The sequence below is a fragment of the Rhizobium mulingense genome (assembly GCF_029194105.1).
Taxonomy (GTDB): Bacteria; Pseudomonadota; Alphaproteobacteria; order Rhizobiales; family Rhizobiaceae; genus Rhizobium; species Rhizobium mulingense.
In genome coordinates this window covers 1-57,671 of the sequence record NZ_JARFVE010000018.1, presented here as the reverse complement: position 1 = coordinate 57,671, position 57,671 = coordinate 1, and the positions used below count along the sequence as shown (strand labels likewise).

Below are 57,671 nucleotides of genomic sequence, written 5' to 3'. Positions count from 1 at the left end.
TCTCTAGCAAGCATCGCGCTGTCTCCTTTTCGATCGGACAATTACGGAGCCAACTTGTTGAGCGCATTGACGTGGATCAAGGCAGACACGAAGCCGCGGGAGGCATCCTTCACGCGTCGTCGTCTCTGAAGCCTTCCGACGAAGTGCGGCGTCAGGCTCGCCCGCATTGCAACTTATTGAGGATCGAGGCGTTACGGTTCGGTCTCGTCCTCGCGCGGCGTACCAAATTCTTCCCGCGCCGTCGCAAGGAGTCTTATGCAGCAACCCGTCAAGCTGGTATCCGTCGGCACCGCCGTTCCGCCACATGTCATCGACCAGCGTGACGCGGCGCGAGCCTCGCACACCGCGTTCTCATCGCGATTTGGCGATTTCGAAAAGCTGGCAAGGGTGTTCGAAACCTCGGGAATTCGGCGCCGCTATGCCGTCCGGCCGATCGAGTGGTATCTCGAGACGTCGGGATGGCCCGAACGAAACCTCGCTCATATCGAGGGCGCTGGTGCAATGTTCGTCGCCGCCGCCAGCAAGGCTCTCGTGTCGGCGGGCATTGCAGCAGGCGATGTCGACACGATCGTAACCGTCTCCTCGACTGGTATTGCGACACCTAGTCTGGAAGCGAGGGTAAGCCGAGAACTGGGCTTCCGGGACGATGTCGAACGGGTTCCCGTGTTTGGCCTCGGCTGTGCCGGCGGAGTCTCTGGGCTTTCAATCGGGTCACGGCTGGCGGCATCCCGGCCAGGCTCAGTCGTGCTGGTGGTCGCCGTCGAGACCTGCACGTTGGCATTTCGCATGGACAAGCTTACGAAGGCGAACATCGTGGCGACCGCCCTCTTCGGCGACGGGGCCGCCGCCTGCGTGGTGCGTGCTAGTGAGACCGGTCTGGCCGAGGTCGAACTTGCAGGCCAGCATACGTGGCCCGACACGCTAGACATCATGGGATGGAGCGTCGATCCGGAGGGTCTGGGCGTGATCTTCGATCGTGCGATACCACCGTTCGCCGAAACTCATGTGCTGAAGGGCGTAACGTCCATACTCGCCCGATCAGATCTTGCTCCTGCCGACGTTGACCGGTTTGCGTGCCACCCCGGTGGATCAAAGGTTATCACCGCCTTGGAATCGGCGCTTAAACTAAGCCAGGGAACCCTCGACCAGGAACGTGAGGTTCTCTCGGACTATGGGAACATGTCCTCGCCAACCGCGCTGTTCGTACTCGAGAAGCTTCTTGCGCAAGGACTACCCAGGAGAACTGTCCTGACGGCGATGGGACCGGGCTTCACCCTTAGCTGCCTCTCGTTGACGGCTGCAGCATGACCCGGCGATCATTCTCCAGGACGTTTTAAGATCGCATCGTTTGCAGAACGAACAGGACTCGAAACACGTAGCTGACGCTGCAAAGGCTGCGATTGCCGTGGGACACCCCAAGTCGAAGGCGAGGTTGCCACCTCGCACTCGAATCCTTTCTCTTGCGTGCCGGCGTAGCTGCGGCAGTATGGCTGGTGGTAGTCGCTACCCAATCCGGTCCTCTGTCGCACTAGGAGGAGCGTGCCCAGCGCCAATTCTGGATTTCCGGCAAGTCTTCTCCACGCTCCCGCACGAACGCCCGGTGCTCGTCGAGCTTTGCATGCAAGGCTGCCGTCACATCTGGCACCTTTTCGGCGAGGCCGGGCACGCGCGCGATCGGTCGCGATGTCTATCTGCGTGTATCTGAACCATGCGATCCAGCCATGGCACTGAATGTGCATCGGCAAACAAAAGCGGATTTACAACCAACGTTGTCAGATACGTCTCCCCCAAGCGGGATTGATGTCTCGGGGGCCAGTGTCTCTCGATTACGCCTGTCATCGATCGCCGACCTCGGCAGGCCACAAGGAGTGGGAAACTTTGATCTCCTACGCACTTTGCTCATCGCTTCCCATTCCTAGCTGCATTGAAGCGTATCTGGGGCAGAGTGACTTCAAATAGGCGCTTCAGCGGAGTCCACCGACCGAGGCACTGGATGTTCGCAACCAACTGCCGCTTTTCCGGAAGATGATGAGTTAAGGTGGCAGGAAACGGAATAAGACTGGTTGACGAGAAGCCCGGGAAAAACAACAGAAACTGGTTCGAAAGTTCTTGTTCGTTCATCAGCGCTTTTTGTTGGATTGTGAGAGCACGGATCCTGCCAACTGCTTGGTAGCAGTGCTGTATTTCGTGCTCGATAGAACCTGCGAAGCCTTGTCCTCCATCGCAGCTCCTGTCTGCTTTGAGGTGCCCGCCTGCAAGGGCTCTGTTGCAAGATCGACTCCGACTATGTCCTGATGTACCCGGCGATCCGCCCCGGCAGCTACGTCCTCATTTCCGTGACCGACACCGGCACCGGAATGACGTCCGATGTGATGGAGAGGGCTTTCGACCGTTCTTCACCGCGAAACCGACGGGCTCGGGAACGGGGCTTGGGCTGAGCATGGTCTACGGTTTCGCAAAGCAATCCGCAGGGCACCTGCAGCTCTACAGCGAACTTGGCGAAGGGACGACGGTGCGCCTCTTTCTTCCACGCGCCGACGCCGGAAAGGATTCTCATCCGAACGAGCAGCGGGCTGAGGAAGCCCCGCCTCGGGGCACGGAAACTATCCTGGTGGTCGAGGACGACGCGAGAGTTCGCCGAGTGACGGTCAGCCGCCTGCAGACGCTTGCCTACTTCGTGATCGAAGCTACGAACGGGATCGACGCGGTGAAGGAGCTGGAGGCGGGGCATGACGTAGCGCTCCTGTTCAGTGATGTGGCCATGCCGGGAATGAACGACGACGAACTGGCCCGGAATGTCCGGGAGCGCTGGCCGAGGGTGAAAATTCTCCTGACGTCGGGCTTTTCTGAACCCCATGCCGCGGACAAGGAGATCGAAGCGGGCGCCGGCTGGCTGAAGAAGCCGTACACTGCATCGGAGATGTCGACACGTCTCAGGCTGCTGCTCGCCACGAGGCCTAATAGCGATTCTGCTCGACAGCAGGATTTCAATTTAGAAAAATCAAACCCAAACCTCAATCGCGCTGCCGTTGCGGGGACTCATATCTTTCTTCGCGGAAGATCCCAGCCTACGTCGCCACCCAAGGTCGCTCTCCAAGAACATCAATGGTCGCCTTGTGCTCGCGACGGAGGCTCTGCAACGGGTGGTGCGGAATTTCGTTCCGAAGACGAGATCTGCGCGCAAGTCGATCAAGGAAATTGGGCTCTATGCGAAGGGCGCTCAGCGGCGCCCTTGCTGCTGAGTGTGGGCAGAGCAGTAATGTCTAGCCAATCCCGATATTCGATCACCCGACCGTCAGTCGGTCGTCGAGAGTGCTGATCCCTGGAGCGGACCATGCAGCGCGCTCCGCCGCCTGCCGTTCCGACCAGGTCTTCACCTTGCCGGAGAGGATTACCTTTCTGCCTTGGACGTCGATTCTGATTGCATCGGCCTCAAGAGCGGCGTCGCGCTGGAAAGCATCCTCGATGCGTTTCTTGACATCCACCGCCGTAATATGCGGCTTCAGCTCCACTAGGTTGGACACCCCTACTACGCCGGCGAGATCCCGCACGGCGTCGTAGGCCGCGTTCTTTTGATATTGCCACTCGACCTCTCCCCGCAAGGTGATCCACCCTTTGAGGACCCGCACCTGCACCGAATCCTTTGGCACGGAAACGTTCCAGTCGAGCATTTTGACAGCTCGCCGGGCGATGTCGTCGTCGTCTGTTTCCTTCGGCCCGAAAATCCGGACCTCGATATCGGCAGCTATTCCGCGCACGCCCTTGACGCGACTAACCACGCGCTCTGCGGCTTCTTTCTCCGCGTAGGTGCGCACGTGACCAGTCAGTGTGACGATCCCGCTATCGACCGCGACGCCGATATCAGCCGCGTCGATGCTGGGCTCGAATTCCATTTCGTCGAGAATGTTCTGTCTGAGTTGAATGTCGTTCATGACAACCTCCTTCAGGTTTGCGACGTGCCGATCGTGACAGCGCCGCAGATTTTCGTCGTTGATCTTCATCAAGCACGAGAGCGACCTTGGAATTTCAGCGGACAGAACACGGTCTGCGGGCTGCTACTGGGTCTGCACGTCAGCGGCCACGAAGAGGCGGTGGCCGTTCCTCACGACGGTGATGAGAGCACGGGCATGCTCCTTCACGAGTATTGAGAGGAGTTGCCCGACGTCCGTCACCGGCTGCTGGTCGAGAGCGACGATAACGTCGTCCGGCTGCAGGCCGGCCTGTGCCGCGACCGAACCCTCGGCGACGACGACGACGCGGGCGCCGGGACCATCGGGAGAGTTCGCCATCTCGGCGTCGGCGAGAGGGCCGCGGGCGATATGAATGGTACGCGAAGCAGCCGGTTCGGCAACCGGTGCGTCGGACACCACGGGAAATGCTTCTATCCTTCGGCTCGCGCGGTCGATCTGGAAGGACGGCTTGGACTGCAACGGTAGCGATCCCACAAGCCTTCGAACGTCGGACGCGCCGCGCACCGTCCTTCCGTCGACCATCCGAATGACGTCGCCCGGCTGAATTCCTGCATTTGCCGCCGGTGAACCCGGAAGGACTTCGCTGACCAGCGCGCCCGCCCCTTCATCGACGCCGAACGCCTTTGCGAGACCGGGCGTCAGGTCCTGCGTTAAAATTCCCACCTCGCCGCGTACCAACTTGCCGGTCAGGATGAGCTGCCGCATCACGATGCCGACAGTCTCGGCTGGGACCGCAAAACCGATGCCGATGCTTCCTCCGGCGGGGCCGATGATCGCGCTATTGATCCCGACCACGACGCCGTCCTCGCTTACAAGCGCGCCGCCCGAATTGCCGGGATTGGTCGACGCGTCCGTCTGAATGAATCCTTCGTACCCCTCCGATCCCACGGCACGGCGCCCAAGCGCGCTTACGATGCCCATCGTCGCGGTCTGGCCCAGGCCGAAGGGATTCCCGATCGCCACGACGACGTCGCCGACGTGAAGCGAGGACGCGCTTCCAAACTCGGCTTGAACAAGATGATCAGGTGGAATTTGAACGACAGCGACATCCGTCTCGGGATCGGCGCCGACAAGTTTCGCTTGGAAGCGTCGGCCGTCGGAGAGCGCCACCTCGATTTTTGAGGCGCTTGCTATGACATGCTGGTTGGTGACGATGTAGCCGTGGACCTCGTCGATGACGACACCCGATCCGGCCGATTGGAAGCTGTGCTCTGCCGGCGCAGCGTCGTCAGGTAGTCCGAAGAACTTTCTGTAGAAGGGATCAGCAAGCGTTGCATCCGCGTCGTCGAGTTCCCTGCCCTGCACCGAGATGCTGACGACGCTCGGCACGACACGCTGGAGCATCGGCGCGAGCGACAGGCTGTCTGCAACGGCTGGAGCCGACAATAGGCTCTCACCTGCGATGAAGAGCGCCGCCAAGGCGAGCAACGAACGCGACATCTCTGATCTCCTTGCGGAAGCGCCGCCGGTTGTCGGCGGACGTCTTGACGAAGAAGCTTTTGTGTAGCGCAAGCAAAGCGCATTGATCCTTGTCAAGGGGAACATCGGCTACGGAACGATCACGGCGGCTCCAGAGACACGGCCTGCGCGCAGATCGTCGAGAGCCTCGTTCGCATGCTCGAGGGGGTAGACGCTGGTGAAGCATCTGACCCCTGCCGCCTTCCCGATCGAGAAGAATTCCGCCCCGTCGCTCCGCGTCAGGTTCGCCACCGAGACGACCCGCCGCTCGCCCCAGAGCAGACGATAGGGCATGCTCGGAATGTCTGACATGTCGATGCCGCCGCAGACCAACGAGGCCGGACGGAAGTTCACGCTTGATCTTGGCGCCGTCTGGACCGGGTTTTCCGGTGAAAGGCCGCCGGTGCCGCTCGACGCCGCCATCATCTTCGCGCCGGCCGGCGAGCTCGTGCCAATGGCGCTCGACGTGGTGCGGAAGGGCGGAACGGTTGCCGACCGGCAAAGATCTCGTCTTGAATCAGAGCGCCCGCGCGAAACGCGGGTGCGAGGTGAAATTAGATGTGGCGCTTGGATATAGGCCGCGTAGATATGGCATGTGGTGCTCCGATTGTGGGATGCGGGTTCGGCTCGAGCATCGACGGTCATTCCGTTCTGACTGCACTGCGTCCCGACACGGCCGTGACGGCAATGCCGTAGAAGACATGAGGAGAGCCATCGGGCATGGGGAACTCCTGGGGCTTTATAGAGCCGATTTCCCACCAGTCCGAATACTTTTGGAGAAGACCACGCGTGGAGCCGTTCGCTTTGTCGCGCCTCGCTGTCAGGAAATTCCTCGAACCTGCCTTCGACGACGATGCTCGTCCACCCGCCGGCGCTCGAACGCTGCTCGATGTGTAGGCAGACCTTGTCGTTCCCCGCATCCAGTCGAGCTTCTTGCCGGGCATGGTGAAGCTATAGGCGACGCCGTTGGAAAAGGCGAAATAGATCGCCGCCACGTAGAGCTGCCCATCCTTGCAGCATGCCAGATGACCGAAACGCTCGTTCTCCAGGATGCGGTAGCACTCACCGGGGTTGATCTCCGTCAGATTGATCGTCATGGCCGTGTCCTCCAGCTTCGATGAAGGCGCGATTATAGGAGCTTCATTGCGCCGCGGCCTTGACCAAGCGCAATGCGAACTCTCTCAGCGGCATGCATCATGACGGAAGTTAAACCTCAGGAGGCAAGCATGAAGCCGCAGTTCCATCTCCCGTTGTCGACCTATCCCGACGCGAGTTCCTTCGCCATAATCGACAATGCTATCGGCCTCGCTAGGCAGAATGACGCCCATCTCGTCGCCAGTATCCCACAAGTCCGGATCCCCCAGGTCCATCCGCCCTTTCCCACCGTTATCGATGTCGAGACATGGCGGGGACAAGCAGAACGGTATAGCCGGGACAGCGGGACTTCGCTGCGGGGACACATCGCCGACGCTATTTCGGAAACTGGCTTCGAGGTGCGAATCCACGGATTCGAGGTCAGGGAACCGTTCGTCTATGAACGCTTTTCTGAAATTGCCAAGTGCTACGACCTTTCCATCGTCGAAGCCTCGGAGCTCTCCCGGCAACTCTCCGAAACGCTGCTATTCGGAAGCGGCCGTCCGCTCGTGCTATTTCCAGCCACCAGCGTCTACTCTCGTGTGGACACGATCGCCGTCGCCTGGGACGGCAGCGCCACCGCAGCGCGCGCCCTTTCCAGCGCACGGGTCTTCATCGAACGCGCGATCAAGGTGCAGGTCATCTCGATCACCGACGACAAGGAGATCGACGAGGCGAACCGCGCCCTCCTGATCTCTTCGTTGAAGCATTCGGGACTCGACGTGGATGACGTATCGATCCAGGCAGGCGGCGAGACCGCGACAGGCGCCATCCAATCGGCCGCGCTGGAACGAAAGGCGGACCTTCTGGTCGCGGGCGGATTTGGCCATTCGCGGCTTCGTGAGTTCATCCTCGGCGGCGTCACTCGAGAACTTCTCGTCAAGGCCGAGCTACTAGTGCTTCTCGCCCATTAGAGGGCGCGAAGGGCGTTTAGAATGACCGCGACGTCGATGGCCTCCTAAAGCAATGCCCCGCCGACTGGCGGAAGGTATTGAAGCCGGTCTTCGAGCGTGATCGTGCCAGCCGGCGTGCCGTCAAACACTACCTTGACACGCATTGCGCTGCCTGACCCGTTAGGCGTCTCCTCCGACGCCGACGCGCACGCCATCGACGATTCCGGATCCCGCGGTCTCGGTCACCTCCGATGGGCGGCTCACTCCCAACCCACGTCTATGCGCCTCGTCCACCAGCGCGCGTCCGACCACATGGCCCGACGCCTGGTCCAGCGAGGCGGCCAGCCGCAGGATCCTGTTAGGATGCTCCGATCCCTCGATGTGGCCGACTTCGGGCTGTCCCGCGGTGAGCGTCCCCGTCTTGTCGAACACCGCCACGGTGGCCTGGACGAGTGCCTCGAGAGGTCCCGCACCCTTCACCAGAACGCCCTCCTTCGCAAGTGCGACGGGTACGGCCAGGATCAACGGACAGGGCGTGGCGACGACCAGCACGGCCACGATCCTTGACAGGTCTCCGGACATGAACGCCGAGACGCCTGCAATCGCTACCGTGGCGAACAAGAACCACACCGAGAACCGGTCGGCCAGTCGCATCAGCTTCGCCTTGGAGCGCCTCGATGCTTCCACGAGCCTCACTATTCCGGTATTCCGGCATAGGTGCTGTCTCGGCGCGACTTAGAACGCGGATTTCGATCACGTCCCCCTCGTTCGTAGCGCCACTTGAAATGTTGCCATCCCTCGCGATGCGCACCCTTAAAGGCTCTCCGGTCAGGACCGCCTGGTCGATCGTCGCGACTTCGCTGACGAGAGCCCCGTCGGCCGGTACGACGTCGCCCTTGCGTATCAGGAGCACGTCGCCGACCGCGATCTTCTCGATTGACCCCCTTGCTATGTAGATCAGCGCTTCGCCTGCCCGGCGCTGGCCGGGGCCAGATCTGAGACCGTGCGATGCAGATATTCGGCACAGGACCCCGCAGGACCATATTCATCTTCATTGTCTTCACGACTTCGAATCAAATCAACTGCTTAGCCTTGAAAGACGGCCTATTCTCCAAACGGAAGTTCAATTTCTTCGCCGTTTCTTTTTCCGCCCTCGGTCAGGACCGTGTTGAGCCGCTCGGCATCTTGTGCTGGCAGCATTCCCGCCCCGGTTCGAATACCTTCTCGCCATGTAGGCCCGCGCCTCCATGCTTCGTTGTAGACGAGCGCCAAGTCGGTAGATCGCCTTGTCTGCTGCAGCGCTTCGAAGAGCAGCGCAGCTTGTCGGATGTCCTTCTCACGCTTCGCCGGCCCCTGCCCGTCCGTGTTTCGGCGGCTGGCGACTATTAGCTTGTGGACGGCATACCGGGACGGATCAGGGACGACGACCGGAACACCGCTTCGGTGGAGCAGCATTGTCCTGACGGGTTCCCTTATGAGGAAGTCGAGAAAGCGCAGTGGATCCGCGCTGGCGCCACCAAGAGCGGGCATCTTCGCCGGCTGATCGATGTAGTCATCCGAACCACGGTTCGACGTCAGGAACTCAACCCTGTAGCCGTCGGCATTCTGAAACGCTGACGATACCGCGGCTCCCGATCGATGTGGAACTGGACGAAAGCTGGCGTCGACGCCCTGCAGCAACTCAAGGATCGGAGGCAGACTATCTTCGACCTCCCGACTGATGGCATAGTCCTGGGCGATGTCAGCATCGCCGGTCAGGATCGCAGCCATGGGAAGACGGACACCGAGCAGTCCTGAATAGCACTGAAAGGCCACCGTGCCTATGAGAATACCCCGGAGCCGAAAGAGACCGCCATCGGCAAGAGCCTCGACGATATCGCCCGACATGGCGTCAGGGGCGATCATCCCGCCTTCGCGGGTCAGGGTATTTACCAAGCGCCTGCGAGCGCGTAGATCGTCCTTGTCCCGCTTATGATCAGCTACGCGCTGTGCGATAACCGGATCATCAGCGGAACCGACGTAACGACGTTTCGTACCACCATGTCCATCCGGGATGTCGAAATACCAGTACTTGCGCCCCTTGATGTTTGCCGGGGTGAACCGACCCTCCGGAGGGAAATCGGCCGTCCAAGCGGCGTCGAGCGAGCGCTGACCGAGCTCAGCGAGCATCGTCTGATACATGAGGTCGATGGACTTCATAGCTCGACTCCAGGGTTATACTGTTTTTCAAAAACAGTATAACGGTCGTGAGGATAGGTCGCAAGATAGGATGCCGCCTCTATCGCCTTGAAAGGACACCTGCAACAAGCTTAAAAGGCAGGCAGCGCGTCACGCTCATCGTTCAAACCGCTCCAGCATTTTTCTCAACTGCGCGTTTTGCAACGTTAGCTTTCTGGCCAGCTGATCCCTGAGCATCCTGATCTCGTCATCGAGGCTCATCCCGTTTGCAGTTTGGATAAATTGGGGATCGTCTGCAATCGCCACCGCTTCCTTGCTGCGGCTCCTTTGCTCGCGCGGTGCGACTCGGCAATTCGCTTGAGCCTAGCGGCATCATTCGCAGCGGTGACGTCGAAACCAGTACCACCTGATATAGCGGGATCAGCGACCTCCACGATTTCGGCAACTTCGCCGTCGACCTTGTCGTGGACATCGCTTTCGGCTTCTTCGGAATGCACAGGCTTGAGGGAAATTGCACCGGGTTGACCGTGACGAGGTAGCTCCGCGCCTGCCGGCCGACCATCGCTATTCAGGCTGTCCTCGGCAGGCGTTTCAGTCGGACCAGAACTAGGCAACGCCTCCGGCGAAACCTTCTCGGTCGAGCCGCTTTCTCGCTTTTGTTCGCGTCCCGGTGAGACCAGTCGGGCAAGAAATTTCCAGGGAGACGCCATCTATCCGACCTCGCGTTTTATCCCGCAAGCAGGCAGTAAGTCTTCATTCCGGCAACAGCTCACCGTCGCCAAATTTTATCTCTTGATAAGCATGGAAATGCGGCCGGCGATTGACCAGCTGCTTTTATCAATCGAGCTTGAGCCGTTTGCGCAGATCGGCATTTTCAGCGCGAAGTTTTTCAGCCAGAAGCTTGCGCAGCCGCTGATTTTCCTCTTCTAACTGCAGGAGGTCCGCCATTTCATCGATCGCTGTCATCGGCGCGGCAGGCGCCGGCTGCACAGCCTTTGGAGCGCGGCGCACCGGTGCGCGTTTGGCACTCGCCGCAGCTTCGACCACCTTTGTCTTGCGCCCTCTCCTCTTCACACCACCGGCGCCGGCCAGAGCAGCTGCTGGCTCTGCCGTAGTGTCAGCTGACGCGGTTTCGAGTGCCGCGGCTTTCTTGGCCCTGGGTTTGCGCTGTTTCTTCGGCGTAATTGGCGTTTCGACAACGGCCGGCACATCGGCACTGGTTGCAGTATCAGTCTCGTCGGCCATGCTCGTCTCCTGTGTATCTGATGCAGTTGTCGACGGCTCAAGAGGCGGTGTCAACAACGACTCAGCCTGATCTGGTTTTGGTAGAGAAATTTCGCTGTTGGATTTGCCACTCTGAGAGCTATCCGACAGAAACGGCATTGCCTCTTTGTCTAGGTCGCGAGCGACGGATTTTAGGTCCACGTTGCCCCAGATCGAGTTCGACCTAGTATCGAGTTTTCGTCTGCCGCTTTTGTACTCGACGGCAAAACTGCGTTGCACTTTTTTCAATATAAAAGCCCTTGAAAAATTCACGGGATGATTTGGTGATAGGGTGGTGTATCCGAAATAACGATTACCGGACTGCCCGTCTATAGCCACGCTCGAATGTCCACCTCACCTTTCCAGGAGCAGAATTCGTGGCCAGTCGAATGGGGGATGAGACGGGTGAGGCTACATTGGCCCTGAACGAAGTCAAACCGTACTGATTCAAAAGTTGCACGTGGGCAACTTATCGGCGAGCTTCCTTGTTGTGCATCGCCGGAGTCTTAAAAGATTTTAACTGCCGAACCCTCAATCGAAGAAGCAATGCGCCTGTCAACCTTGTCTTTCTTTGCTCGCCTGCCGGGCCAGTTCCCTTCGATCCATTATGCGATCTTCCTGGCCCAAAACGTGAACTCCATAGCAACAAGCCGGCCGCTGGCCTCGAAAGCTCTCCCAGTACCAGCGACGTAGGAATGTCCTGGGCCGAGCGGATTGCGACTGACCGCTAGAGCCAATATCGGTGCGCCGGCGGAAGCTTCATGCGTGCGAGCCCTCATTCTTTTGGATGACTTTCCGCGCATCGTAAAAGCGTCATACTATCTTGGCGGGAAATTCGGAGAGGGGCATGCATTATCGCCAAAGGTCGGTGCTGTCTGCGGCACCTTGGCTGATCATCGGAGCTGCCGTAGTAGGCGCTTCGAGCGGTGTAACTGTTGCAGACTTCGAAAAGCCGGAACTGCTAATCGCCGCCCTGCTTGTCGGCCTTATCATCGGCATGTCCGTTGAGCAGTTCCTAACCAGGACGAGCAGACAGGCGTGGCGCGAGAGAAACAGGTCACGATCGGAGGAAAGGCGCTGGAACGAGCGCATCATACAGGAACCCAGGCTTCAGACGCCAGCTGCTGAGCCATTGCGTCCAGTCGACGCCACGGATCAACTGCGTATTGTGATGCGCTCCAATTTCACCATTCAGCCATTGTTGAACAAGAGCGAAGCCCGGGTGTTTCGGGAACTCGACAGCGTCGTGATCGGCTGCAATTCCACCTGGCAGGTGATGGCTCAGGTTTCGTTGGGCGAGATCCTTCGAAGTGCCGACCCAGACGCCTACAGTTGCATCAACTCCAAACGTGTCGACTTGCTCCTCGTCGACGGCAATTGCCAACCGAGGCACGTCATCGAATACCAGGGCGGAGCACACCACCAAGGCACCGCGGCCGCGCGTGATGCGGTAAAGAAGGAGGCGCTGCGACGCGCCGGGATCGGCTATTATGAGGTGGTGGCTGGCCAAACGACGCCGTCGGAACTCAGGCGATTGGTCGAGAAGCTGGTGGACAACCCGCGTGTCACTTAAAGCGATATCATCACAAACCTATGCACGGCCGAGCCTCTTCGACAGGAAGAAACGATTGTCTTGCCGCGATGTAATTGAGGCACACCCGGAATGATCTCCGATCTCCAGGCGGTTCGCGAAAATCTGTTTCCGGCCAGTCGCGCAGCGATCGAGGACTTGCAGGCGTTCCCTTGGCATCGTGATCGAACCAATCGAATCCAAGCCTACAAGGCGCATTCGTCGCAAGCCATCGTAATCGATGTACTGCCAGAACTTTGTCGCCATCCCGCAACGTTCCGGGCGATGAGCCTGATGGCCCTTGAAGGCACCCGGAATTGCCAGCGAGGCGCACAGGCCGGCTCCAGTCGCTCCGCCCAGATGTAGACGGCGACAATTGCCATGAGTGGCAGATGATGCGACGGCGCAAGCAAGGGCAACAGCATCAAGCCCCAACAGCTTGCAATGCACCAGAGACCGTGTGTCATCCCCCATGCCAGCACATTTTCATAGGCCGCCGGCGGAAAGGCGGCCAGGCTGGGGCGGCGATGACACCGGTTCAGGGCGACCTGCTTCCAGGGTGAAATCTGCCAGATAAACGCGATGATCAGGCACGCGACCAGAGGCAGGGCGGAACTGGTTGAAGCTAGGCGCAGCGTGATCGCGACGCCGAGGAGAGCAATACCCGCCACCATCCATGTACCGAGATAACTGACGACAAACAACAGCTCGGCCCACGGCCGCACGCGCCAGAAGCTGCGCTCGCGCACATGCCTCAGTGGAACAGAGAGCGTCGGCAGCATCATTGCCATCACCATCATCGCCCAGCTGACGATCAGCTGCAAAGGTGAGACGTAACTGAAGAAAAAGGCATAAGTCTTCGGTGAGGGAGTGGACCAGACGAAAGCAGCGGAACAGATCGTCGGCATGGAGGTGCTGTCGCCGCCGACAGCCAGGGGAATCCATGCCGAGCCGGCAGCCAGTGCGAGTGGCGCAAAACCGCGGCGCCACTCGCGCACCGCAGGAGAGGTGCTGCGCAAGACGCTCACTCGAATTGCCGATAGATGCTGATCCGGCCGATTTTGATATTCGCCGCATCCGGGATGTTTTCGAGCGGGACGAAACTTACCGGCAGGCGGGCGACATCAAATTCGCCGTCGAGGTGCATTTTATCGACAATGTCTGTGATTTCCAGCTTGTATGTGATGCCGTTTCCGGAATGTTTGCCTGCCGGATCGCTCGCCTGCGTCACGCCAAAGAGCGCGACACTGCCCGCCAGATATTTCTTGTTCCCGGCGGGATCGGCCCCCTCGGGCAGCCCGACATAGACCTGGAATATCACGGCGTCATGCACGCCGGTGACATTCTCGAGATTGAGAAACACGCGGTCGGGCGCCGTCGGGGCGATCCTGTTGGCGCTCAGGCTTTGGCTCACCCTGGCCCTCGCATCCGGCTCGACCTTGACAGAGCTGCGCATAGTGCCGCTGCCGGCGAGCGACATGCCGCTGTCGCTGGCCGCGACCAGTTCCACCTTGTTCTGTGTCGGCATGTCTAAACCTCTTGTGGCAGCAACGGAACTCCGCGCAATGCCCAGTCTCTCCATGCGTGCGGCGACGGTGACGATCGGTCCGGCCTCCGCGCCGGGTGTCAGGTCGTCGTATTCATAGCCCAGACTGGCCAAGTCCTGCATTTTCGTCGGAGTATAAACCCATTTGGTCTTATCTGGGTTCGGCATTGTAAATTCGCGCTCACCGATGCTCGCCGGCCCATCCAACCATTTGGAGTCTGTCGGATTTTGCCAATCCGTCGGCGAAGTAAAGGGTTTGCCTGTGGGAAATTTGTTCCAGCTCTCCCACAACCGATCGATATTGCAGTGATGTAGGTAAAAGATAGGGTCGAGCGCTGCCGCGGTCGGAGTCGACATCAGGCCCGGCAATGGGCGCCCGGCCTGAGGCGAACCTGGCGGAAACACCAGGGTTGGGTGACCACCACCAACCAGCACATGGATGATGTTGTGCGGATCCGATTCGATTCCGCCGCTTTCTTCGCCGCTCCAGCTGAAGCCCGTTTCAACGCCACCGAATCCGGCACTGCCCCCGCCGCCGGGTCCGGCAAATTCTGGATCCTGCATCGCATTCAGGTTGGTTTGCGAGCTGACGTCGAATGGTGTGCTGCTGCTGAGCACCCCCCACCGCTGTTCGACAAACAGCGGATTGTCTCCGGTGCCATCCGGCCAATTGGCCGTGCGGAATGCCGGCGGCAGGACGTCCTGATCGGTTCCGAAATAGTTCCAATAGGGCAAGGCCCAGCTGGCGCTTGGTCCGTTGAGCAGTTCGATCTCGTGCCGGAGCATATTTTCCAGAGCCAGGAGATACCCGCGATGCCAGGGCAGGAAATACCAGCTCTGGTGCTGACATTGGTCGAGATAGGTCGACGTGTCGGATGCATTGGGGTCCGCATCGGCACTGTCGGTGATCTGATAGAAATCCCAGAGCCCGCGCCACATCCCATGAATCGCCGCATAGAAGTTCCAGCTTGTCGGATCTTCCAGCTTGCGGGCCTTCATCGCCTTGACGCCCCTTGCATACCAGAGGATCGGGTCGGCCCAGTCACTTCCCAACTCAAAGATATTCTCCCGTTTGCGCATCGCACTGTCCTCTCAGGAAACGATCGAGAATTGCTGGCCGCAGACTGCACGCGACCACTCAGGCCGGCCGCATCAAACGCGCACCGCATAGAACGTGGCCGTATAACCCGCGGGTGACTGACCATTGGAGTGGGTCACTGTCCGAATAACCGTACCGACGATGGTGTCGATCTGGTCCACGCCGTTCGGCCAGCGGGGAACGGGATAGCCGAGATAGTCGTAGACCCATTCCTCGTTGTCGATCATGCCGCGCCCCTGCCATTTCAGCGTCGCCGGCGCGCCGTCCGTGGCAGCCCCGTCGAGGGAAAGAGACCAGCCGGTTCCGCCAAGAGAACCGCCGATCTTGCCGGGCGCAGGCTCGGACAAAATCAGCGTTCCCGCGCCAAAGCGCAAACTGTCGAAAGATGCGGAAAGGTCGGGGTTGTTCACCAGGCTTCGATAACTCCAGATGCCGGAAAAGCTTATCGCCATGATAGTCCTCCTTCGGTGAAGCATGCTCAAATCATGTGGCGAGCGGCAGAGGGTCCCCCCGCGTCAGGCGATGCCGACACCGTCGAATGACGCGTCGATCGCCGAAATCCGTCGCGCAAGCTGAGCGGATGGAGCGGTCCTGAACAAGGTGCGTGCCGCACTGACGACAGCCCGACGACTGTCACGGAATTGCGAGGTGCGCGAGAGCAGCTGCGTCACCGCGACATAGAAGACCGCGGCGACTTCGTCTGGCGTGAAGACCAGACTGCCGCCTTCCTCCGCCACCAGCATGAGATAAGCCGCCTTGTTATGGATACCGCTGTTGACATGCACCCCTCCCCAGTCGCCATTCTGAGTGACCGGCATGATCCGATACTGGTTCATATGTGCAGGCTGGCCCCGCGACGCGGGATCGGACATGTCGCGGATGGGACCGCCGCCTCGCGCGAACCCCTGCCCGAGCCTCCAGTCCCATTGGCGGGGATCGGGATTGCCTCTATTGGCGATCAGCATGCCGAAAATATCGGAATAGGATTCGTTGAGCGCTCCGGATTGCGCTGCATATTCGAGGCGTGAGGTATTGTCGGTCACGCCATGGAACATCTCGTGCCCGACGATATCGAGCGCGGCGGCCAGGGTGAGAAGCTGGTTGCCGTTGAGCACCTGGCCATAGACCATTTGGACGCCATTCCAATAGGCGTTGAACCACTGGTTTCCACCGGGGCTTTCGCGCATGACGACGCAATTGATGCTGGCGTTCATCGGGCCGCCGCGATTGTCGATATTATTCCTCAACACGACTTCACGGAGGAAATGCGCGACGGCCGCCGCATTTGCATGCGCGCTGACTGCGGCAGGCGGCCAGGCAGGTCCTATTTCGTCCCCCGGCAGCAGGGCATCGTTGACGTTCGGATCCCGAAAACGAAAGTCGAAGGTCTGGATATTGTTCACCGTGTCCTTCAGAACGGCGCGGGCACCAATTTTTTCGACATTTATGGTCCGTTGAACATTGCGGGCGTCGAAGGCGAGCTGCTCCTCGGCGGCCATTGTCGGGGTACGCGGTAATTCCGCAATCACCCTCCCGGTATTCGCATCCACCACGTAGTCGAAATAACGCGGCCTCAACGGACCGGATCCGGCACTCTCCGGCATCGTCACCTCGACGTCCTCGAAAATATATGCCAGATGCCATTTGTCCTTCTTGGCCTCGTAATAGAAACTGAGACGGGGCGCGACACCGGCGATCTTCTTCTTGAACTGGCCTTTCTTGTCGACCGCCGACGCCGCTCTGGTGGCCGAAATCTTCGCCACAGGCGGAACATTGGTCGGCTCCCCCAGCGCCGAATTCAGGCTCACGAGTTTGTTGTCGTCGTCCAGCTCCACGGTCACCAGCGACCCGTAGACAGGGATGTCGTGGAACGCCTGGCGAAATTTGACGGTACGGGTATGGGTCAGTGGAACCGTTTCTGTGCCGATAACCTTGAATTGAGAGTCAGCGTTTTCTGCAGACGGCGCAGTAAAGTCGGGGACGCTATTGCTTGTGAGCGCATGGCCGAGATATCGACGGGCCGCAGTCTCAGGGTCCACCACCTGTGTGGCAGCAGGCTCAAACGCGAAGGTCGGGAGGTCAGACTGTTCTTTAGCGAGAGCGGCGAACATAGGAGCCGATCCGGCGTCCGATACGTGCATCGAAAAAGATTTCATCCCGTTTCCGGGCCTGTGTGACTCTGCCATGGCAAATCCCCATCCCCATAGAGGCAGCCGCGTCGCAGGCGGCACGCCGGCTATGCAGTGTTGCTTCGGTCAAATCCGATATCGCTCACACCCTTCTAAATCGTTCGCGGAGGTATCCATGCTCGTCGGCTCGCCATCTGTAGCGCACGTCCTGTTCGTTCTGCCCGCGTCTACGGTTCAACGCCAAAGTCACAAAAGCACAGCATGCTCCGCGAGTAGGGTCACGACATAGTCGCGTCCCCCTCCGAGAGAGGATCCGGAAGAACTGAAATGGTGTGGATGCCCTTATAACGATAGGTTTTATTAAAACACGAACGCAAGCAACCATCAAGAGCTTTATCGTTCATAGTACAATTATTTCATGCACTCATTATTACTTGTAGGGACGATGGATCCATAGGTGTGCAGGTGGCCGCATTAGGCCTTGCAGGGAGAAAACGCGCACCAGCCGCCTGGATGAGAATCTGCATTGGTCGGCAAGGCGGATTTAGGCTCAGAGGCGGGTCTGGGAGAGCAGGCAACTTGCGAGCACGAGCAGCTTGAGCATGATGGCGACGAGGAGATCTTGGCTATTTTTCCTGCGGCTTTGAATGTGTTTGCTAAGCGAGCAAGAGCGGGGGGACTGAACCGCGCCGGGTTTGCCGGAGACCGTTTGGTTTAAGTTATGCGGCCATAGCTGGTGCGTCCAGCATGGCGTAGTATCGTTCTTCTGCCTCTGCTGGCGGAATATTCCCAATGGGTTCCAGAAGACGGCGGTGGTTGAACCAGTCGATCCATTCGAGCGTGGCGAACTCCACGGCTTCGAAGTTGCGCCATGGGTCCTCGCCGATGGATGACCTCGGCCTTGTAAAGACCGTTGATCGTTTCGGCGAGAGCATTGTCGTAACTGTCGCCAACGCTTCCGACAGACGGCTCGTGCCCGCCTCCGCCAGCCGTTCGGAATAGCGAATGGACACATATTGCGAGCCGCGGTCGGAATGATGAACCAGCGCGCCACGTTTAACGGGCCGCCGATCATGAAGCGCCTGGTCGAGGGCATCGAGCACAAAGCCCGCATGGGCCGTTCGGCTTGCCCGCCAACCGACGATACGGCGGGCGAAGGCATCAATGACGAAGGCCACGTAAACGAAGCCCTGCCAGGTCGCGACATAGGTGAAATCGGATAACCACAGCATGTTCGGCGCTGGAGCGAAGAACTGTCGGTTCACCCGGTCGAGCGGACATGGAGCGGACTTGTCCGACACGGTGGTTTTGACTGGCTTGCCGCGAATGACGCCTTGAAGCCCCATCATTCTCATAAGCCGAGCGACGGTGCAGCGGGCGATGTCGTAACCTTCTCGCTGCAACTGCCGCCAGACTTTGCGCACGCCATAGACCTGGAAGTTCTCGTTGAACACCCGACGTATCTCGACTTTCATGGCAATATCATTCCGTTCGCGGGCCGATAGGCGGTCCACGTCCATGCGCTTGGCGATAACCTCATAATAGGTGGACGGGGCAATCGGCAGCAGTCTGCAGATCGGCTCGACCCCGAGCACCGAGCGGTGTTCGTCGATGAAGGAGATCATCGCTTCAGTGGGCGGTCGAGCTCCGCCTGGGCAAAATACGCCGAGGCTTTGCGTAGAATCTCATTCGCCTGACGAAGCTCGCGTTTCTCTCGCTCCAGAGCCTTCATCTTCTCCGCCACGTCACTCGGCAAACCTGCACGCTTGCCGCTGTCGACCTCGGCCTTCTTCACCCATTCATGGAGGGTATGCGCCGAGCAACCGATCTTGGCCGCTATCGATGATACCGCCGCCCAGCGGGGGGGGATGTTCGGCTTCATGCTCCGTCACCATCCGAACGGCGCGGGCACGAACTTCAGGAGAGAATTTGTTCGTCGTCTTGCTTGTCATAGACCCTACTTCTCACGAGTTGGGGGCTCCGGCAAACTCGGCGCGGTTCATTCTGACAAGACCTCCATACCTACGACCCGGCCCGTGAAGGGCTTGAGCCGCTAATCGAAAAGGTGTGGAGTTATTGCGAGGCCAACGGGATCGCCGCGAAGACTGTGACGCTCAAGTTGAAATATTCTGATTTCGCCCAGATCACCCGCAGCAAAACGGTTCCCACACCGCTGCCGGTAATCGCCGACCTGAAGGAGATCGTCAACCTTCTGCTGGTGCCGATCTTTCCGCCCCGAAAGGGCATTCGCTGTGTTCCGGCGTGCAAATTTGGCCTAAAGCTCGTCAATGCCAATGATTGTCGTGGTCGTGGTGCGCGCCGGTCAATGCGTTTTTGAAATAACGGTTATAGTATTCGAGGTCGACGTGATGCACCTGTATCCACACGCCGGGAACATGAATTGCATCGACATGCGCGGGGAAGCGACCATGGGTATCATATATGTACTCGCAAATGTCCGTCACGCACTCAATCACGTCGCTACTGTACTCGGCGGCCTCGGTTAGGTAACGATCGCCAAAGTCATCCTTGTAAATTCCCTTGAAAAGGGCCGCATCCTTGTAAATCCCCTGTGAACCAAACTTGGCCGAAACCACTTCGTCCACGGCTTCTCTCATGTTTTGATAGTTCGGGGGGGACTTCGCCTTGATAAGGTCGCGGTCTCCCAGTCGCAGACCAACCGGATGTGCCCTGAGGCTGCTGTATTTCGGCAGCGGCACCTGCCAGCGTAAAATGTCGAGCAGTCGCCATTTCGGCACAGCGAAATCGAAACCTAGCATCGGACCGTAGCTGTCCCGGAATTTTGGATCGCCGAGCAGTACCGGCGGGCTGATGGAGGCGTGAATATAGGCTCCTAGGCCCATGGCATCAGCGACCAACATGAGATTCTGGAGCAATAAATCTGCTTCGATCTGGGTCCGTAGGCTACCGATGACGCCGAGCGGCACCTTGATCTCTTCGTTGAGAAATCGATTCTTGACCCATTTTCCTACGCCGGCCCTAAGATAGAAATTACGATCGTCAACGATTGTTGGTCGGTGTCCTTCGGGCTGTGTCAAGAGATACATCAGGCCGTTAATATATTGATGTGACAGGTCTACGACGGGAAAAAGCACCGTCGTGCCGGGCAGGTTCGACAGCAAGCGATTGGAATCGAGATAGGCGGGGAATTCGCGGTTTGCCGTATCCAGTCTGCCATTGCTAATTTTCACTTTCGCTCGTTTGGCATGTGCGATTAGTGCCTCCGGTTCGAACGATAATGGTGGGGTGAACGGAACCCTGTCGATGAAGTATGTGCCGGTATCGTTGATGAGGAAGAAATATGTCCCTTGGGCATTGTCGGGGCTGCCGGCCGTTCGCCCTTCCATATGGACATTCGGCTTTGCCATTACGAACTCGCCGGTGACAGGATCCTCAAACGGCCTGTCCGGCATTGTAAGGCCGGTAAGGCCAGTCATGGCGATTAAAATTGCCTCTTCGAGGTCGGTAAGTGGCACCGGTTTTTGGGTGGATTGATAGGTCATGGTGCCTGCTTTGATCAGGGGAACACCTCGGCCGATCCGGTGCGTACGCCGTTGAAGAATCGTCTGGATTAATGGGCGCTCGAGCAATCGCTCAAAACCGGTTTTGTTTGTCTCCTCGCTGCTCATGTTTCCTCCCCAGCCTCCGAATGTGGCGTCGACGACCCAGCTTGGCCGTCTCAGTATTGGACGGCGCGCTCACGTACCCACAGCCGAATGGCCAGGGATAGCGAGATCACGGCCGCAAAAATGATCCCAAGAATATGAACCGGACCACTTCGCAAAAACAGGAAGGTGGTCGCGAATATTAGAAAAGTAAGCGTGCGTACAGCGATCTGGAAGCGCGCCGCGGGCGGGGTCCGGCTCGGCGCAAACCATAGAAGCAAAACATCCAAGCCCCACAGGATAACGAGCAGGAAATTTATGCTGGCAATGGGAATGCCCATCTGCACGAAGGTGTCCTTAAGCCCGTTGAATATTACGAATATGGCCCAATAAGCGTGAACAAGAAAAAGCAGATAAGCGAAGGTCCAGAACAAGTGTACGACGTTGGCCATGCGTTGGGAGAGCGTGCGGTAGGGATAGAGCGCCAAGCTCGGGAGAAGCATGAGACTTGTCACCCAGATAGTGGCTTTCGTGCGACCGAGATCGACGTCGTCCAGCGTCGTCTCCGGCCAGAGGAGCGCAAGAACCAGCAGTACGCCAAACGTCACGAACGCCAGCGAGAACTGCGGCAGAGTTATACTGTTCGGAGGCATGGCCTTCATGGGCTCGTTCCTGACGTTAGAGCATTTTCAAATAGTCAAGCAGCGCGGCAAGATCGTCCGGATTTCGTTTCGGGTCGTCATAGGCCCATGGATAGTCATGTCCCCTGTTCGAGTTGCCGATCTGAGTCGTATCGAACGTGAAGTAATTTCGATCGTCAGCGCTTTCCGGAGAGCGAAAGCCGACGTCGGCCGGATCGTAGGTGTTATCGCCCCGATAAAAGACATCTCTACGCTTCCTGAGATTAATCAGTTCAGCCAACGTCATGACACTGCCGTTATGGAGGTAGGGGGCACGCAGGAACATCCCGTCCAGCGGCGCGTTTACGTAGCCCCTAATGGATGTCTCCTCCTCTTGTCCACGCTGGGGCCAAATATCCTCTCGCTTAAAATGGAACGGGTGCTTGTCGGGGAAGAGCGCAAACATTTTTTCGGCGAGAGGTCCATAATGACGAAACCGCACGCGTTCCGGATCGGTGTTGAGCTCACCGGCCGGCACGACTTGGCCGGTCTTCTCGCCGTTGACCCAAGCCCCGGTCGAATCCCGATCGCCGTGGCAGGCGGCGCAATATTGCCCGTAGACTTTGCGCCCCTGCAGGATACGTGCAGGATCGATCGAGGCCGCATCTTCCGGGAACATGTCGGAATAGCGCAACGGACGCAACGTCTTCGTGAAATCGCTCGCTTTGCGGATATTGTCGGCAATTTCCGGCTTAGCCATATTAGTGACCGTGGCCCCGGCTGCGAGCGCCGCCAGCGAACTGCGGGCATATATGTCGCCGATCGACCCATCGAACTGGGCGCGCGCGCGATGATCCTCCGAAAAAACCGTGGCAATCTTCGTGTAGACGGGCATATCGTTGCCAGGCCGGTCGAGCACAGTGCGAACGAGAGTGCGAAACGGTTGGGTACGTGTTGGACCCGTCGGTGTTACGTCTGCATCGCGGGATCGGTAATTTCCGATCGGTTCGTCGAAGCGCGGCAATCCTGCCTCGATCCGAGCGCGAACCTGGCGAAGCCATAGCCCAATCAACAGGCGTTGTATCGAGCCCAGCGTTTCACCCGTCTTGGCTCTATACGAATCGCAAATGCTGTCGACGGTCAGACGATAGGGCCGTTCCATGTCCGTTTCGCCATCTCTTTGCGGCTTCACCCTGGTCAAGACCGCCGCCTGAAATGCATCGATCCAGGCGAAGAGATTGATCGATACGCTGCCTGGTCCGTAGACGACGACGCCCTTGCTCTCCTCACTTTTGCGAATTCGCGTGGTGTGGCAAAGAGCACAACTGAAGCCGACGAACGGGACAGGCGACGGCGCCGCGGAACCGGGGCGGTAGTTGCTGGTCGCAAAGCCGAGTGGCAAACCGTTATTGGCCTCCGGGTTGTCATACGGCAAGAACCCGAATTGCTTCACCCAATCGCCGGCATCCGCACCGGCCGGCTGAAAATGCTCGGGAAACAGGTCGGGCAGTACCAAAGCGACCGGTAGCGGCATGAGTTCCGTGCCGATGGTGCCATTTTCGAACGCATCCTTTGGATCCCGGATAGTTGGATGCACCCAGTCGCCTTCGAGCCTGATGAATATCCCCGTTGCAACAAGAGTGATGAGTACAAGCAGGTTGACGCTCACCAAGAGGAAGCGAAAGAGCCGGTATAATCTGTCGCGGGAAATTGGCATGGTGTGCCCCTCAAGACAGGATAGGCCGGAAAGGGGCGAATGCACTGGCAGTGCGCGGCAATACCGGGGCGAGTTGCGGACAGTGACGCAGGATGATGCTGGTCATACCGTTGTTCTCGATCCAATCGAGCCCCAGGGGCGAGTAGATTTCCGGCCGAAAGTCGACGGTGAGAAAACGGTCGCTCTGCAACCGTCGGGAGGCCATCAGAATAAACACGCGAAAAGCCGTATCGCTGAAGCCGAAACCGTCCGGCGGAGGCTCAGAATGCAGGCCGACCATGGTGTCCACCATGTCGATATTGCCATAGAGAACCTGCATTGCCCGCACCGTTTCTGGATCCGACGACAATTCCTCCCAGTTGCTTAAACGCGGCTTGTGCAACGCCTCGCGAAAGTCATTGAAGCGAGGAATTCCGCGGTGCCTATCCCTGACGATGTCGACGACGGAAAGATCGATAATCTCCTCCACGTCGCCTGACATCCGTTTAAACTGGCGTAACGCATTGGGGTAATTATGCAACGTGATTGCACCGGGATGTGCGATTCCGAGTGAATAGATGACATTGTGGAGCCGAAGGTGCCGCATTTTGGCATCGGTTCCCGCACCTTGAATGTCGGCGAAGCCCAATGTTTCTGTTCGCGCACCGGTCTCATAGTTGAAAAACTGATAATCGTCGGGAATGAGCGGATGGAGACGGTAGACCGAAACGAATTCCTCCGTCAGCGAGTACGGGATGCCGTGATGGTCGGGCACAGTCTGCGGAATGCCTTTGAGTTCGTGCGTGTCGAGCATCCAGATGCCGAGCTGCGTGAGCCAGTCCTTAGGCGCGCCGTACCAGTTCGCCGGCAGGCCGACTTTGATCGCCCGCGTCGCCAGAATAGCTGGCGTCCACTCAATGGTGTGAATCTTTGCGATCAGAGCCGATACAATCAATCGAGCGGTGTTGTAGATCCGGTCCGGCTCCCAGTCCGGATATTCGCGCATCAATGCTTCGGCGAGCACGTTGTGTTCACGAGCAAACAGCGTGTGCATCATACTGAGGCCCAGCCACCAGCTTTCGTTGAAGCCAGTGACGTTCATGCCGTTCAATTCGGTCGGCAGATAGAGATCCTCGGTGAGCTTAAGACGACCTCCGTCTCGCAGATCCAGCGCTTTTTCCGCTGTATTGCCGTAAACCTCTGAACCGTCCCACCACGGTGTCGTCATATTTTTGAAAATGGGGTAGCCGCCGGCAGCCATGCGGAAAACCTCATTGCCAGCAATGCGCATAAAAGCCTCCGGCTGACCGCCTGTGGTGCTCTTCCAGAGCTCTCCGTTCGGCATTCGCAATGCAATGTCGGTCTCCGCATTCCCGAGACTATGGCGCTTGTGGTTGACCCAGTCATGCACCTGGAACTGAATCCAGGCCGCGGCAAGCACATTTAGCGAGCGTGCCGGAATGAAAGCCTTTCGCGTCATCAGTTGGCGACTGACTTCGATTGGGTTCGGCTGCCCGAATAGCTCTGGCTTGTAGACCGCTCGCATCGTACGGCCGAACGTCGCTCCCTCCGCACCCATCCGCGGGTTTGAGAGATCGTTGTAGGTACCGTCGAATGTCCGCTGAGTGCGGACCGCCTCGGGAATTACTGGCGGCTGCGGGGTCGCCTGCGGTGGTGCATCCGGCAATTCGGTGTCAAACAAGTTCTTTGTGCGTAGCTCTTCCCGGAGAATGGAGATGTTAAGCAGGCTCATGCGCCAACCGAACCTATACCAGGGCACGTGTGCATTAATCGCCTTAAACAGGGCCGCGACAGCCCGGGCAATCACGATGTTGCGTAGCGGCTTCCGTTCCCGGAACCGTTGGTTCAAGCGATGCGCGGAGCTGGCCGTATAGGCTGCCTTGCGGACACGGTTGAGATTGCCCAGCGGGCGAAATGTCTCGGTCGTATTCCAAGGATTGAAGCCAAGCTGGTCGACAAGCCGCTCCATCGCCCTGCCAGGCGCCGCATCGATGTCCTGCGACGGAATGGTCAGCGTTGCGACCCCGATCGGCCTCGATGCGTCTTCCGTCCACTCGACCGCACCATCCTCGATTGGAGTAAGTTTCTCATCGACATAGCGCTGCAGCAGGAAATCGAACTCGACAGGGCCTTCGCGAAGCCGCTCGGCAATCTCACGATGTAGAAAGTCAGGGTCAGTTGCCGAGGCGGGCTTTGCCGCGGTCGTCTTGGCGCTTGGACGCAGCAGGAACCGAACTGGACCTGCTTCATTGCCCCAGAGAAGAGCGCCTCGGCTCCAATAGCCCTCTGTGGCTAGGCTGTCGACGACGCGCGCTCCCCTCAGGACGTTTCTGAGCATCCTGAGGGTTTCGGAAAAGCCGACTGCGAGGACGAGGCGCGGCAAAAGCAGCAGCTTCGAGCCGGACATCGCCTTGGCGAACGCCACGAATTGATAAGCGTTGCGGGCATGAGAAACCGGAAAATTCGTTGCGAGGAAATCGTGATATTCGTTCTCGGATACTTTAACGCGTAGCGCTATCCCACGCATATCCTTCTTGAAGTCGGCCTGACGGACACCGTTGGCGTTGGAAAGCCGCACGGTCACGTCGTATTGCTTGCCACGCTCAAAAAAACCGACTTCGAGATCTTCTGGAATATTAGGCAGAATCTGAAGTTTCGCATTGTCGACACCAAGTATACATTTCGCGTGAAACGCGCGACTTATGTCGCTTGCTCGGGCGTTCGCCCTATTGGCAAGTTGCACATCCATGATATCGCGTGCCAGCTCTGCAAAAAGCAATGCTTCCGCCTCAGGGTTTCCTCCCTCGTAATTTTCACGCCAGATATGGCCCGAAGACATGCACATCCCCCTGCACAAAAAGCATTGCTAAGAAAAACAAGAATGCGCGACTGGCCATTTTCAAACGCAGGCGTAGCTCCCCACACAATACGCAGGGCTGCGCAAGCTTATCGCCAGTCAGGATACTCGAATAAATTGCGAATTTGATGATAGCACCAATAATGGGAAAATAAAGTGCCATTAGCAAAGACCTTTTTCTCCCCATGACGGCATCGCAAGGGGCACTGGTTGGCCTAATGACTTCAACCAAAGGCGATCAGAGCGTCGGCGGCTTGAATACAGCCAATCGGAAATGCCAAGCGATCATCTTGCGCAGGGTTAGAGGCGGTTGCGGCAACTTCCCGACATAGTCAGCCGAGGTTTTGCGGCACAGCTCTGCCGCCTTTGCGCTCCAATCCGGAAATCTCTCTGCTTTTTCATTTGTCCGTCGGGAAGGTGCACCGATTTCGTGATAGCTGAATGACCGCAATTGACCCGTAGTTGCCGCATCCATCATGGATGCGACCGTTGCCTTCGAATATCCGATTCGGTCAGGGGCGAGTGGCACGCCGCTTACGATGAAACCTGTGAAGCAGAGACTTCGCTGCTCGTAGCGGGAGGCAACGCGCCGGAAGTGTTGCGGCCATTGGAGCACCTCTCGATGCAATAGCCGAAACAGTTCAGAGGCCGTCAGTTGCCGGAGCCATTCCCCCGGGGCGGGGCGGTCTTAGAGCTGACCGATGCCCGCATCAGTGCGAGAAAAAATGAAGAACGAAACGCCAAGCCTCGTTGCCAATCCCGTCCCGCGCTTCTTGCTGCTCGCCAATCGTCGCGATCGGCATTATGGTGCTAGCGCAGTTGCAACACTCTTCCACAAGCTTGGCGCAATTCCATGTTTCTATCCTTGTCGAGGTTGCCTTGCAAAGGAAAACCGCTTTTATGGACGCCTAAATAAAAAGGACGCCTGCAATGAACGAACCGCTCAGAAACCTCCTCGAAGCCGCCAGAAAAGTGCAGTTGTCGAAGAGTGACATTGAAGTCCAGCGTCGCAGCTTTGCATACGGCAACACTCATTTCGAAAATGAGATGATAACCCGCGAGTTGGTCGATCGCGTCGCCGACGAGATGGCAGATCAAAAGAAACATGACTGACGCTACGCGCCGCCACAGCGTGGCAACCGAAGCTTATTTGATCATGGATGAGAAGGCGCGCGCCGAAGCCGAAGCCCGCAACGGCCTTCTCCAGTTCGACCTAGCGCGCGACATGATTGTCGATGCAATCGACAAAGGGGAAAAATGGAAGCTTCGTCCCTCGATGCTACTGTCGCTTCACCGTGAGGCATTGCAAGGCATTAGCATCTATGCCGGCAACTTCCGGCCCGCTGAAGTTTCAATTGAGGGCAGTAAGCACAAGCCTGTCGGGGCATTTCAGGTCCCTGGACTCATTGAGGATTTGTGCGATTATGTCAACGACAACTGGACCGAAAAGACAGCCGTGCATCTTGCGTCGTTCGTGATGTGGCGGCTCAACTGGATCCACCCCTTCAGTGATGGGAATGGGCGGACATCGCGCATGGTGTCCTATTTGGTTCTTTGCGTAAAGCTTCAATTGCCCCTACCCGGGGTCAAGACCATCCCGGACCAGATTGTCGATAACCGGCGCCCGTACTTCGACGCTTTGGAAGCGGCCGATGCGGCTTCAGAAGACGGTGCCTTCGATCTGACAAAGATGGAAGAACTCATTGAGGGCATGCTCGCTACCCAGTTGGCAAGCGTCCTGGAGACCGCGACGGGAAAGCATTTTCTTTCCTGATCGAGGAGGCGTGGCCGGGACGACAGACCAAGTCTTCCGAAAGGCGGCCTGACCGTGGTTGTTGTAGTGCGGCGGCGCGCAGCAGCCGCGGCCAGTGCGGGGGATCGCCCAGCTACACTTGGGACGCCGCGCACCCACGTTCTCTGTTCTTCCAGAGGCCGACCGGCTTGCGTCCTGCCAGCCGAAAGTGAAATGGGCGCGGTCGTGCTGCCTGCGGCGCCTCGGCACCCCACGTCCTCACTATTTGCCCGTCGAGGTCCGGATTTCGCCATGGAGGGAGTCGATGATTGAGCATTCGTACGCATCACCGTTCACCATAGTCCGTTTTAGACGCTTGACGAGGAGTCACCGCGGATTCATAGTTTCGCTGGTCCGTCCCGGTTCGATTTCTGTACCAAACCGTTTCGATGATATCACAGGCGGAACAGTTCGCGACCAATGCAAAGCCGAGGAAATCAATTCATGGACTTCCCATCGCTCGCCCTTGACGCCGCCATCGAGCTCGACAAGTTGGAAAAGCGGCAGCCGGCTGATCTGGCGACTATCCAGCGCTTCGGTCACTATCTTGAGGCGCCGCCGAGTGGCGGACGGCCTGTCAGTCTTTTCGCCCTGAGTGAAAACCCGGTCAACGTCGAGATCCTCAACTCAGCGATCTTTCACACCGAAGGCGCCTCACTCAGCAACTTCAACGATCTTGAACAGTGGGTCAGGGATCTCGTCGCGCAGGCAAAAGCCATCGCCGCCGGTGAAAGCACCGGCAGCGAGGAGATTGGCTCCCTCAAGCGCTTCTGCCTGTCATTGCATCAGGTTCTTCTCGAGGAACTGACACCCGCGCCCGACGACGAGTGGATGCCGGCATATGACGAACGGGTCGCTTGACATCGATTTCGTGCGGCAGAAGCTGCTGTCGGTCATTGACCAGATCAAGCATCTGCAGACATCGGAGTTTCCCTATCAGGAATCGAGAGAAGCTCTTAAATTGCTGGCCGATCTTTACGGTCGGGAACTGAACCGGCTTTCCGGGATCGGGCCAACGACTGACCATACAATACGCCAGCAGGTAACCGCGCAGGTCAATGCCTACATAGCGCGCTATTATACCGTTCTCGGCTTTATCCTGCGCTCGACTAACGTGCGCAATGCGTTCGAGATCTACGATCCGCTTCTGCGCATGAGCCAGACTATCTACGGGCCGGAAGCCAAGTTGATCGTCAGCTCGGAATGGAGCTTTTCGCCGTTTACTTATCCCGCGATTACTGACGAATTCCCCAATCTCATGTTCATAGGGCTGCCAGCGACCGAATCCGGCAACCCGTTGATCGTTCCTCTTGCCGGTCATGAACTCGGCCATTCCATCTGGCGCAAGAAGCCGCACCGCAGCCCCCACCTTTCTGCCCTTGACGCAACATTGCAGAGCCGCCTGGTTGGCGAATATCAAAACAGCTGGAGTGAATTCCAGCAGTTGTTCGACGTCCAAACCAAGCCGGCCGACCTGTTGAGCGACCTTTTCCTGCGCAGCATCTGGGCGCGCTCCTACCGGCTGGCCACGCGCCAGATTGAAGAGCTTTTCTGCGATATCATCGGGCTGCGACTGTTCGGTGAAAGCTACCTTTATTCGTTCATCTACCTGATCGCGCCGCACACAGGCGAGCGCGCCGCCTACTATCCGTCCTTGGGCTCGCGGGTCACGGCACTCGAAAGCGCAGCGAGAGCGTTCGGGATCACCGAGCCGCCGGCCTTCTCGGGCTATTTCATCGATTTGCCGAAGCGGCTACAGGCCAACGAGGCGTTTTGCCTGCGTATGGCAGATCAGGCGTCCACCGCGATGATCGAGGATCTGATCGCCGCCGTAAGTGGTCACGTCGCCCGCACCGGCCTGGCTTTGCCTTCCGACGCCGAGCGCGATCGAATTGTGAAACAATTCTGCGCCCTGTCACCGGCAGCATCGACGACTTCGATCGGCGATACGATCAACGCAGGTTGGGCGATCCGGCTCAACTGGGCGCATTGGAAGAATTTCAACTTCCGCGAGGACACTAGACTGGAAATCCTCAACGATCTGGTGTTCAAAACCATGGAAGTCATGGAATTTGAGTCCCGCACGAGGTAATCTCTATGTTGAGCAGCACTGGATTGATCGGCCGGCTCAATCTCGCTCCTGGCGCCGACGGAGGCATGCTGGCAATCGTGCCGCGCCCTGATCTTGGACGGCTGGCCGCCGTGGGCGCCGCGTCGCTCGATCTGCGTCTCGGCCGATGGTTTCGGACACTGCGGCACTCGCGCACCTCGCTGTTGCGCGTCAGTGAACCGGATGAGGATCCGGTTCCGACCAAGGAACATTTCGTTCGATTCGGCGAGGAGTTCATCCTGCACCCGCACAATTTCGTACTCGGGACGACCTTGGAGTGGATGCGCCTGCCGGCGGATCTCGCCGGCTATGTCACAGGGAAATCGTCACTCGGACGGCGCGGTCTGATTATCGAGACGGCAGCCGGAATCCAGCCGGGGTTTGCTGGCTGTCTTGCCCTCGAATTGAGTAACGTCGGAGAGGTGCCGATCGCCCTGCAGCCGGGAATGGAGATCTGCCAGATCTTCCTCCACGACGTCGGCCCGGACGCAAAGTTCGCAAAGAGCCAATTTACCGGCCGCCGGAAGCCGGTTCTCGGCAATGTCCGGTCCGACGACGTACTCAGGCGGCTCAGCAGCAAATGATACGGCACCAGGGTTAACGGGAGAAAGCGAGCCCGCCTCTATAATCTTGCTGGTCATGTGACAAGACCCGGAAGACGTGTTGAAACCGGCATGCAATCGTTGCTGTAAAGAATGTCAGCAGTATTGTTTATATTGCTGATTCATACAACCATGGCAGCGTATCCTCATTGCAAAATCGAAAAATAAGAGACATAAAGTAGTATCCTTGGGGGGCGATACGGTGATTGAACTTGATATCCTGCGTTCCGTCTGTGAAGCCTGCGACGCCGAAGATCCCGTTCTCCGGCCAGGAATTATACGCTTCGAACTGGAGTTGAAGCGGCCAGATGACGCTGGCGGGTTGGAGGCCCACATCGCCGGTTTGCTGAAAGACGGCCGCTTCGTCCTTCAGCCGCTCGATCCCTTGCTCCCGACGTTCTATGTCCTGCAATTTCCTGGCGTTGCGCGCACCATCGCACCGGACCGCCTATTCGCGATTGCCGACTACCTTGCAGGTGAACTCGAACTCGTGTCCTGCACGCCCGACATCGGCTCGACACTTTACGCCGAGCCCGATGCCCATAGGCTTGACCGGACCAATCCGGAATCAGCGGCTGTCGATGCCCTTTGCTGGTCGAAGGCGTCGGCCCCCACTGATTTCCACTGGTCGGCAAAGGCGGTGCGCGCGCCCGAAGCCTGGGCGATTTCGCCCAAAAAGGGTGCGGGCATTATCGTCGCTCAGCCCGATACCGGTGTCGCCAGTCATCCCGAACTGGATACCGAGGCGCTTCGCTTCGATCTCGCCATCGACATCGTTGGTGGAGATAAGGACCCCGCTGATCCCCTTGATCCGTCTTTTGCCAATCCCGGACATGGAACGGCCACGGCGAGTGTGGTCGTAAGCCGTGAACGTGGCCAGATGGTCGGAACGGCACCAGCAGCGAGCCTTGTGCCGATCCGTTGCACGACCGACGTCAAGATATTCGACGGGACCCCGGTGGCGGCCGCCATCCTTCACGCCGTGAAAATCAAGGCCGACATCATCACCATGAGCCTCGGGGGGATCTTCTCAAGATCGATTTCGGCTGCCATCGGCGTCGCCGTCGATCGGGGACTGATCGTGCTTGCCGCGGCAGGAAATTGTGTCAACTTCGTCGTCTATCCGGCCTCAGACGACCGTGTCATTGCTGTGGCCGGTGTCGATTCGAACGACAAACCGTGGAAGGGAACCAGCGCCGGGCCCAGTGTGACGATCGCCGCTCCAGCGGAGAATGTCTACGTGGCACGCAGGACACCGAATGATCTCGGCATCGGCACGGTTAGCGGTGGGCAGGGGACCTCCTTCGCGGTAACGACCACCGCCGGCGTGGCGGCGCTATGGCTTGCGCGGTTCGGACGCGACAAGGTTCGGGCGGAGGCCAAGCGCCGCGGCGTCAGCGTCCAGGCGCTCTTTCGCGCGGCACTGACGGCGACTGCACGGCGTCCCGCCCGCTGGAACAGCTGGCTTTACGGTGCCGGTGTTGTCGATGCCGCTGCCTTGCTGCGCTTGGCGCTGGCGAAGATCCCGGCAGCAACCGGGAATGAAATAGCACCTGAAGCCGTTCCGGATGCGCCGGAGAGCGCCGCCGTTGCGCAAGTCTTTGCCGATGCCCAGAGCACGGATGTGGTTTGGGCGCGTTACGGCGCAGAGGCAAGCTACCTTGCCGCCGACGCCTGGAGGCGCGGCGACGCCGGGCGCTCCGCGCTGCTCGAAACCCCTGCCCGGCCGCTCCCGTCACCAGGGCTTCAAGCCAAGGCGCCCACCGTCTTGAAACGAAGCCTGCGATTTGCGAATGCAGTTCCACATCTCCAAGCTCCGATTCTTGCGCCCACACCGCCTGCGCGCCACCCTCTGACAATAATTGCGCCGTTGAAGCCTGGCCAGGAAAGCACTGCAGAAAACGCGCGCGCAAGTCTTGCCGGGACGGGTCTGAGGGACTTGCAAGATCTCATCGAAGGCACGCTGACGCAGATCGAATCCCAGACGGAAAGTACCCCTGAGGCAACCGCCGCACGCCGCGATCTGTTGAACAGCACCGAAGCGGTCGTCCGCCAGCTTGCCAGCGATGGCGAGGCGGCGCTTTCCATCGAAGGCAGAATCGTGACCGAGGCGCTTGTCCGGCTGAAGGGCCGCCCAGCCTTCAAGGTGGAGGATGGCGCGATCTCCTCGAAGCATGCCGAATTCACCGATTGGAGTGCGCTTCTGACGGCGGCCAAGCAATATCTGCCCGCCCTTTGTGCGAGCGTCGGCCGCATCGACGTTGCGGGCGCACATGTCGGTACGGGATGGGTCGCCGGTCCCGGGCTCGTCGTGACCAACCGCCATGTGGCAGAGGCCATCGCGGACGTCGTCGTCAAGAGAGGTAGCGGATCGAAATGGTTCATGCGTGACGGTGTCACGATCAATTTCAGCGACAACGGAAGGGGCAACGAATTGCGTTTCAAGGTCAAAGGGGTTGCCGCTGCTGGTGATGCCCAAATTGGCAGAAGCGTCGATTTCGCTCATCTTGACATGGTGGTGCTCGACGTCGAAACGGAGAACACTACCGCGAAGCTCCCCGCGACCGTGGGGCTGACGGGCGATCCCGGCGAAGCCGCAACTTTGCAGGATATCGCGGTGGTCGGTTATCCTGCCCGTCCTGATCGGTCCGCTCTGGAGGATCCTTCCGGCAAGGAAGCTACTGAGACGATCGGAGGCCGTCTGGCGATGATCTTCGGTCTCGACTATGGCCGGAAATATTTCAGCCCGGGCACCATCGTCCAAGCGGCCGGGGGCGTGAAGGCGGACGGCAATCACTGGATATTCAGCCATGACGCGACAACGCTGGGTGGCTCGTCAGGCTCCGCAATCATTACCTTTTCAAACGATCTTCCGATCCTTGGCCTGCATTTCGCAGGCCAGGTGATGACCGCCAATTACGCTCACTCTCTGGCCGCAGTGAAACAATCGCCATTTATCGGGGCGGATGTTACCGAACGGATGGTATGGAGATAGGGCGCGCCGTGTCAGAAGGTCCTGATGAGCTCGATCCCGGCAGGCTCTCACGTCAGGTCAAGGTAACCCGCGAGACGTTCGAAAAGGCCTTCGACGCCTTTGCCGAGGTGAGCCCTGACGAACGCATCCCGTTCAAGGCCGTCGCCTTGAAACGTCAGCGGGCAGCGCCCCTTGGCCCGGGCCGCGAGCGAGATTTCGCCGATTTCGAAGCTGCGCTGCGCTATGCGAGCGATAAAGGGTTCCTGCAGGGTTTCTGTTCCGCAGGCGGTGCAACGCTGTTCAAGGCAAGCAGCGAGGATGATGGTACTGGCGGGGTGGTCATGGCGGCCGCGCTGGTTGCGGATGCGCGCGATCGCGCGAGCGTGCTCGTCACCTTCGAGGCAATCGTTAATGACCAGGAGCGCTTTCGCGATCCCGACGACGTCAATGCCGCGGTGATGCGCGCACAACGCTGCACCTGTCGCATCGTTGTGCGCGATGGTGCCCGGCGTACACGGGGAACGGGTTTCCTGATCGGGCCGCGCCTCGTGCTGACGAACTGGCACGTCGTTCGTTCGCTGTTGGAACCTATGAGCGACGAAGAGGCTGCGGCCGCAGGGCTCGCCCCGGCAGAATCATGGAAGGCTGCCGCCGGCAGCGCGGCAAGGCTCGGCGTGGAATTCGATTTCACGGCACGCGCCGCACAGGCGGGCGGTGTTATCCGCATCGGTGTAATCGAGAACTGGCTGGTCGCGGCAAGCAGTGCCGAAGGATCCGAGCGAACCGGCAGTGAAGGTGCCGGCGACTGGCCGGCAGACGGCGCGGATTTCGAGCCGTACGACGATTTCGCCGTGATTGAGATCGCCGAGCCGGCAGGACTGGAGCGGCGCTTTTATGATATCGTCTCCGAAGACCCGCCTATGCCAAGAGGCAATATGGTCCTCCTGCATCACCCGGGCGAATTTTCGATGCGCCTGTCCTACGGAAGTTTCGATCTCGGTCTACCAGCTGCAAACCTTCTCGGCGGCGTTCCCGCGAAGACATCTGCGAGGATCCTTCATAGCGCAAATTCCATCGGCGGCTCATCCGGCGCACCTTGCTTCAATTTCGACATGATGCCGGTGGCGCTGCACCAAGCGGGCGTCACCTATGGCGGCAATTCTGATATCAGCGACGATAACGGCGATCCCGTGCCAAGCGCGAACGTCAATATCGCCATACCGTTGCGCCGTATCCGTGCCAAGGCCGGACCGGCCATCATCGCCCGGATGGGTGCTCTCCAAGCACTCAAACCAGCGCTGTCAAATGGCGATCCATTGATTGGGCGCGGAGAGTTGCAGGAGGCGATTGCGGAGGCAAGCCGGGGCAAGGTCAAGATACTCATCGTTCGCGCCGATCTCGGTGTGGACGGAAAGCCGCTCCAGCGCGTCGGCAAAAGTTTCTCAAGGCGCATCCTGCGGGAATTTCTTGATCTCGCCGAACACGAAATCGTCGAGATCAGCGCCGCAAACCTAATGCAGAACGCGTACCGCACTGCAGCCGCCCTCCTTGAGGCTGTCAGCGCCGGCCGGTCATCCGCCCTGACCCCCGTTGATGACAGCAGCCTACCTGCCGATCGTCAATCGACCGAGATCAACGACGTTGTCATGCGCGTTGCTGGCGAACTAAAGGCTGAGCTCGTCAGGATCGCTGGCCAGCGAACATTGTGGCTCGTCATCGACGAACTTGAAAAACACGCGCTGCCGGACACAACTACGCGAACGCTCCTCGACCGGCTTTATGCAGACGTCTCCGTCGAACCGTCGCTTCGCCTCGTCATGCTCGGCCTGGTTGACGTCGATCTGCCGTCACTGCAAGGCATCAAGGCCAAACGCCTCGAAAAGCCGCTGACGCATCTCGACAGCAGCCGGGTAGCCTCCTGGGTAGGCAATCGAGTTGACGGGCGGTTCGGCTTGCCGGACGTGGCGTGCGAATGCCTTGCCGCCGTCGTCTCGTCGGTCGCAAGCAGCCGGGTCAGCGAGACCTTCAGCATGACGCAGGCCGTCGCCGCGGTTGTCCGCAACGACCTCGACCCCCATCTCAAGAAACGGATGGGTGTATGAACGCAACCAAACATGACACACCCGAAAACGCCGCTCTCGTCCTTCGCCGGCGGGCCGCCGTCGTCGGCACGTTCGATCCGGTGGCTTTCCTGCAGCTGCCGGTCCGCGCGGAGGACAAGGAGGCCTTCGAGGACCGTGTCCTGGCATTCTTATCGCCGATGATGGAAGAGGTCATCGAAGACAAGCGCGTGCTCTGGCGCCTGCGGCCGCAGCCACGGCGCGACACTTTGAGGGAGATGGCCGCCGAGGGGGTACTGGAACAGACCGTCAGGCAAACCAAACCGCAAGTTTCTGATCGCTTCGGCCAAGTCCTCCAGGCAATGTTGAAAAAGGGGGCGGCAGCCGGCGATCCGCGCAAAATGTCGACGGACGACCTGATGTTACAGGCCTTGGCGCTCGATTTCGTCCGTTCCTTGCCGACGGATTGGCCGGTCAGGGAACCGCCGGTAGACCCGCGCGTGATGTTGGCGCGCAAGGCCGAGCGACGCCGGCAGGACTTTGTGGCCCCCCGTAAGCTGTTTGGCCGTGCGCTCGAGGCACATGCCCTCGACCAGTATATTGAAAGCGGCCTTTTGCAGCAGCCACTGGTCGCGCTCCCCAAACCGCCAAGCGACTTCGCACGCCTTCGTCCTCTGCTCGTCACCGGCATAGGCGGCTCGGGCAAGTCGGCTCTTGTCGCCGATTTAATGCGCCGCACCCAGAAAGACGACTGGTCAGGTCCGATCTGCGTCTGGATTGATTTTGACCAGCGCAACGTTGCTCTCGGGGGCGAGCGCGAATGGCTGAACGAGGTTACTCGGCAGATCGGCTTTGCCAGGCCAGCAGCGGCCGAGCGTCTATCGGCGATCCGGAACGCGGCTCGAAACGATCTGCACAGGCTCACTCAAGAGAGCGGCGACGTGGAGCGGCTCTCCGGTACCGAGAGCTTGAACGTTGTTTCATCCATGCGCGAGGAAATGCAACGGGCCTTGGGTGACGGGATGTTTGCCGAACAAACCCTCGTTGTCCTCGTCGATACCTTCGAGGAAGTCCTGGTACGCTCCAATATGAAGGCCCCTTTTCTGGACCAGGAGCCGTTCGGCCTTGTGCTCGAATTCTTGAACTCACTCGAAGTGCTCCGGTGCCACGACGGACGTCCGCTGTTCAAGGATGTAAGGGCGGTAGTCGCTGGCCGAGCGCATCCCTTCCAGGGCGATGATGGTGATGCTGCTCGTTGGTTCGAAGCACGCCTGGAGATCGGCGAGCTCGGTCCCGAGGCCGCGGTCGAGTTCCTGAGGAGCCGTGCAGATCGCCAAATCTTCACACAGGCGCGAAGCCGGCGCCTCGTTGGCGCCATTCCGCGGTTTCCAATCGTGCTCCTGTTGCTCGCTGCGTTTTCGCGCGGGCGCACGGCTGCGGAGATCGAGGAGGCTGCCACGCTTGCCGAAGGCTCAGGGGTTCTTGGTGCCGCATCCAGTACGCGCGTGCTCTATTCCCGCTTTCTGCACCGGTTGAAAGACCATATCGTCACCGATGCTGCCGGGGAGCGGCTGATTTCCAGGGACGACCTTTCCAAACTGGCACATCCGGGACTTGCGCTCACGGTGGTCACGCCCACACTTATCCGGGAGGTCCTTGCCGGTCCGACAGCACTTGGCGCAATCGATGTGCAGAAATCTATAGACCTCTTTGAGGCCCTCTCCCGTGAAGTCTGGCTGGTCGAGCGCTCCGGCGATGACGCAATACGCCACGTTCCTGTCCTCAGGCGCATCATGCTGCCGATGCTCGACAGCGACCTGTCACCGGCGGGAAATTCCGAGATCCCCATGCGCGAGACGGTTCGCGCGGTCCATCGCGCTGCCGCCAACTGGTACCGGGCTGGCGGTGGGGCTGGCGAGCCGGACGCTGCAACTCTCGCAGCCTATCATGACGCCTTCTTGGGCGAGGTCGGTTTACTGCTCACCGATCCCAGCCTGGTGCGCCGCCTGATTGACCTTGCCGGGGAAGACGTCTTCGCGATGCCGCTTGCGGCGCGTGCAATCCTCCGCCGCGAGGACAAATCGGACATCGGGCTGTCCAACCAGGAGACCGCAGCCTTGCCTGTCGACGCGCGCAGAAAGGCTGTTGCGACTCGCCGTGCCGAACGGGCGCGCCTCGGGGTCACATCGAGGCAGGCAGAACGATATGAGCCCATAGGCGATCTGGAGATGGAGCAGCTGGCGCTTATCGATGCGGGTTCCGATGAGCATTCTTACCAAGGCTCCGGCCACGGACGGCAGCTCGACATAGTGGAAGACATTGATACGGCTCGCCGGATCGCAGCCCTGTTTTCCGAGGCCGACTTCGAAGGCGTCGTTCGCTCCGGCCGGAGCGGCGTATTGCGGATGGCGGAGGCTCCCGAGCATGAGCCGCCCCTTGACAAATTGGGCGACTTGACCAGCCACTGGCTTTGGAAATGGGCATTGTCTTGTCTGGCGACTGGCGCCGTCCAGGAAAGCGACCTTCTGTGGGCAACCGAGAGCGCATCCTTCCCTTTTCAGCCATCGTCGCGAAACCCCTTCGCGCTGGGGACCCTCTTGGCGCTTGCCGTTGCGACGGTGGCGCTCGGACGTACCCCGGCTTTCGTCGACCATGCTCCTTATCGCGACGCTATTACCGCCTATCCGGTTCTTGCCTCTGCACCAATCGCGTCCATCCTATCGCTGCGCCTCCATGCGCTGTCGAAGTATTGGAACCCGGCCTTGATGGCCTATCCGCGGAACTATTTTGACGTCCGAGCGGATATCACCCAGGTCGTGGCCATCTGGGGGATGTTGAAGCCAGACGAGCGCGAGGGGTCGACGTTGCTGCAGATCCCTGGCACCCTCTTCAGGCAAATCGACGAATTCCAGAGTGGGCCACCGGCATCGACGGACCTTAAAATCCTGGATGCCCCAGAGGCGTTCTTCCGGGTCTCCAACGAGGGCGTTCCAGCCTATCGTTCCGCACACGGCGGCATGGCCCGGGCGATGGAAACCGTGTTGCGTGGCCGGACCCCGGAGCTTTACGACCCCATCCGGGCGGCGTTGGGAGACGTTGCTGCCGACGACCCCAGCGGGTTTGGCGAAGCCCTCGATGTGATCGCCGCCGGAACGCCTTTCTGGCCATCGGACTGTCACCCGGGCCAACTGTTTTCGACGCGTCACAACCTCAGAGAAATCGACTTTTTTCTCGCGCGACTCGTTGTGTTCCTCGATCTTGCGGGACTGACGCAAGACCTGTTCGCTGCACTCTCGGCAAGCGCCCAGCGCGGACGACGGTTCGTCGCCGTTGCCGGGCTCTTGCATCGCTATGACAGCCTGCTGCGGCTGCCCCGCTTTGACGAGATGGTGGCCGCTGGTGGAGCCTAAAATGCCGACCAGAGCAGGAAGCCGTTTTCCCAATAAGCTCGGCAGCATCAAAGATTGCGCTGCGGCAGGTACCTATGTAGGGCCGCGAAGAAGCCTGCCGATTTCCATGCGGCTCGATTTCCGATGACGAAGAGCGATGTCTTCGCGCGGGTTACGCCGACATTGGCGAGATTCGGTCTTCCACCAGCCCACGCGCGTGCGCCCTGTTGAGAGGGAGACTGCGCGCTCAGAACAAAGAAAACAATATCCGCTTCTCGGCCTTGAACTGTTTGAACGGTCCCAACCCGGTCCCTGACCCACGTCCGAGGCCCGTCTACCCAGCCGTCGAGAACGCGACTGTCGACCAGTTTGTCGCGGAGATTGTCCTGAACGACGACAAATGGCGTGATGACACGTCAATCAGCACCGAACATTCACCCCTTTTGCTTATCCAATTTTGACCCCCCTGTGCTGTAGATCAGCGCTTGGCCTGCCCGGCGCTGGCCGGGGTTGCAGAGGGTAGGCCAAGTGCGGGTGATGATCTTCTTCGACTTTAGCTTTGAGAGCGGTTCTTGAAGCGCCAGGACTCATTGCCGGTCTCGACAATCTCGCAGTGATGGGTCAGGCGGTCGAGAAGTGCCGTCGTCATCTTGGCATCGCCGAACACCGTCGGCCATTCACCGAACGCCAGGTTCGTGGTGACAATGATCGACGTGCGCTCGTAGAGCCTGCTGATCAGATGGAATAGGAGTTGGCCGCCGGCCAGGGCGAAAGGCAGGTAGTCGCGCCCATTGCGCGCGAGGCGCGGCGCGTCGAAGCAAAGAACAGTACCGACTTTGCCGACGGACAATGCAGCCACCAGCTTCTCAGGAGCTGGACGGGCAACCATTCCGCTGGCTGAACGTCTGAGATCATCATCGATGACCTCAACGGTGCGGAAGCCGCGATGCCGCCCGAAGTCAACCAGTTCATATATTGCCGGCGACAGCTCGCAGGATTGTTCTCAACGTGGCCTTTGCTCGACTGCCTTACGTAAACAATGGCTTTCGCTTGTCGCTTTCAATTTGCGATTTCAAACGGCGGAATACCTTAAGTCAGTTGGACTTAACGGGCAGAATCAGCCCAATTTTCAGCTAAGGATTTCATGGTTTACAATTGCAAATGCGGTTAAGGTCTTGGATCAGCGCCACTTCCCAAGGGAGGTGTTGTTCGTCGCGATGCATCGTATGCAAGCAAAATTGTGTCCACCGATAAGCCTTAGTCACTCGCAGCCAGTCTTGACCTGCGGAGATGGCGTCCGATTTTCAGCTGGCGCTTGAATGAAATCCCTAGCTGAAATTCACAACGCCGGATCCCGGGTGCCTGGCAAATCGGCGACGGCGTCGAATTTACGGTTCGTTAACCATTTGAATTAACCACGTTCTTTTGGAATAAGGAATTGAACTTGGCCCTTACTTCCGTCGCACCGAGGGCGTTTTTTTGAGGCAATCACCTCCGATAAGTAATGCTTATCGGAAGTAATTGCTATAACGCCGCAAATCAGCGATGTCGGTCGTCCTGGATCGGCGGATTCGCCCGGAAATCCGGGCATTTAGGGCAATTTCGCCCGGGATGACCGGACTCTCAATCGCAAAATTCGACGGCCGCCGTCGGCACACATGGCCGGTCCTCATTTCCGGAATTGAGCGCCGGCGCCCTTCAGCAGGCTTCTCCGCCCGCAGCCATCACCAAAGCCGCTGTTTTTCCAGCATTTCCGCCCTGGAAGCCCGCTGACGCGCATTTGCCACCGCGGACGCTCCGTTGCTCGTCCGCGGTAGCATTTTGAGTCTGACGGGCCGCTATTCAATGGCTAAAACACGCTTGCAACTGTTCGATTTCTAACGCATGCCTTATCTGTACAAACTACTTCGAGACAGGGCCGTTACAAGCGCGATGGCAAAGCCACAAACATTTGACAACCAACAATCTCCCAAGCGGCTGATCGGTTATGCCCGGGTGTCGACGGATGAACAGGTCCACGATGCCCAGTTGGACGAGCTGCGTGCAGCCGGCTGCGATCGGATCCATCAGGAGCATGGTTCCGGAGCATCGCGGGCTCGACCGGTGCTGACGCGATTACTCGCTGAACTTAGCGCCGGCGACGTCCTCATTGTCGTGCGCCTCGATCGACTGGCCCGATCCGTCAGTCATCTCTTGTCGGTGATCGAGGACCTCGAGGCCCGCGGCGTGCATTTCCGGTCGATCCGCGATCCAATCGATACGTCGACCCCGCAGGGCATGTTTTCCCTTCAGGTCCTCGGCGCCGTCGCGCAGCTCGAGCGGGCGCTAATCGCTGAGCGTACCAAAGCCGGCATTAAGGCGGCGAAGGCACGCGGCAAGCTTCCTGGAAATCCCGGTCTGCGAGAACGACGGCCGGAGGCGATCAAGGCAATCTCGCAGGCACGGGAGAAGCTCTATCTCGATGAACTCATTGCATCGGCGCAGACGTGGCTGCCGATGGTGCGTCAACTCCGGCCGCAGCACAGTTGGGACAATGTCGTGCGGGTTCTCAATCGCCGTGGCCACGACTGGACCGTCGAACGCCTTCGTCGCGCTGTTCATCGCATGGTACGCGAAAAGCTCGCGGAGAAGGAACTCCTTGCTCGATCCCCTCGCCGGGCTCCCGAAGACTATCTGATGAAGCTGGTGGCGGCAATTGCCATTGCCGATCCCAACCTGTCGCTGCGCGACATTGCCGCGCAACTGGACCAGATGGGAGAACGGCCTGTGCGCAGCGGCAAGAACTGGCAACCGTCCTCGGTGCGGGTCCTGCTGGACGAAGCCCACCGATTTGGCCTCATTCGCCGTTGAGGGCATGGTTCATCCGACGCCCGATGGCAGAGAGTCTTTTCTTGTCGCTATTCGACTGCATAGCCGTCAGGTCCGGCCTTTGGGGATCTGTAGCGCCAGGACCGCTAGTCGCTATCGCTCCGCGGTTTCAGCTCAGCGCCTACATCCTCGCCGCGGAGCCGGCTTCCTCCGCCTGCTCGCCCCCTCCCCCGGAACGTGCTGAAGGCTTCAGCCGCGGTGATTATGATCCGCAGAGGCGCGCGGGCCATGACCCTCGGCGGCGCGGGTAAAAGCAGAGGACAGCCGCTCCCCTCGCTACCAAAAAGCCGTCTCGGCTGCACGACGAATTCGGGCGCGAGCCGGAACTCAGTCAGACAGTATTTGTTTCTTTTACAATCCGTCCGCGTTTCGGCGTTCTTTCAAGGATGCTCGACAATTTGATTGAGCCATTTGTCCGCGCCGCCAGCTATATTTCCTACAAGAATGATTACGGCCGAAGATCTGCAAACATTCGTTTTACGACCAGCAAATTTCGACTGTCCTCGAAGCCTGGGAGGTCTTCGTCCTGAAGCATCCTGCGGAGACCGCCGTTAAGATTACAAAGCAATGTCTCCTTTCAGTCGTGACAAACACCGCGATTGTTCGTTCGAACACGAAGCCGCTCAATCGGCTCCGTGCATCAACTGACCTTACTACACCAGCCGCATAGAAGGGCTGTCGGCCATTCTACCCGGGCAACCATGACCAATGCCCTTAGAACGTCATGTACGATCAAAAATGACCGCCAAGACCCCGCGACCCATGGCGGCGACAGGACGGTACCTATCTCTACACAACCGATCTTGTGAGAGGTGGCGCGAGGAGCGGGTCATGCGCCGTCCATAGTAGCGCCCGAAAATGTCGTTTCTTTTCAGAGTGTTGTAGCCGTGGTCAGCTGACCACCGGAAAAGCAGCTGTTGGCAGTGCGTCCCACCCCAAAAGACTTGCTGGCCCACGACAGCAGAGTCTGGCGAAAAACCTCGATCAGTGGACCCGCTGACCTAGCACTCAATCCTCTCCGGCGGCGACTAGATGTGGAGCCTCAACAGGTTGTCCTGGGTAAGAGCGAGCCTAGTGATTGGTGGTTTTGAGTTTAGACTTCCGTGAGGCCTGTGCCAATTGTAGCGATGAAGCCATCGTGGCAGTTCGGCGGCGCGCATGTCCGAGTTGGGATAGGCGACGGCGTAGGCCCACTCTCTGAGGGCGGTCTGGATGAAGCGTTCGGCCTTTCCGTTGGTTTTAGGCGTATATGGTCTGGTGCGAACGTGCTTGAGGCCGTTGTCGCGACAAGCTTGGCCGAATGGCTTTGATGTGTAGCAGGGACCATTGTCGGTCATGACGCGCTCGACCGCGATCCCGAGGCTGGCATAATAGGCCAATGCCGCCTTCAAGAAGGCCACGGCGCTTTCTTTCGTCTCGTCCGGCGATATCTGTGAGAAAGCGATGCGAGAGGCATCGTCGATGGCCACATGAACGCATTCCCAACCGGCGCCCCAACTCTTGCCTCTGCGCGAACTCTGGCGAGTGCGATCGCCGGTGATGCGGTGGCCGACCTCATGAAACCGGCCGAGCTTCTTGATGTCGATATGAATCATCTCGCCGGGAGCCTGGCGTTCATGACGACGCACAGGCTCGGCCGGCTCGATATCCTTGAGGCGGGAGAGGCCTGCGCGCTTGAGAACCCGGCTCACCGTCGCTGCAGATACACCGGTTTCGATCGCGATGTGCTTGCCAGTCAGGCGCTGGCGGCGAAGCGTGATGATGCGCTCCGCCAGCGCCTGACTGGTCTGCCGGGGCATGGCATGAGGTCGGGAGGAACGATCGAGCATCGCCTCTCGACCACCGGCCTTGAAACGCTCGACCCAACGGGCGACGATCTTGGCCGCGACGCCATAGGCCTGTGCTGCCTGAGCCTGGGTCAGATGCCCTTCGATAACAGCAAGCGCCATTTGTTCCCGGCGCAACGGCGTCAGTCGGGCATTCTTATGAATGTTCATTCGCGGCGATCCTTCCGACTCGAGGTGTGATAGCTCCAGTCTCCTAAATCCGCTTTGAATGGACAACCTCCCGAAAGCTCACAACTAGAGCCTGCGCGCTCCGAGTACGCCAAGTGGCGGAAACGCGAAGCTTTCATCTCGCGCAGCGTTGGAGCCGGTTGCGGCAATGGTATCTGCATCACGTGCCCGGGTCTGGTCCGAGCGATGAGTGCGGCCGGAAGTGGTTGTAATCGTCGGCCCAGCAATGGCGCTTCGGGCATAATCGCAGCCGAGGAACAGGCTTTGGTTGACCATCTCGTCCCGCATCCGGCCGTTGAAGCTCTCGACATTAGCGTTTTGCATCGGCTTCCCGGCGTGATGCCGTGCGACTCGACACTATGATCCTTCGACCTGGCAAGGATGGCATTCGAGGTGAATTCCGTGCCGTTGTCGGAGACGATCATCCCCGGTTTGCCGCGCCGTTCGATGAGGACCGACAGTTCGCGAGCGACGCGACGACGCAAGATCGAGGTGCACGGGATCGCCGCCAGGCATTCGCGGGTCACGTCTTCGACGAAGTTGAGCACGCGAAACCGCCTTCCGCAAGCGAACTGGTCGTGAACGAGATTCAGCGAGCTTCGGGCATTGGCCTTCGCTTCGACCAGGATCGGGCCACGCGTGCCGACAGTGCCGCCCCGGCTTTTCTGCTTGCGAACGGAAAGTCCTTCTTCGCGATAGAGCCCGTAGATGCGGTCGACCCCAACGGCGCTCCCCCCCCGCCGAAGCCGCCGGTCGCCGGTCGCCGGTCGCCGGTCGCCGGTCGCGAGGTCGCGCAATAGGGCGACTTCTTTATGATGTGGGCGCGCCTGCCCGACCAACGCTTCGATCTTTTGTCGCGCGTCATGCATGACCATGCACTCATCGGCGGCTCTAAACTGCGTGATGTCGTAGAGACAGTTCGGTTCTGCGACACCCAAACGATCGAGCTGCGCGAGCGCGCCGACCGTCCGGCGCGGCAGGCAACGTTGTGCCTGCGCTTCGGCCAGGCGACGATCAGGCGACCGCAAAACCTGCGCGAAGAAGGGCTGCCCGACGGGGTTAGGCTCAGTTGGGTCGAGGTCGTCGAACCGGACGCACCCGACGGTGTCGAGCCCTTGCATTGGCTGCTCTTGACCACCCATGCGCTCTCCAGTGCGACTGACGCCTGGCAGATCGTCGCTTGGTACAAGCAGCGCTGGATGATCGAGCAGTTCTTCCGGGTGATGAAGACGCAGGGCTTCAAGATCGAAGACAGCCAATTGCAGTTAGCGCCGCGGCTGGAAAAGCTCGTCGCCATCGCCGCCAAGGCCGCGGCAATCGTCCTCCAACTCGTGCAGGACCGCAGTGGCGGCGATCCTCACCCGGCAAGCCTGGCAGTCAGTCCCCACGAGATCAACACGCTCGCCGCCCTCGAAAGCCGCTTCAAGGGCAAGACCAAGCTGCAATCCAATCCCCATCCCAAAGCTTCGCTCGCCTGGGCCGCTTGGATCGTCGCCAAACTCGGCGGCTGGAACGGCTATGCCTCCTCCAAGCCGCCTGGACCCATCACCTTCTTCAACGGACTCAAATACTGTGCCGATGGCTGGGCCTTGCGAGATAGGTATATGCCTCAGTCGTTCGGTGGAGAAATGTTCCACTGGATCATTTGCTTTTGGTCACGAACAAAATCCAGCGACCAGCGGGCAGAGCCTTCGCGTTGGCCAGGATCGGTGCGCGCGTGCCTGCAAGTTCGCTTACGGAAGGGGGTTTCGCGTGCTCAACATCGTCGATGACGCGACGCGAGAATGCCTCGCGGCGATCCCCGGACACCTCGATCTCCGGTCGTCGCCTCGCTCGAAACTCGCAATGATCTCTCCGACAACGGCACCAAACTCACCTCGAATGCCATTCTTGCCTGGTCAAAAGACCATAGGGTCGAGTGGCTCATTGCGTCACCTCGCCCAAGATAGCGGTTGATGAATTCTCCCAGTGTTGTGGAAGTGCCGCCGCGAATCAGCCCCGTAGATTCCGGCGCTGCGGATGGCAGCAGGTAGTTGTTCCTATTGCGTCCTATCCATGCGGCGCCATCGCCCACTCGCGATTAGCCGGCACAGCCGGCCGCCTTGCGATTTGCCGCGCCGGTGCCAATGAATTGATGAAAGGCGGCTGCCATTTCGTGCGAAGACTTCGCTCCTGGTCTTGTTCGTGCGCGACCTTGGGCGCGTTCGTATTGAGATCACGGTCTACTGTTCCCCTAAGAGGCGTCATTTGGCTCGGGAGCCAGACGGTAACCGGCACAATGCCTGCGACAAGCCGCCTTTGAAAGTTGGTGTTTTCCAAGAGGTTAGCTTGGTGGTCAGCTGACCACAACCGAAATCCTCAACGGCAGGAATAACGATCAGCCGCACTTACCCAGCCCTCAAACCGCCTTGCCCGTTGGCCTTCAACAACGCCATTATCATCGGGCCAAGCGAGAATTCACCGCGCTCACTTCGGCGCGTTAGATCCCGCAGATAGCCTCCAGGAGAGTTGATGAAGTTAGCCCTTTCCAGGATGCACGCAATTGCCACCGCAGCATTCTCCGGTCCTAGCGCCTCGCAGGCATCCTGGTAGGCGGAAGGGCTTACCCCCAGCATAGATCGAACCACCACAGCGGCAGACATCAGATCTCGCCAGCTTCCCACGCCGCGCGGTGCATAGTCGCTGATCATCGGGCACGCCTTGAGCACCAATCCCAAGGGGAACGCCCTTTGCGATTCATTCTTCGGCTGAAGGCTCAAGCTCGCCTTTGCCCCCTGCTCCTTTTCGGAGCGTGGTTCAGATTCATTTACGGATTCGGGTTTTGAATTCTGTATGTGCTGCTCGATATGAGCAGCATTGGTGCTAATTTTTTCAGCATTCTCGAGGTTTTCCAAACGATTAAGCACTTCCTCACGGAGCATCTCCATTTCATTGAGAACGCTAGTGACCCCTTCAAGGGTCGGAACGCGCGGAATTCTGCTCGCGAGCGCAATGTAGATGTCCTCGGTCGTCTTCCAATCGCCGTCGGCGCCCTCGACCATTGCAGCAGTAATAAGTTTGCGAACATCCCGCCGGCAAATTGTAAGGCTCTCTTTGGCTTTCCTGAGCGAGGCTCTCTCGGCCGCCACTCTTTGCGCCAACATCGCCAACTCTTCCGATCGCGCCAGGAGGGGCGACAGGTCGAAGCCAAAAGCATTCTCGATCTGGCCATCGTCGCCCTTGCGGGCGAAGCGCTTGCCATTGGCGCTATCCTTACGGACGATCAACCCCGACTCCACCAGAATGGCAATATGCCGCCGCAACGTTGCGCCCGCCATTGCATGCGCCCGAAGCGCCAGTTGGGCATTCGAGGGGAAGACAATCAATTGTGCATCCTGACGCAACTCATTGTCAGGATAAAAACTCAAAAGTGCGTCAAGAACAGCCAGACTGTTCGACTGGATCTTGAGCAGTTCCATCGCGGCGGAAGCGTCTCTCAACACTTTCCACTTATCGGCAGCTTTTCCATGCTTGATTTCCATTGCCGCCTGGCGCCGCACGAGCGCAAGCGTCATTGGCCGCCGCCCGAACGGCGTCGCTACATTCCCCGACTGCATTGTCTCTCACCTTTCAGCAGGCAAAGGAAATTCGCTCACCAAAACGGCGCCAAAGACTCTTGACGAGGATTCGAGGAAATGCGATTCTGTTCTTGCTACAGAGACAGAAGGGCTTCCACGACGGCGACGTTGAGGGAGCTCTTTTCTTTTGCGGGTTACACTCCCTGTTTCCGTTGATGCTTTGCGCGATGCTCCTGGTAAAGCGCCGGCAAATGCTCGAGTACGAAAGCCGCGAAATCCGGCGTGGCTTTCCTGTCAATGGTAATTTCTAGCTTGCTCTTGCTCTGCGTGACCTGCGCAAGCCTGTCGCCATCGGGGGTCGACAGGACGTCTGGCAACCCGCGCGCAGTCCGACGCGGTTTCAGATGGTCGATCACTGCCTTGAACCGTTCCGACGACGGCAGCGCCTGCACCTCCTCCGAGGCAGCATATTTCGCAGCGCCTGCCGGAGGCGATGCTTTCTCAACCAGCTCTGCCAATTGCTGCCAACTTGGGCGTCCAACGCCTGGAGCGGCGCCGATGGCATCGATCAATTCAGAGGGGAGGGCGTCAACAAGCAGGAGCATCTTCGACAAGTTGCTTTTATCGATTGACATAGCCGCGATGACGATTTCTCGTGGAAACTGCTTGTTTAGCTTGTGTGCGAAACGTGCCTTTTCGATGAAGGTGAGGTCTTCGCGCTCATTGTTTTCCTGACCCTGTGCGACAACCAACTGCTCGTCCGTCAAGTCTCGAACAACCGCCTTGACCGGCAGTCCTAGCTCCGAAACGGCGCGCAGCCGGCGGTGTCCAAAGGCAACTTGGTAGTGCGCGGGTTTAACGGGATGAGGTCTCACAAGGATTGGGACCTGCTGTCCTTGCTCGCGGATGGATGCAAGAAGTCCTTCGATATCACCTTGCATGCGATCCTGAACGAAGGACGGCTCGATTGACGACGCGTTCAGTTCAACCACGGCCTGACCTTCGGCGAGACGCCGCTCGATCTCCTCGGCACGACCAAGACGATCATTTTGCTCGCGCAACGCGTTACCGATGTTTGCAGTCAGCTTCGTCGCTGGATCTCGTTCTTTTCTGGTCACGCCGAGAAGCGGCATGGAGCGAGTCTTTGCCGCTCTGTGTTCAGCAGCTGATGAGCTGTCGGGCGCGTCCGTGGTGACGTCAAGGAGGTGCTTCCGACTCATGTGGTTCTACCCCATGCTTTTTTGATTAGAGTTTCGATCTCGTCGTTGACGGCGTTCATCGCCTCTAAGGCCCGATCATAGGTCGAGCGCGTGAACTGTCCGCGCTCAACCTCAAAGAGGGTTTGATTCGTCAGGCCAGCGTCCGAAACGGCGGTCGTCTTGAGCATCGGAAAATTGAGGACATTTTCGCCGAAGATCGAACGCAGATAGCCCACCATCTGGTTCTGCGGGCCATCGCTCGGTTCAAAACGAGTGACGAGGTAGCGCATCCAATTGAACTTGAACTGGGCGCCTGCGTTCTCGATTTCCCGAAGGAGATTCGAGGTCATCGCCAGAAACTGGTTCATCGACATTACATCCAACATCTGGGGATGGACGGTGACGAGGATCGAGGTTGCGGCGGTCAGAGCTGAAAGCGTGAGATAGCCAAGTTGGGGAGGGCAATCGATAACGACGACATCGTAGTTGTCCGCGATGTCTTCGATGACCTGACTGATCCGACCGTAAAAAAGCGTGTCACCTTCCTTCCGGTTCATAAGCGCGCGCGGGGTATCGTGCTCAAACTCCATCAGTTCAAGATTGCCAGGAATTAGATGAAGATCCGGGATGTACGTTCCTCGGACAACCTGCTCGATTGGGACCTGCTCGTCATCATACCGGATGGCGCCATAGAGTGTTTCGTTCGGACCAACGTCAGTTTCTGGCTGACTGCCGAAGAGTGCGGAAAGGCTTGCTTGGGGATCAAGATCAATCGCGAGAATCCGGTAGCCACGCATTGCCAGGTACTGTGCCAGATGCGCGGCTGTCGTCGTCTTGCCCGAGCCGCCTTTGAAATTCATCACCGAGACGACTTGAAGCTGCTCCCCCGTGCGACGATGGGGCAGGTAGCGCCGGTTCCCGCGGCCAATCAGGTCCAGGTGCTTACGGATTGAATGAATATCTTCGATCGTGAACGTGCGTCGACCGCCAGGGCTCATACTAACGTGCAGTTCAGGCATTTCCGAAGCAGTTTGTCTAAGATAAGACTCACCGATGCCAAGCAATTTTGAGGCTTCTGACGGTGCAAAGGATCGAATGCCCTTTTCGGACGTCGGCGGGAAGACCTTGAGATGATGTGCTTGAAGTTGGCTGGAGAGAGCGTCAGCATGACGCTCCATCAATGCGGTCAACCCTTCGACGACCGGCGCTGTGTTTGCTGCGGTTTTCGCCATCTCAAAATCCATTTCCTGCAAGTGGCGGAACTTTTCGCGAAACCGCTAAAGTTCCGCCACTAGCTATTAGAGCCGATTCTGCATTTTGAGCAAGGGGTTTTAGGTTAACGAAAGGCTAACGTGGATAAACCCGGAACGTAGAGTAAATGGATTTTTCCGTTTATATCCTGCAGCTTAGCAAGACCGCGGTACCGATTGGTCATGGTGTGTTTTATTGTGAATCCTACAAATGTGCCCCGGCGATTTAGACGAAAAGCAGAAGACCTCGGCAAAGTCGGTGATCCCCTTGCCGCGACTCACTCGCACAAAACCGTAAGCATTCGACAACGGACGCCCGATTCCAATTCGTGCAGAGTTCCCGGCGCCTAACGGCGGCGGAGAAATTCATGCAGGTATTCGCGATCTCGACACCAAAAATTTACTACGAAGCGTAGCTGCTTCAGGACGATCATAGGCTACGTGCGAGGATCTTTTCCACTCGCACTTGGGATGTAGAAGTAGTCGACGAGTGCGAGGCAGATGGGGTTGACGCTCTCGCCCCGACTGCCATCCTGGATGTCACCGCGGCTGGACCACTTGCAGGATGTGCACGCGATTTGTCTGCGATGGGACCGACCATGCTGGTAGACGTATTTCCGTCTCTGCTCCCGAAGGGCCGCCTGAACGCCAATCCCCTGATGGTCTAGAGTTCTCGCTTTTGCGTCGACACCTCGAAGAGTGGAGGGGAGGGGAGGGGAGATGGTTCCGTTCACGAGGCAACGCTGACCTTGTTCGCCGGCATCGTAGAATGGTGCCTGGGAGGTGGTCTCAGCGAAGTCGTTGCGGTAACGGATATCAGGTTCGAGCGAACTCTTGCTAGCGTCGAATGGCCTCTCCCGCGCTTGGGGCAGCCAGAGAAGATCGTTGCCACCACCGCCATCGCAGGCACGCGTCCAGCAAACGCTGAGACCTTTCTGATGTTGCGGCCGCCCAACTACCGATCTAGTTGCCGTCATCCTTCTCGGTGCGACTCGGATTGTTGGTCTGTTCGGTTCGAACCGGTGCGCCACGAAGGATGAAGCTTTGGACGATGTGGCGATAGGCTCTTAGGAGGGTTCGCGCGGGCAGATGAGGGAAGGCGACATGGCATCTTCGCAGAGATGAGGATGCATCGAAGAACGGGCTGGTAAACCGCGGCTCGTGTTTGAGGCTGGTGGCATTGACGCGGCCCAAGCGCTCCACTCTACCTTCAATAGTTTCGTCGCTCCTTGCGCAAGGGAACACTTCTGCCGCTTGAAACGTCCTTTGCCGTTTGCGCCGACGATATCTCCGAGAAGCTTGTCAAGACCCAGGACATAAGCAAGCCCGCCAGCAAGGCACGTGATTTCATCAGCTTTCTGACTGCCGCCTGTGGTTGTTGGCTAGATTCTGGATGCAAGTAAGTGTACATATTAGGATAGTCGGTGTGTCGGGGAGCGAGAGGTCTCGTATGGAGGTTCGTGGACTCGTAATTACTTGCCCCCGCAAGGTTGAAGAATGGACATTGTCGGTTCCACTCGCCGTATCGTCCGAAGTCGGTGTGCGGATAGAGTTGTGTGGACTCTGCACACCGGAGCAACGCGTTTATCGGGGCGCCAAGCCGACTTACCCCTATTGGGGCGGGCACGAGTTGTCAGGCACGATCGTGTCTCTGCCGGACGATGTACCGGATGGCCTGCGCGTAGGAGACCGCGTTGCGGTGCTTTTAATGCGCAGATGCGGCCAATGTCGTGCCTGCCGCCTCGGACTGGACAACCACTGTGCATATTTAAATCCTAAAGCGAGAGGAGGGGTGCCGCAGGGGCCGGGGGGATTGGCCAATTTTGTGGGCGTACCCGCCTATCAGGTTTTTTCCGTACCTTCCTTTTTGGCTCCCGAGCGTGCCGCGTTAGTTGAACCTGTCGCCTGCGTGGCACGCGGCATAAATAGGGCGCGTGCAAAGGCTGGAGACACTGTGGCCGTCATCGGCGGAGGCACGATGGGCCTTCTCCATTCGATACTTCTGACAACCAAAGGATGCGACGTTTACCTTTTCGATGACGACGTGGCAACGCATGGGCCTGTGATGTCGACCGGCGCCCATGCAACGGGGTCAGTTCATTCTCTGTCTGATCCGAAACTCGTCGAGAAATTAACGGATGGCTGGGGCTTCGACTGCATCTTTTGCACGCGCTTCGGTGTCAGAGGCATTCAGGGGGCCATAGCTGCGGCGTCACGCGGTGCCAGGATTGTACTCTACCAATCGATTCCGACGTCCGATTTGTTATCGGTAGGCGCTAACTTTCTGCATTACCGGGAAATTGAACTGATCGGCACCATAGCCCAAAGCGCGGACGACGTGAGAAATGCCATTCGAACCATCGTTGAACATGCCGCACGCTTCGACGTGCTGCAGGTCAATCTTTGGCCCTCGTCAAACGCCCAAGAGGCATTCGAGCAGGCGCTCGATCCACGTGTTAATCGCGTGATGCTAGATTTCAGGTAATGCTTCTCAGCGTGCCTGCAGCGCGCCTGCAATTTCGTTGCCGATCGAGACTACTTCGACACTGTCGGGGAAATTGTCGGTACGTCCGACGCTGTCGGTCACAACGATGCGGTCGATCTGAGACCGTCCCCAGTTTTCGTTCAGCGACGGCGTGAATATGGCATGGGCTGCGGCAAGGGTTATCTTGCGAGCGCCTGCCGCTTTGAGATGTGCGGCGGCTGAAAAAGCCGTCTGACCACTGTTGATTTCGTCGTCAATCAGGATGATCGTCCGGCCAGCAACGTCCCCCAGAATCTCGACGCTCTCCCGAAAGTCATCATCGTCTCTGCGGTGCTTGCGCATGACAGCGAATGGGCAGCCGAGCAGGGCCGCCAAGTGCTCAGCTCGCTTCGCTCCGCCGAAGTCCGGTGAAACGACCATGTCGCCATCGACGGCCGCAGAACCGAGATGGCGAACTAGGGCGGGAGCGAACTGAAGATTGACGACAGGACAGGCAAATGCGGCGCACAGCTGAGGAACATGGAGTTCGAAAGTTATCAGCCGATCTATACCGAGCGTTTCGATAATCCCCGCAAGGATTCGCACCGGTACAGGTCCGCCGTCGAAGGCAGGGCGATCCGAACGCGAATATGGGAGGTAGGGAAGAACAGCGGTAATCGTGCGGGGACCCCGCGCCCGCACGGCACCAAGCGCTAGGAACAACTCGAAAAGACGATCATGAACGCTGTCAGGAAATGTTTGCACGACCACCACATTTCCGCCAAGCCCGCCGTCGCGCGGAGTGACAGCCATCTGGCCATTGCTGAACACCTGCGTGTTTAGGATCGTTATTCCTGACCGCGTGAGGGCCCGATGGACTGTTGACGCAAACTTTGCAGAGGTTTCGGTTGCTGCGATACGAAGGTCGTTCGCCGCAGGATCTGTACGATATGGTGACTCGGGCGCCATATTTACGCCAGCTCAAGATCGTTAACAGTGGGAATAGACAGCAGTTTGGGCAACACGTCGCCCCAATCATGTTGAAGTGGTACCTCGGTTTGATCAGGTCGAATGAGCTCTAGGAACTCGGACGGTATGTCTATCCCACAGATGCGCTTCATCTGCGTCAGGACGAAATATAACGCCGGCCTCATCTCGTATTTGTAACCTATCGCAGCGACCTCCGCCCAGCTAATATTCGCCATTTCTTTGTGTAGAACCGCATGAAGATCGCCGAACATCAATAGTCGAAGCGAATTATAAAGGAAGGCCTCGTGATAAAGCCTGGCCGAAAGGAACCAGACGGCGCCAGTCGCGGATTGGACCTGCAATATGCGGCCTAGACCGTTTGCAAGACGCACGCCTGACCATATGTCTTCGACATCGATGCCGACGGAGAGATTTACATGCATATCAATGAAGATGGGCATGTGCAGCTTCTTCGCGGAATCGATGTATCCCTTTACGTGGCGGTAGCGCAGCTGGCGTGGCACCGCGGGACCAGGGAACGGAGATTCAACGGATTCTATCCTTACAAACACCGGCAAGGAATAGCTTTCGCGGAAGGTTTCGTCATCGAGTTCCTTTCGTTCCGGATGCCAGTTGCCATTTGAAGGGTCGAAAATACCGTGCCGGTAGCCGAGATCGAACATGAGCCGCTGCACGCGCTGCGCGTCAGCGGGCTTGACCATGATGTCGAGATCGGTCATCGGCCGTAGGAGTGGATCGGGATAGTGGAGAAGCGCGAGATCTGGTCCCTTCACCAGGAACCAGGCGATGCCGGCCCGATCCAGCGCATCCATGATTTCTGGCAGATTGCGAAATTCGAGTGCGGACCTGACCTTTGACATGACAGTCCAGCACTGAACGTAATGCGCCGCCTCAGTAGGCAATAGTGTCAACAAATCGAGGCGGCGCAAGTGATTCTCAAGCAGCGGCACCGTCCGATTATGCTCGGCGCGCCATACCACATAGGGCCAGTTGACAGGCTCCTTGCAGAGACGGACCAAACGCTCTTCATCCTCGGGTCGTAGGTAGGCCCGGCAGGTGATCAGCAAAATAGAGTCTTCTGGTGACAACCGAAGCATCGCGGAGACTCCTGATACGGCTGCGTGATTTATTTCGAACTTTCCGGGCTGCCGAATTCGGCTAGTGTCTGCCTCAGGTCGGCGAACTGTTGTTCGAAGGAAGCGAAACTCTGGTCGACGTTTTGTCCAAGCAACTGTTCAAGGCTGAGCGTTTCTTCAGCGCGTTCCTCTTGTCCAGACATAAGCTTGTAAACCGAACTTACCGGCAGCAATCGCGACAAGAGTTCACCACCGCGGCCCGTCTGGGCGCTGTCCCGAATTTGCCGGATGCAACTTTCGGCAAGCAATCCGTCAATCACGATTACCAGCTTGCCATCCTCTTCGTCAACGGCGTAGCCAAACAGTCGGGAACTAGCCATTGCCGCTACCTCTGAACCTTCTTGAGGTCTTCCACTTCACTGCGTATCTGCAGCAATTGTGCCTGAGCCGAGAGAAGTTTGGCGAATGCGGCGGTAACCGCCTTTGCCGATTGTGTGTCGGAACCAGTCATCCTAACCGGTCCTCGCCCAATGCGGCGTCCTACAAGACCTGAATCGGCGGCGCGCGGCCAATTGGCTTTGCCAAATTTCTTCGAGGCGGTTATATCAACGTAGTAGTCTTGTAGTTCGCCGTTAGCAGCGAGTGAGCCGGATTTCGACCGTTGCGATCTGCGTGACACCTTTAGCGATTGCTCTAATTTTACAAGGCCAGCCGTCAATTGCTGAGCTTGGTCATCCAAACCCGCCTGCAGCCGGGCGAGTCCTTCCGCAAGACGAGAAATCACCTGGGCTTGCTGGGCGGCTGCTTTGTTGCCGGATCGTATCGCGTTGTTCGCAAGTGTGTGCGCCACACCCGCCGCACCTCGGAAAGCTCTGCTCATCCTCAATCCTCCACGTTATTTTTGTTGACCTGGTTAAATTACGTCGTCGACACAGCAATTATTACGTCGCGCCTCCTGCGTTAGTGAGTGTGTTGCGCAGCAGCCGCGATTTCCTCCGAGAAGTTATAGACAGGAGCTTCGGCGGCGGGCCGACGCTCTTTCGCTATAACTCCGCGGCGGTAGGTGGAATCTTTCGTCGGGTCCACCAGGGCGTACTCCGGAAAACCTCCGTTATTGTAAAGTTCCTGGCACAGCGGATAGGGCGCGTCCTTTTCACCATAGTGCGACCAGCTACTCATCTTGCAGACGCCGCGACAGACTGGATAAAACACGCAGTTGCCGCAGACGCCCTTAACCTCGCCACTCACCACCTCGCGTAGCTCATGGAAGAACGGGCTGTTGCGCCAGATTTCCATCAAGGGCATTTCGAAGGCATTGCCGGCGATCATTTCCGGATCATCGTAGGAGGCACTGCACATCGAAACTTGTCCGTTCGACAGTATGCCCAGTACGTTGTCGCCCCAACCGCAAGTATGCACGCCGTTCAGATACTTGAGAGGCATCAGAGCCGGCGGCAGAGTCATGTATGCAGCGCCACTCTCAAAATGGGGAGATTTCAAAAGATCGCCTATCAGTAGCTTGCATTCCTCCAAGCTTATCGCATTGTCCTCATGGCTGCGCGCGTTGCCCATCGGATGTATGTTGAGCAGCGTCCGATGCTTCTTGATGCCCCAGCCGAGCACCAAATCTATAATCGAAATCACCTTGTCATAGTTGTTGCGATAGGCAGTCGTCGTTACCACCGTAGAGATGTCAGTTTTTCCAAGCCGCTGCAGGACAATCGCAGTCTTGGCGAACGCACCCGATTTTGCTCTGAAAGCGTCGTGCGCCTCTGGGTCGAAATGGTCGAGGCTGATGAAGACCGTCAAATTGGGGAGCCTACTTAGCTGCTCGATCGTGAACTCGTCAAAGAGGGTTCCATTCGTCTCGAAAACCAGCTCCTTCAGCCCACAGGATGCGAGATATTCCATGACTGCCATGAATTCCTTGTGAACCATCGGTTCACCCCCGGAAACCTTAACCTTGCGCAGCCCATTGGGCAGTGCTTGCTCGATCAGTCCTTGGATCGCCTCCAGGTTGAAATCAATGCCCTTGGCCTTGGGCCCGACGCCTGCGATATAACAGTGGTGGCATCCCAAATTGCACTTGCGGGTTAGAAACAGATAGATCGTTTTAATTTCGTTTTCCGAGACGACTCGTTTCGAAAGTTCACTTGTGACGAGGGCCTGTAGCGTCTGACTGGCTACATGCACGTCCTGCGGTGTCGAAAGCCAATCAGGGGTATTCATGCGCTTGCCTCCTTACGTCTATGTTGCTGCGCTAGCACGTCATCGCACTGATCACTGGTGCGTCGTCCAATTGACGCCTGCCTTTCAAAACTTCGATTTCGAGTATGAATGCGTATCCGGCGATCTCTCCGCCTTGGGACTTGACAAAATTCCCAGTCGCCCGAGCAGTGCCACCCGTCGCTAGAAGGTCATCAGCAATCAGGCATCGCAGGCCGTCACCGATGAGGCCGGCAGTTACCTCCAGGGTTCCGGAGCAGTATTCACAGCTGTATTCAAATGAGAGGACGTCCCCCGGCAGTTTACCGGGTTTCCTTACCATGATGAAACCGCAACCGAGCCTATCAGCCAATGAGGCGCCCAAGATGAAACCACGCGCATCAACCGCCAAAATGGCATCGATTTCTGTTCCCGACACTTGGCTTGCGACGGTAGAAACGACTTCGCCCAATGCACCTCTACCAGCCAGCATAGGCGCTATATCCTTGAACAAGATCCCGCCTATCGGAAAGTTAGGAAATTCTCGTAATGCTTCTACACCGGATTGGTTAATCCGTGACGCCCCGCTATTTGGAACAGCTACAATCATTTTACTATCCCCCACATGTAACCATCTAAGAGCCTCGTAAGGTGCGATGGCCTCGCGCACTTTGTGGCCAGCCACCAGATGAGGCCCTGGCAAGCTTATCAGCGGCGGCCGCCGCCGCGCCTACCACGTTCCTCCGGGCCGGCACGGGTCCGCTCTCTGACCAGATCACGCCGGAATTCGCCAGCGCCGCGAACAGATGAAACATCAGTCGGCCGCATAATGTTGTCTCCTCGAAAGCGGCTCCGATCATGATTCGTCCAGCCCTGATCTTAGTGCCGAGTCTACTTTACGTCGCTTTGGGGTTCGTCAGGACCTTGTCAAAAGCATCCTTGACCGGCTTTGAGATTTCCTCCACCGCCCTGCTTGAGAGCTCCCGGACTTCCTTGGCGTGCTGCAAACTTGTCTCAACGCGCTTGCGGAAAAAGGTCGACTGCTGTTCGAGGATCTGC

General features: G+C 58.5%; 43 protein-coding genes, 12 pseudogenes and 1 other annotated feature. Of the genes and pseudogenes, 20 read left to right on the top strand and 35 right to left on the bottom strand.

Annotated features, from left to right (window positions below; translation table 11 throughout):
- The first annotated feature begins 255 nt into the window (after window positions 1-255).
- Entirely contained in the window at window positions 256-1,308 is a 1,053-nt protein-coding gene (locus PYR71_RS28515; protein ID WP_008534153.1) for a type III polyketide synthase, read from the top strand.
- Window positions 1,309-1,528: 220 nt separating this feature from the next.
- Here PYR71_RS28515 and PYR71_RS28510 read toward each other — a convergent pair whose 3' ends face one another.
- The gene (locus PYR71_RS28510) at window positions 1,529-1,666 is read right to left on the bottom strand and encodes a hypothetical protein (protein WP_257784652.1); all 138 of its coding nucleotides are present in this window, start codon (window positions 1,664-1,666) and stop codon (window positions 1,529-1,531) included.
- Window positions 1,667-2,440: 774 nt separating this feature from the next.
- Between PYR71_RS28510 and PYR71_RS28505 the strand changes: the two genes are divergently transcribed.
- Window positions 2,441-3,319 carry a response regulator gene (locus PYR71_RS28505; protein WP_016737392.1) on the top strand — a complete coding sequence of 293 codons (879 nt, stop codon included), beginning with the start codon at window positions 2,441-2,443 and terminating at the stop codon, window positions 3,317-3,319.
- Here PYR71_RS28505 and PYR71_RS28500 read toward each other — a convergent pair.
- From PYR71_RS28500 to PYR71_RS28490, 3 genes and pseudogenes are all read right to left on the bottom strand, one after another.
- Window positions 3,285-3,932 carry a BON domain-containing protein gene (locus tag PYR71_RS28500; RefSeq protein WP_012489422.1) on the bottom strand — a complete coding sequence of 216 codons (648 nt, stop codon included), beginning with the start codon at window positions 3,930-3,932 and terminating at the stop codon, window positions 3,285-3,287. The genes PYR71_RS28505 and PYR71_RS28500 overlap by 35 nt on opposite strands.
- A 123-nt stretch (window positions 3,933-4,055) precedes the next feature.
- Window positions 4,056-5,411 carry a trypsin-like peptidase domain-containing protein gene (locus PYR71_RS28495; RefSeq protein ID WP_016737390.1) on the bottom strand — a complete coding sequence of 452 codons (1,356 nt, stop codon included), beginning with the start codon at window positions 5,409-5,411 and terminating at the stop codon, window positions 4,056-4,058.
- Window positions 5,412-5,519: 108 nt separating this feature from the next.
- Window positions 5,520-5,762, bottom strand: a pseudogene (locus tag PYR71_RS28490) (alcohol dehydrogenase); the annotation flags it as partial.
- Window positions 5,763-5,778: 16 nt separating this feature from the next.
- Here PYR71_RS28490 and PYR71_RS28485 point away from each other — a divergent pair.
- A pseudogene (locus PYR71_RS28485) lies at window positions 5,779-5,919 on the top strand (alcohol dehydrogenase); the annotation flags it as partial.
- 151 nt (window positions 5,920-6,070) lie between these two features.
- Here PYR71_RS28485 and PYR71_RS28480 read toward each other — a convergent pair.
- Window positions 6,071-6,526 (bottom strand): annotated as a pseudogene (locus tag PYR71_RS28480) (pyridoxamine 5'-phosphate oxidase family protein).
- A 129-nt stretch (window positions 6,527-6,655) separates the two neighbouring features.
- On the opposite strand from PYR71_RS28480, the gene PYR71_RS28475 reads away from it, so the two are divergent.
- A complete protein-coding gene (locus PYR71_RS28475) occupies window positions 6,656-7,477 on the top strand; it encodes a universal stress protein (RefSeq protein WP_008534144.1) in 822 nt (273 codons plus the stop codon).
- A 77-nt stretch (window positions 7,478-7,554) separates the two neighbouring features.
- Here the strand turns inward: PYR71_RS28475 and PYR71_RS30890 are convergent.
- The 4 genes and pseudogenes from PYR71_RS30890 to PYR71_RS28450 form a co-directional block, all read right to left on the bottom strand.
- A pseudogene (locus PYR71_RS30890) lies at window positions 7,555-8,393 on the bottom strand (HAD-IC family P-type ATPase); the annotation flags it as partial.
- 167 nt (window positions 8,394-8,560) lie between these two features.
- Window positions 8,561-9,655: a nucleotidyltransferase family protein gene (locus PYR71_RS28460; protein ID WP_012489416.1), complete on the bottom strand. Its 1,095-nt coding sequence runs from the start codon at window positions 9,653-9,655 to the stop codon at window positions 8,561-8,563.
- 135 nt (window positions 9,656-9,790) lie between these two features.
- Window positions 9,791-10,344: pseudogene (locus tag PYR71_RS28455) on the bottom strand (hypothetical protein).
- Window positions 10,345-10,471: 127 nt separating this feature from the next.
- A complete protein-coding gene (locus PYR71_RS28450; RefSeq protein ID WP_008534132.1) occupies window positions 10,472-11,146 on the bottom strand; it encodes an MreC domain-containing protein in 675 nt (224 codons plus the stop codon).
- Window positions 11,147-11,744: 598 nt separating this feature from the next.
- On the opposite strand from PYR71_RS28450, the gene PYR71_RS28445 reads away from it, so the two are divergent.
- Complete coding sequence (locus tag PYR71_RS28445; RefSeq protein ID WP_016737385.1) at window positions 11,745-12,470, top strand: DUF2726 domain-containing protein; 726 nt, start codon at window positions 11,745-11,747, stop codon at window positions 12,468-12,470.
- Window positions 12,471-12,673: 203 nt separating this feature from the next.
- On the opposite strand, the gene PYR71_RS28440 is transcribed toward PYR71_RS28445, so the two are convergent.
- From PYR71_RS28440 to PYR71_RS28425, 4 genes are all read right to left on the bottom strand, one after another.
- The gene (locus PYR71_RS28440; protein ID WP_016737384.1) at window positions 12,674-13,495 is read right to left on the bottom strand and encodes a DUF2182 domain-containing protein; all 822 of its coding nucleotides are present in this window, start codon (window positions 13,493-13,495) and stop codon (window positions 12,674-12,676) included.
- Window positions 13,492-15,093: a tyrosinase family protein gene (locus PYR71_RS28435; RefSeq protein ID WP_016737383.1), complete on the bottom strand. Its 1,602-nt coding sequence runs from the start codon at window positions 15,091-15,093 to the stop codon at window positions 13,492-13,494. The genes PYR71_RS28440 and PYR71_RS28435 overlap by 4 nt, the downstream gene beginning before the upstream one ends.
- A 72-nt stretch (window positions 15,094-15,165) precedes the next feature.
- On the bottom strand, window positions 15,166-15,558 hold the full coding sequence (locus PYR71_RS28430; protein ID WP_029532339.1) for a hypothetical protein: 393 nt from the start codon (window positions 15,556-15,558) through the stop codon (window positions 15,166-15,168).
- Window positions 15,559-15,627: 69 nt separating this feature from the next.
- Complete coding sequence (locus PYR71_RS28425) at window positions 15,628-17,343, bottom strand: M4 family metallopeptidase (RefSeq protein WP_125462014.1); 1,716 nt, start codon at window positions 17,341-17,343, stop codon at window positions 15,628-15,630.
- Window positions 17,344-17,767: 424 nt separating this feature from the next.
- Here PYR71_RS28425 and PYR71_RS28420 point away from each other — a divergent pair, with 424 nt between their 5' ends.
- Window positions 17,768-17,959, top strand: coding sequence for a hypothetical protein (locus PYR71_RS28420; protein ID WP_016737380.1), 192 nt, complete (start codon window positions 17,768-17,770; stop codon window positions 17,957-17,959).
- A 1-nt stretch (window position 17,960) separates the two neighbouring features.
- Here PYR71_RS28420 and PYR71_RS28415 read toward each other — a convergent pair.
- Window positions 17,961-19,193, bottom strand: a pseudogene (locus PYR71_RS28415) (IS3 family transposase).
- Window positions 18,792-18,908, bottom strand: a sequence feature (AL1L pseudoknot). It overlaps the preceding pseudogene by 117 nt.
- Window positions 19,194-19,249: 56 nt before the next feature.
- On the opposite strand from PYR71_RS28415, the pseudogene PYR71_RS28410 reads away from it, so the two are divergent.
- Window positions 19,250-19,492 (top strand): annotated as a pseudogene (locus PYR71_RS28410) (DinB/UmuC family translesion DNA polymerase); the annotation flags it as partial.
- Between the two features lie 34 nt (window positions 19,493-19,526).
- Here the strand turns inward: PYR71_RS28410 and PYR71_RS28405 are convergent.
- The 6 genes from PYR71_RS28405 to PYR71_RS28380 form a co-directional block, all read right to left on the bottom strand.
- A complete protein-coding gene (locus tag PYR71_RS28405) occupies window positions 19,527-20,891 on the bottom strand; it encodes a hypothetical protein (protein WP_016737376.1) in 1,365 nt (454 codons plus the stop codon).
- A 50-nt stretch (window positions 20,892-20,941) separates the two neighbouring features.
- A complete protein-coding gene (locus PYR71_RS28400; RefSeq protein WP_009991263.1) occupies window positions 20,942-21,529 on the bottom strand; it encodes a hypothetical protein in 588 nt (195 codons plus the stop codon).
- Between the two features lie 16 nt (window positions 21,530-21,545).
- A complete protein-coding gene (locus tag PYR71_RS28395) occupies window positions 21,546-23,204 on the bottom strand; it encodes a c-type cytochrome (protein WP_016737375.1) in 1,659 nt (552 codons plus the stop codon).
- 10 nt (window positions 23,205-23,214) lie between these two features.
- On the bottom strand, window positions 23,215-26,043 hold the full coding sequence (locus tag PYR71_RS28390; protein WP_199287286.1) for a peroxidase family protein: 2,829 nt from the start codon (window positions 26,041-26,043) through the stop codon (window positions 23,215-23,217).
- A complete protein-coding gene (locus tag PYR71_RS28385; protein WP_016737373.1) occupies window positions 26,018-26,224 on the bottom strand; it encodes a hypothetical protein in 207 nt (68 codons plus the stop codon). Before PYR71_RS28385 ends, PYR71_RS28390 begins: the two co-directional genes overlap by 26 nt.
- 75 nt (window positions 26,225-26,299) lie before the next feature.
- Window positions 26,300-26,539 carry a hypothetical protein gene (locus PYR71_RS28380; RefSeq protein WP_125462013.1) on the bottom strand — a complete coding sequence of 80 codons (240 nt, stop codon included), beginning with the start codon at window positions 26,537-26,539 and terminating at the stop codon, window positions 26,300-26,302.
- A gap of 452 nt (window positions 26,540-26,991) precedes the next feature.
- Here PYR71_RS28380 and PYR71_RS28375 point away from each other — a divergent pair, with 452 nt between their 5' ends.
- From PYR71_RS28375 to PYR71_RS28340, 8 genes are all read left to right on the top strand, one after another.
- The gene (locus PYR71_RS28375) at window positions 26,992-27,174 is read left to right on the top strand and encodes a hypothetical protein (RefSeq protein WP_009991623.1); all 183 of its coding nucleotides are present in this window, start codon (window positions 26,992-26,994) and stop codon (window positions 27,172-27,174) included.
- Window positions 27,167-27,835 carry a Fic family protein gene (locus PYR71_RS28370; protein ID WP_016737371.1) on the top strand — a complete coding sequence of 223 codons (669 nt, stop codon included), beginning with the start codon at window positions 27,167-27,169 and terminating at the stop codon, window positions 27,833-27,835. The genes PYR71_RS28375 and PYR71_RS28370 overlap by 8 nt, the downstream gene beginning before the upstream one ends.
- 462 nt (window positions 27,836-28,297) lie before the next feature.
- Window positions 28,298-28,714 carry a hypothetical protein gene (locus tag PYR71_RS28365; protein ID WP_016737370.1) on the top strand — a complete coding sequence of 139 codons (417 nt, stop codon included), beginning with the start codon at window positions 28,298-28,300 and terminating at the stop codon, window positions 28,712-28,714.
- Window positions 28,695-29,945, top strand: a complete 1,251-nt coding sequence (locus PYR71_RS28360) for a hypothetical protein (RefSeq protein ID WP_016737369.1) — start codon at window positions 28,695-28,697, stop codon at window positions 29,943-29,945. The genes PYR71_RS28365 and PYR71_RS28360 overlap by 20 nt, the downstream gene beginning before the upstream one ends.
- 5 nt (window positions 29,946-29,950) lie before the next feature.
- Window positions 29,951-30,547, top strand: a complete 597-nt coding sequence (gene dcd / locus PYR71_RS28355; RefSeq protein WP_016737368.1) for a dCTP deaminase — start codon at window positions 29,951-29,953, stop codon at window positions 30,545-30,547.
- Between the two features lie 220 nt (window positions 30,548-30,767).
- Window positions 30,768-33,560: a S8 family serine peptidase gene (locus PYR71_RS28350; protein ID WP_125462012.1), complete on the top strand. Its 2,793-nt coding sequence runs from the start codon at window positions 30,768-30,770 to the stop codon at window positions 33,558-33,560.
- An 8-nt stretch (window positions 33,561-33,568) separates the two neighbouring features.
- Window positions 33,569-35,641 carry a trypsin-like serine peptidase gene (locus PYR71_RS28345; RefSeq protein WP_064820001.1) on the top strand — a complete coding sequence of 691 codons (2,073 nt, stop codon included), beginning with the start codon at window positions 33,569-33,571 and terminating at the stop codon, window positions 35,639-35,641.
- On the top strand, window positions 35,638-39,009 hold the full coding sequence (locus PYR71_RS28340) for an AAA family ATPase (protein ID WP_016737365.1): 3,372 nt from the start codon (window positions 35,638-35,640) through the stop codon (window positions 39,007-39,009). The genes PYR71_RS28345 and PYR71_RS28340 overlap by 4 nt, the downstream gene beginning before the upstream one ends.
- A 47-nt stretch (window positions 39,010-39,056) precedes the next feature.
- Here the strand turns inward: PYR71_RS28340 and PYR71_RS28335 are convergent, their stop codons facing one another.
- The 3 genes and pseudogenes from PYR71_RS28335 to PYR71_RS31090 all read right to left on the bottom strand — a co-directional run.
- Window positions 39,057-39,398: an AAA domain-containing protein gene (locus PYR71_RS28335; RefSeq protein WP_077991556.1), complete on the bottom strand. Its 342-nt coding sequence runs from the start codon at window positions 39,396-39,398 to the stop codon at window positions 39,057-39,059.
- Window positions 39,399-39,541: 143 nt separating this feature from the next.
- Window positions 39,542-39,769, bottom strand: a pseudogene (locus PYR71_RS28330) (ATP-binding protein); the annotation flags it as partial.
- Window positions 39,767-40,029, bottom strand: a pseudogene (locus PYR71_RS31090) (recombinase family protein); the annotation flags it as partial. The pseudogenes PYR71_RS28330 and PYR71_RS31090, both read right to left, overlap by 3 nt.
- 891 nt (window positions 40,030-40,920) lie before the next feature.
- Here PYR71_RS31090 and PYR71_RS28320 point away from each other — a divergent pair.
- Window positions 40,921-41,838 carry a recombinase family protein gene (locus tag PYR71_RS28320; RefSeq protein ID WP_008534020.1) on the top strand — a complete coding sequence of 306 codons (918 nt, stop codon included), beginning with the start codon at window positions 40,921-40,923 and terminating at the stop codon, window positions 41,836-41,838.
- A 1,046-nt stretch (window positions 41,839-42,884) separates the two neighbouring features.
- Here PYR71_RS28320 and PYR71_RS28315 read toward each other — a convergent pair.
- Both PYR71_RS28315 and PYR71_RS28310 read right to left on the bottom strand, forming a co-directional pair.
- On the bottom strand, window positions 42,885-43,853 hold the full coding sequence (locus PYR71_RS28315) for an IS481-like element ISRel2 family transposase (RefSeq protein WP_011053284.1): 969 nt from the start codon (window positions 43,851-43,853) through the stop codon (window positions 42,885-42,887).
- A gap of 84 nt (window positions 43,854-43,937) precedes the next feature.
- Window positions 43,938-44,668 (bottom strand): annotated as a pseudogene (locus tag PYR71_RS28310) (integrase core domain-containing protein); the annotation flags it as partial.
- A gap of 15 nt (window positions 44,669-44,683) precedes the next feature.
- On the opposite strand from PYR71_RS28310, the gene PYR71_RS28305 reads away from it, so the two are divergent.
- On the top strand, window positions 44,684-45,643 hold the full coding sequence (locus PYR71_RS28305; RefSeq protein ID WP_011053283.1) for an IS4 family transposase: 960 nt from the start codon (window positions 44,684-44,686) through the stop codon (window positions 45,641-45,643).
- Window positions 45,597-45,808: pseudogene (locus tag PYR71_RS28300) on the top strand (IS3 family transposase); the annotation flags it as partial. The gene PYR71_RS28305 and the pseudogene PYR71_RS28300, both read left to right, overlap by 47 nt.
- A gap of 450 nt (window positions 45,809-46,258) precedes the next feature.
- Here PYR71_RS28300 and repC read toward each other — a convergent pair.
- The 3 genes from repC to repA all read right to left on the bottom strand — a co-directional run bounded on the left by repC (window position 46,259) and on the right by repA (window position 49,859).
- Window positions 46,259-47,467, bottom strand: a complete 1,209-nt coding sequence (gene repC, locus PYR71_RS28295; protein WP_011053503.1) for a plasmid replication protein RepC — start codon at window positions 47,465-47,467, stop codon at window positions 46,259-46,261.
- Between the two features lie 155 nt (window positions 47,468-47,622).
- Window positions 47,623-48,648 carry a plasmid partitioning protein RepB gene (gene repB / locus PYR71_RS28290; RefSeq protein ID WP_004672729.1) on the bottom strand — a complete coding sequence of 342 codons (1,026 nt, stop codon included), beginning with the start codon at window positions 48,646-48,648 and terminating at the stop codon, window positions 47,623-47,625.
- The gene (gene repA / locus PYR71_RS28285) at window positions 48,645-49,859 is read right to left on the bottom strand and encodes a plasmid partitioning protein RepA (RefSeq protein ID WP_011053501.1); all 1,215 of its coding nucleotides are present in this window, start codon (window positions 49,857-49,859) and stop codon (window positions 48,645-48,647) included. The genes repB and repA overlap by 4 nt, the downstream gene beginning before the upstream one ends.
- Window positions 49,860-50,293: 434 nt before the next feature.
- On the opposite strand from repA, the pseudogene PYR71_RS28280 reads away from it, so the two are divergent.
- Both PYR71_RS28280 and PYR71_RS28275 read left to right on the top strand, forming a co-directional pair.
- Window positions 50,294-50,917 (top strand): annotated as a pseudogene (locus PYR71_RS28280) (acyl-homoserine-lactone synthase).
- Between the two features lie 353 nt (window positions 50,918-51,270).
- Window positions 51,271-52,362: a zinc-dependent alcohol dehydrogenase gene (locus PYR71_RS28275; RefSeq protein ID WP_309506636.1), complete on the top strand. Its 1,092-nt coding sequence runs from the start codon at window positions 51,271-51,273 to the stop codon at window positions 52,360-52,362.
- A gap of 6 nt (window positions 52,363-52,368) precedes the next feature.
- Here PYR71_RS28275 and prs read toward each other — a convergent pair whose 3' ends face one another.
- From prs to PYR71_RS28240, 7 genes are all read right to left on the bottom strand, one after another.
- Window positions 52,369-53,310, bottom strand: coding sequence for a ribose-phosphate diphosphokinase (prs, locus tag PYR71_RS28270; RefSeq protein ID WP_011053499.1), 942 nt, complete (start codon window positions 53,308-53,310; stop codon window positions 52,369-52,371).
- A 2-nt stretch (window positions 53,311-53,312) separates the two neighbouring features.
- Window positions 53,313-54,428 carry a nucleotidyltransferase family protein gene (locus PYR71_RS28265; protein WP_004672715.1) on the bottom strand — a complete coding sequence of 372 codons (1,116 nt, stop codon included), beginning with the start codon at window positions 54,426-54,428 and terminating at the stop codon, window positions 53,313-53,315.
- Window positions 54,429-54,457: 29 nt separating this feature from the next.
- Window positions 54,458-54,787, bottom strand: coding sequence for a hypothetical protein (locus PYR71_RS28260; RefSeq protein WP_004672714.1), 330 nt, complete (start codon window positions 54,785-54,787; stop codon window positions 54,458-54,460).
- Window positions 54,788-54,792: 5 nt separating this feature from the next.
- Entirely contained in the window at window positions 54,793-55,287 is a 495-nt protein-coding gene (locus PYR71_RS28255; protein ID WP_004672713.1) for a hypothetical protein, read from the bottom strand.
- Window positions 55,288-55,367: 80 nt separating this feature from the next.
- Entirely contained in the window at window positions 55,368-56,636 is a 1,269-nt protein-coding gene (locus PYR71_RS28250) for a radical SAM/SPASM domain-containing protein (RefSeq protein WP_004672712.1), read from the bottom strand.
- A gap of 31 nt (window positions 56,637-56,667) precedes the next feature.
- Window positions 56,668-57,222, bottom strand: a complete 555-nt coding sequence (locus PYR71_RS28245) for an adenine phosphoribosyltransferase (protein WP_004672710.1) — start codon at window positions 57,220-57,222, stop codon at window positions 56,668-56,670.
- Between the two features lie 286 nt (window positions 57,223-57,508).
- A complete protein-coding gene (locus PYR71_RS28240) occupies window positions 57,509-57,667 on the bottom strand; it encodes a phasin family protein (protein WP_245445545.1) in 159 nt (52 codons plus the stop codon).
- Window positions 57,668-57,671: the final 4 nt, after the last annotated feature.

Bases quoted from the DNA above. Each gene is read 5' to 3' on its own strand.
- PYR71_RS28515 (WP_008534153.1), top strand. From the start codon at position 256: ATGCAGCAACCCGTCAAGCTGGTATCCGTCGGCACCGCCGTTCCGCCA.
- PYR71_RS28505 (WP_016737392.1), top strand. From the start codon at position 2,441: ATGGTCTACGGTTTCGCAAAGCAATCCGCAGGGCACCTGCAGCTCTAC.
- PYR71_RS28500 (WP_012489422.1), bottom strand. From the start codon at position 3,932: ATGAACGACATTCAACTCAGACAGAACATTCTCGACGAAATGGAATTC.
- PYR71_RS28495 (WP_016737390.1), bottom strand. From the start codon at position 5,411: ATGTCGCGTTCGTTGCTCGCCTTGGCGGCGCTCTTCATCGCAGGTGAG.
- PYR71_RS28475 (WP_008534144.1), top strand. From the start codon at position 6,656: ATGAAGCCGCAGTTCCATCTCCCGTTGTCGACCTATCCCGACGCGAGT.
- PYR71_RS28460 (WP_012489416.1), bottom strand. From the start codon at position 9,655: ATGAAGTCCATCGACCTCATGTATCAGACGATGCTCGCTGAGCTCGGT.
- PYR71_RS28445 (WP_016737385.1), top strand. From the start codon at position 11,745: ATGCATTATCGCCAAAGGTCGGTGCTGTCTGCGGCACCTTGGCTGATC.
- PYR71_RS28435 (WP_016737383.1), bottom strand. From the start codon at position 15,093: ATGCGCAAACGGGAGAATATCTTTGAGTTGGGAAGTGACTGGGCCGAC.
- PYR71_RS28405 (WP_016737376.1), bottom strand. From the start codon at position 20,891: ATGAGCAGCGAGGAGACAAACAAAACCGGTTTTGAGCGATTGCTCGAG.
- PYR71_RS28400 (WP_009991263.1), bottom strand. From the start codon at position 21,529: ATGAAGGCCATGCCTCCGAACAGTATAACTCTGCCGCAGTTCTCGCTG.
- PYR71_RS28395 (WP_016737375.1), bottom strand. From the start codon at position 23,204: ATGCCAATTTCCCGCGACAGATTATACCGGCTCTTTCGCTTCCTCTTG.
- PYR71_RS28390 (WP_199287286.1), bottom strand. From the start codon at position 26,043: ATGTCTTCGGGCCATATCTGGCGTGAAAATTACGAGGGAGGAAACCCT.
- PYR71_RS28385 (WP_016737373.1), bottom strand. From the start codon at position 26,224: ATGGCACTTTATTTTCCCATTATTGGTGCTATCATCAAATTCGCAATT.
- PYR71_RS28380 (WP_125462013.1), bottom strand. From the start codon at position 26,539: ATGATGGATGCGGCAACTACGGGTCAATTGCGGTCATTCAGCTATCAC.
- PYR71_RS28375 (WP_009991623.1), top strand. From the start codon at position 26,992: ATGAACGAACCGCTCAGAAACCTCCTCGAAGCCGCCAGAAAAGTGCAG.
- PYR71_RS28370 (WP_016737371.1), top strand. From the start codon at position 27,167: ATGACTGACGCTACGCGCCGCCACAGCGTGGCAACCGAAGCTTATTTG.
- PYR71_RS28365 (WP_016737370.1), top strand. From the start codon at position 28,298: ATGGACTTCCCATCGCTCGCCCTTGACGCCGCCATCGAGCTCGACAAG.
- PYR71_RS28360 (WP_016737369.1), top strand. From the start codon at position 28,695: ATGACGAACGGGTCGCTTGACATCGATTTCGTGCGGCAGAAGCTGCTG.
- dcd (WP_016737368.1), top strand. From the start codon at position 29,951: ATGTTGAGCAGCACTGGATTGATCGGCCGGCTCAATCTCGCTCCTGGC.
- PYR71_RS28340 (WP_016737365.1), top strand. From the start codon at position 35,638: ATGAACGCAACCAAACATGACACACCCGAAAACGCCGCTCTCGTCCTT.
- PYR71_RS28320 (WP_008534020.1), top strand. From the start codon at position 40,921: ATGGCAAAGCCACAAACATTTGACAACCAACAATCTCCCAAGCGGCTG.
- PYR71_RS28315 (WP_011053284.1), bottom strand. From the start codon at position 43,853: ATGAACATTCATAAGAATGCCCGACTGACGCCGTTGCGCCGGGAACAA.
- PYR71_RS28305 (WP_011053283.1), top strand. From the start codon at position 44,684: ATGATGTGGGCGCGCCTGCCCGACCAACGCTTCGATCTTTTGTCGCGC.
- repC (WP_011053503.1), bottom strand. From the start codon at position 47,467: ATGCAGTCGGGGAATGTAGCGACGCCGTTCGGGCGGCGGCCAATGACG.
- repB (WP_004672729.1), bottom strand. From the start codon at position 48,648: ATGAGTCGGAAGCACCTCCTTGACGTCACCACGGACGCGCCCGACAGC.
- repA (WP_011053501.1), bottom strand. From the start codon at position 49,859: ATGGCGAAAACCGCAGCAAACACAGCGCCGGTCGTCGAAGGGTTGACC.
- PYR71_RS28275 (WP_309506636.1), top strand. From the start codon at position 51,271: ATGCAAGTAAGTGTACATATTAGGATAGTCGGTGTGTCGGGGAGCGAG.
- prs (WP_011053499.1), bottom strand. From the start codon at position 53,310: ATGGCGCCCGAGTCACCATATCGTACAGATCCTGCGGCGAACGACCTT.
- PYR71_RS28265 (WP_004672715.1), bottom strand. From the start codon at position 54,428: ATGCTTCGGTTGTCACCAGAAGACTCTATTTTGCTGATCACCTGCCGG.
- PYR71_RS28260 (WP_004672714.1), bottom strand. From the start codon at position 54,787: ATGGCTAGTTCCCGACTGTTTGGCTACGCCGTTGACGAAGAGGATGGC.
- PYR71_RS28255 (WP_004672713.1), bottom strand. From the start codon at position 55,287: ATGAGCAGAGCTTTCCGAGGTGCGGCGGGTGTGGCGCACACACTTGCG.
- PYR71_RS28250 (WP_004672712.1), bottom strand. From the start codon at position 56,636: ATGAATACCCCTGATTGGCTTTCGACACCGCAGGACGTGCATGTAGCC.
- PYR71_RS28245 (WP_004672710.1), bottom strand. From the start codon at position 57,222: ATGATTGTAGCTGTTCCAAATAGCGGGGCGTCACGGATTAACCAATCC.